Genomic DNA, 57,671 nt, shown 5'->3' on the forward strand with positions numbered 1-57,671 from the left:
GCCGGTTCGGGGGTGTATATTCTGTTGGCGTATGGTTGTTCGACCGTCATGGTGCGGCGGACGCATGCGTGGGAGAGCTTGGGCGCCCGAACGGCGGGAGCCTGACGGAAGAAAGGTTTGCTGGTTTATGGAATCCTCGAACGTGAAGAAGTCGATGCTGGCCGCGACGATCGCGGGCGCAACGCTGCTCGCCCCGCAGGCCGCGTTGGCGGATGAGACGGCCGTGACCGCGCAGGATCAGGCGGATCAGGCCGTGTCGCAGGCCGCGGAGGCGGTCGAAACGGCGAAGACCCGGGTGGCGCAGGCGAAGCCGAGCGGCGTGCCGGAGGCGCAGGCGAAGGCGGATGCGGCCGCCGCCGCATTGGACGCGGCCCAGTCGAAGCTCTCCGAGGCCGCGAACGAGAGGAACGCGGCGGACGCGGCGCGGCAGTCGGCGCAGAATGCGTATGATCAGGCGGATGCGGAGCATTCGCAGGCCGAACGCGACGCCGCGAATGCGCAGCAGGGCATCGAACAGGCGCAGCAGGGCATCAAGGACGCCGGACAGGCGATCACCGCCGCCGGTCAGGCGCTCGTCGACGCGAACAATGCGAAATCGCAGGCCGAAGCGGACAAGGCCACGGCCGAGGCGGGCAAGAGCGAAGCCGATCAGGCCGCAGCGGACGCGCAGAAGAACGTGGATGCGGCGCAGGCCGCCGCCGACCGGGCGAAGCGGGACGCCGCGGCCGCACAGGCGGAGGCGGATCAGGCGCAGGCGAACGTGACCAGGACGGAGAACACGGTCGCACAGGCCACGCAGAACGTGCAGGACGCGCAGTCGCGCATCGACGCCGCCGACCTGGCGAAGCGGCAGGCGCGGCAGGATGCGGCCGCCGCGGACGCGGCGAAATCGCAGGCCGAACAGGCGAAGGCGGATGCGCAGCAGACGCTTGACGGGAAGAAGGCCGCCCAGTCGCAGGCCGAACAGGCGAAAACGCAGGCCGATAAGGCGGCGGATGAGGCCGCGAAGGATGTGACGGCGAAGCAGGCCGCCGAGGCGCAGGCGAAGCTGGACAAGGAGAAGGCCGACCGGACTGTCGCCGACCTGTCCAAGGAGGATGCGGGTCTCGCCGATCTGGCCGCGAAGCTCGACGAGGCGAAGCAGGCCGCCCAGGCCGCCGAACAGGCGCAGCAGGCCGCCGACCAGGCGAAGCGGCAGGCCGACAAGGCGGAGGCGGATGCGACCGCCGACAAGGAGGCCAAGCAGGCCGCGGCCGACAAGGCTCAGCAGGACGCGGATGCGAGGAAGCAGGCCGCCGACACGGCCCAGTCCCAGTTGGACAAGGGCGCGCTCGGCTTCTACGAGACGTACGGGTACGAGCAGGCCGCGAAACTCATCAAAGAGAACAAGGACGGCTGGCTGCAGACCGGCAACAGCCTCTCCTCGACCACCTTGGACAACATGCTCGTGTCCGTCAAATACCTGCAGCAGATCAACGACATCCGCGAAAGCCTCGGCCTCAACCGACTCGACTGGAACAGCACGGACAACGCGCTCGCCCAGATGGCAGCCGACTACAACCACTTCTTCAGTATCCCCCAGACCAACAATCTCGAACATAACCCCGAGACGTACATTCAGGGTCAGAATCTTGCTTCGGGCTGGGATCCGATCGATGGCTGGTACTATCGCGAGAAGGCCATCTGGGATGAGGCGGTCGCAAAGGACCCGTCGCTCGAACAGTACAAGAACGATCCCATCGGACTGCAGGAGAAGAATCCGACCCTCTATCATCAGGTCGGTCATTACCTGAACATCATCTACCCCGATTATGTGTCCACCGGATTCGGATCCACCGCTGATGACGACAACCTCATCTACGGTCGCGTTGATGCGCAGAACTTCAACATCTACAACGGTGATCTGACGGTGGACGAGTACGAGAAGCAGCTCAAGGGGTATGTGGATCAGCTGAAGCAGGCTCCGGAGGCGTACCGGACCGCGGTCAAGCAGCTGAATGCGGCTCTCTCCGCCGTGGACGACGCATCCAAGAGCGTCGATGCGGCGCATGCGGCCGCCGTCAAGGCCGCACTGGATGCCGGCGAGAAGGCCGAGAAGGCTCAGGCGGCGCGCAGGGCGCAGGAGGAGGCGCAGGCCGCGTACGACAAGGCGGTGGCCGCCCAGCAGGACAAGGCGCAGGCCTTGGAGGCCGCGAAGAAGACGCAGACCGAAAAGACCGCGGCCTATGAGACGGCGCAGCAGGCCACGAAGGATGCGCAGGCGACCGCGGAACAGGCCAAGGCCGCGCAGACCCAGGCGCAGACGAATCTCGATCAGGCGAAGGCGGCCGTCCAGGCCGCTCAGGCGGATGTGGATGCCGCGCAGGCGAACATCGACAAGGCCGAACTGGCGAAGCAGGATGCGGTGAAGGCCGGCGAGCAGGCCGACCAGGCGAAGACCCAGGCCGAAGCGGATCTGACCGACGCCCGGACGGCGAAGACCACGGCCGAACAGGCATTGAAGGATGCGCAGGCCAAGGCGAAGGATGCGCGGGCGAAGGTCGAGGCGGCGAAGACCGTCCAGTCGGATCGCGAGCAGGCCGTGAAGGACGCGCAGACGGCGAAGGATGCGGCCGACGCGAAGGTCGCAGATGCGCAGGCGCTGGTCGACGAGGCCGGCCAGCGTATCAAGGACGCGGACACGGCCATCGCCAAGGCGAATGACGCGAAGACGGCGGCCGAACAGCGAATCAAGGATCTGAACGCTGAGATCACCCGCCTCCAGAACGCCGGCCGGACGCTCAAGGACGCGGAGGCGAAACTCGCTGACGCGAAGACGAGGCTCGACGAGGCATCCAAGGCCAAGGCCGAGGCGGATGCGAAGTACGCGCAGGCGAAGACCGCGTATGATACGGCCAAGGCCGACAAGGACGCCTCCGACACGGAGCTCGCCGACGCGAAGAAGGCCGAAGCCGAAGCCAGGAAGCAGGCCGAGGAGGAAGCCCGCAAGAAGGCCGAAGCCGAAGCCGCCAGGAAGAAGGCCGAAGAGGAGAAGAAGAAGGCGGAAGAGGAAGCCCGCAAGAAGGCCGAGGAGGCCGCGAAGAAGGCCGAAGCGGAGGCGAAGGCCAAGGCGGAAGCCGAAGCCAAGCGCAAGGCCGAGGAAGCCCGCAAGAAGGCGGAAGCCGAACAGCAGGCCAAGACCGAAGCCGAAAAGAAGGCAGCAGCCGAAGCCGCCAGGAAGGCCCAGGCCGAAAAGGTGAAGGCCGAACAGGAGGCCAAGGCCAAGGCGGAAGCGGTCAAGAAGGCCGAGGAAGCCCGCAAACAGGCCGAACAGGCCGCGAAGCAGGCCGGTACGGGCACCACCGTCACCACCGGCTCCGGCCAGTCGACCGCGAACAGCGGCAAGACCACCGGCGCGACCAATGCGAACGGCTCCAAGACCAACGGCGCCGCTCCGAACGCCTACCTGTCCAACACGGGCGCGGATGCGAGCATGGTGCTCACCTTGACCGGTATCCTCGCCGTGGCCGGAGCGGGCTGCGTGCTCACCAAGGTCAAGACCGCGAAGCACTCGAACGGCTGGACCATCAGCGGCAGGTGACCGATAGCCGATCAATAGGATAGGCCCCGTTCGAATCTTCTAGGATTCGAGCGGGGCCTATCCGTATCCGACGGTATTGTCGCCGGAAAAAATAATGGCCCGACCGCTGTCGGACTTTTGCAAGTCCAGTCGGGTGGGCACTGTCATTGATTATTGTCAAGGATGATATGCCGAAAGTCAAGTCTTAGGCGTGTTGCCTTGGATGCCAGTTCGGGTTCAGAATCCCGTTGCGGAATGTCTCGTCATTCTCCAGCATTTGCTCGATGGTCGCCCGCTCCGCATCCGGCAATCCCATTCCTTTTCGGAATCGATAAACGGTCATGATGGTCATCTGCGCGCTGCCGCCGCATGGCCTCCAATGACTGTATTTGGTGTAACGGTCGATTCTCCTTGCGGGGGAGGGACATTGCCGATTCCACAGCTGATCATGATGGGCGCAGCGATTCCTCAAATCGCAGATGGCATGCACGTCGGAACAGAATCGATCCCATTGCAGGGAATACTCTGCGGCGATGCCTCGGGCGACATCCTGATCAAGGGACAGTTCCAGAATACGGGATATACGGCCGAATGACATGGCCTCCACCGCAGCCCAGACTGGAACATTCGCATACCTGTAATCGGGAACGGTGGCTGACCTGTTGAAGAACTTCGTGACGTTGACATCCCTGCTTCTGGACAGATCGCGTATGATGTCGTCGACAAGACGATCCGCTTCGCCGTCATCCCACTCATCGTTGCGCCGGTAGCGATGAGGGTCGAGATAGAACGCATGATCCCGATGGGGATCGTTCTTGGACTCCAGCTCATCGTAGGCGATTCGGGCGTAGGAGGTGCGCAGTATTCTTTCAACGGGGAAGATGAGCGACAGAATCGCGGAACGAAGATCCGAATCGGATTCCATAAGACCCGTGATGGCGTCGAATCGTGTTCCCGCGATGAAGTTCTTGTCCCCGTATTTCGGGTCCCTCATGAAGGTTTTCGCGTAACCAAGAAAACGGTAATAATTGTGATGCTTGAACCAGAGGATAAGATCATCACGGTTCACGCCAAGCAGTCCACGATTCAAGGTGAGTTCGGCAAGCTCCTCAACGGTCTTATGGACTCCATCCACGTCAGATCCTCCCCGTACTGTCATTCGTCGAACCATTGTCTCGCACCATTCCGTTCGACTCGCCCGAAAAAGACACGTGGATGACCGCAAAGTCGGAGCATGCATTGCAGGGGAGATGATTCAGGATGTTGAATAAGGCAGCCGATTGGCATCCCCGGTAATACGGATGAAAGATGGTGTGTCGAAAAATGTTCTGTGAGGGGGGCGACGCATAAGGAAAGGATAATCGTCGGAAGGAAGGTTTGAATGCGCATTCGTCTGATCGTCTCGTTCCGGCCAGTCGGAGTGCCCGTCGGACGGCTGCCGGGATTGTGCGACCGGGCGCGTCGCCTTCTTCATGATCGGCCGGTCTCCCGTATTCGCGTGCTCCCGAACGGGGATCGCATGCAAGTGGAATTCACTTTGGACGCGGATCGGTTCAATGATGCGAATCTGCGGGGCGGCCGGATCCTGCTCCGCGTTCTACGTGATGCGGGAATGCCGGGAGCCGATCCGGAGGACATCGACCGGATCGGCTCCCTGGTTGAGCTGGACGACATGTGCGCGCGACGGCTGACGGACATGTCACGTCAACTGCTTCTCGACTGAAACCGGATCGGCGGACGCAGCCACCAGGGGCGGCCGCCGGTCGCCGGCAGGCTCCCCGCATCCGCATGGAGCGTGTTGCGGAAGACCGGCGGATGATCCGCGTTCTCCTCGATTCTGACGGTCGGAACACCCAGATTCGCGGTCACGGTCACCCGCCACACGCCGGTATGCGTGTCATAGGATACGCCGCGCAGACTCCCGTCCGGGATTTCACGGACGGAATACTCGTACGTGTGGCTGGTCTCATCCCACATGGACAGTCCGACCGGAATCGGATCGAATGCCGCCTTCCATGACCCATCCGATTGTTTCGCGAACCGTTTCGACTGCAATGCGGTCCCGGTCCCGGTCGCATTCGAATACAGGCCGACGGTGAAATCCGCGGGGGTTATATCCGTGCGCCCGTTCGCGGCAAGCGTCTTCAACGCGTTGAGGCCGATCATCCCGCCGGCCTTGAAATCCGTGTTGTGCCGTTCGTTCGTATCATACGACACGTTGCCGTTCGCGTAGAATCGTCCGTTCGTGTCGACCTCGATGGTCAGATCGCCCTTCCGGCTGAGAATGCTTCCGGGGAAGTTCATCGCCCATCGCGTCCACACGCCGCTGCCGGTGACCGCGCCGGGGATCCTATCCGGATCCTGGAGGAGGAACCGGTCGGTGTCGTGCATGTTCCAGACGAGCCGGTCGGCGAGCCGGCGGAATCTGCTGATGCCGGCCTGATCCTCGTTCGTGTTCACGCCCACGTATTCGCCGTTCAGATAGAAGCCCTGCGACGGGGTGATCGTGATGTCCGATCCTTGCAGATCCACGTAGATGGGCGTGTTGTCGGGGATCCCGTCGAATGCGAACGACCAGGTGAGCCACTGGTGCGCCGCGGCCTGCGCGTTCAATGCGGTCGCGTCGAGCGTGAACTTCTGGTATGCGCCTTTTCCGCTTCCGTGGAAGGTGACGCGCCCGTTGCGCGTGATCGTCCGGGATGCGCCCGCCGGTTCGACGCCGATGTTGCGGATGATCGTATCCTCCCCGGTCGAGTAGGATACGGTTCCGGTGTCGGACAGTCCGCGGATCGTGTCGCTCCATGCGGTGATTTTCCTGTCGAAGCCGTTCATGTCGACGATCCGTCCGCCGCCCACGTTGACCTTCAATGCTTCGGTGCGGCCGATTCCGATCCGGGGGTCGCGCGTCCGGTCATTGTAGTAGACGGCCTGCGCGTCGTCCGTGTTGCCGTCGCAGTCGATGTCCCTGTACAGCTGGTCCGGTTTGACGATCCGGTATCCGTCCTGGACCTTGCCGCCGATTTTGATGCTTCCGGCGCTGCTGAACGTGTTCGCGCAGTTGCCGCCGTCCAACAGGTTGCCGTTCGCGTCGGAGATGAGTCTCGCGTTCAGGTCTCCTCCGACCGTGAACACGTCCGCATCCAGTGGCGGGACCTCCCGCATGCCCCACCATACGTTGCCGCCCATGGAGCGGAGGGGGCGGATGGTCGCGTCGCCGTTGACGACGTTGATGCCTTCGGCCTCCCCGATCGTGCTGGTCAGGTTTCCGCCTATGTACATGCCGACGTAGGATGCGGTTCTCCAGTCGTTCGCATCATCGGCTACGGCGGGAGGGGTGAGGATGCCCGAGGGCGGATTCTAGTGGTCGTTGCAACGCCTTCGTTGTTTCCTGACCTGTTGCGTTGACCGTATCATGATGCGTTGATTAGGTCGAGGATGGCTTCGGACGGTTTCCTGAATCCGAGGGTCTTCCTCGGCCGGTCGTTCAATTCCTCCGCGACGGCGTCCAGGTACTCCTGAGAGTATCCGCCCAGATCGGTGCCCTTCGGGAAGTACTGGCGCAGCAGGCCGTTCGTGTTCTCGTTCGTGCCTCGCTGCCACGGCGAGTGCGGGTCGCAGAAGTACACCTGCATGTCCAACGCCGTCGAGATGCGCTTATGAAGCGCGAGCTCGGAGCCCTGATCCCACGTCAGCGAGTTGCGCAGCAGTTCGGGCAGATCGCGCATCCGGTCGATGACGGCCTGCTGGACGTGTTCGGCGTCATGCCCGTCGGGCAGGTGCAGCAGGATCGTGAACCGGGTGGCGCGCTCCACGAGCGTGCCGATCGCGCTGCGGTTCGCCGTCCCGCAGATCAGGTCGCCTTCCCAATGGCCCGGCACGGCGCGGTCCTCCACCTCGGACGGCCGCTGCGAGATCATGACCATCGGCTCACGGAACCGCGGACGCCGCTCGTTCACGCCGGTCTTCGGACGTCGGGCGGTCCGGCCGGAACGCAACGCCTTGGAGACCTCCTTGCGCAGTTCGCCCTTGGCCTGGACGTAGACGGCCTGGTAGATTGTCTCGGTGCAGATGTGCATGTCCTCATTATCCGGGAAGTCCTCCCGCAGACGCCCCGCGATCTGTTCCGGGCTCCAATGCCGCTTCAACCCGTCGCGGATGTAGTCGAGCAATCCGGGAACCGAACGCACCTTCGCGGCCTTCGGTCGGGCGAGCCGGCCCATGCTCACCCGTTGGGCGCGGTTCGGCTCGTAGAGCCCCGTGTCCGGGTTCGTGTTGCGCGCGATCTCTCGGGAGACGGATGACGCCGCACGCCCCAACCGGCTTGCGATCCTGCGGATGCTCCATCCGGCCCTCAGCCAGTCGGCTATGTGCAGACGACTCTCCAAGTCGAGGAACCGCGGGCTGATCTTCTTCGTCTCGTCCATGCCGGGACGATACCAGACCGTCACGGACGGCTTCTCGTTACGACCGGTCGAGCGCGTGCGCCCGTTGCGCCACACCTTGCCCGTGCGTTTCGACACACCCACCGCCTTCGCGGCCTGCGTGTAGTTCATGCCATCGCGGATGAGCTCCACATACCGCTCGCGGCGCGCCTCGCACATCAGGCTCCGGGTCGCGTACTTGACACCGTCGAACACCCACTTGCCCACCTGATCTCTCCTCTCGGATCATCAGGCGTTGCAACGATCACTGGAACCCGCCAAGCCTACGCCCCCCCCCCGCGCGGTTTTCCGAAAAATGATGCCTGTTCATGCCCATGCGGCTATGCGCCGCCACCAGGGGATCCCGCCCGTCGAGGGGAGACTCCCCACGGTGGAATGCTCCCATTGCGCGTACAGGGTGACGCCCTCATCGGGCATGGTGATCCCGTCCCCCGGATGGTATGTCGTGCCGGTGCCGTCCGCCTTCGTGTTCCAGGACAGGAACCGATGGTTCACGTACGTGAACCCGTTGGATGCGATCCGCATCCGATCCCCGTCCAAACCCTTCGCATCCGGGGTGGAGCCCGAAATGAGATGCTCATCGCCCTTCCCCGGGTTCGGATCATAGTGGAGCAGATGCGGGTAGCGGACGTTCAGGTTGAACCGGATCCGCAGGTTCGAAGCGTAGGCTCCACGCTCCAGATAGTAGATGCCCATCGTATGCCTGGTGTATGGGGCGAACGTGTCCCCGGAGAATCCGCCGGCCGGGGTGACGCCCGCAAGCCGGAAGCGTTCACGGATCGTGGACGTGCGCGTGTCCTTCGCCTGGTCGCCGCCGTTGCCTCTCTGGATGATCGCCCCGGTCTTGAGGTTGATGCTCCCGTTTCGGCCGAACAGGGGACCGGACAGGGATAGGATGACGACGCCGTCCATGACGACCCACAGATCATCGTCGCCGCGGAAGTCGAAAACCATCGGATTCCCGTTGCCGTCCTCCCCGTTCATGGTCATCGTGAACGGCTGCCGGTAGGAGATGCCGAAATAATGGTTCGGCTTGCGATACAAGTCATCGTCGGTTGCGAACGTGCTTCCACGGTCGAACGGCCAGAAGCCGCGGTTGGCCGTACCGGATTCGAACCGGCGGGACGCGGGATCATAGTAGGCGGCCCGCAGCCAGGAGTCGTACAGCCAGTACCCGTCCTTGTCGCGGGAGAGCAGTCCGCCGGCCCCGTTGACCGGATACTCCCTTTTGCCCGCGTGCGTCGTGTCGTCGAACAGGTAGGCGGCGGACTGCTCCAATCCGTCGCCGGTCCGGCTGACCGGATACCCGTCCGCATCCGCCTTCGGCTTCGACCAGTCGAACACGGCCTCGGCGGCCGGATCGTACTTGTACCAGTTGACGGGTGCCGACAGGATGCGTTTCATCAATGGGCTCATCGTGTCGGGGAGCGGATGGGGGATGGATGAGCATTGGAATTTGAGCAGATTCCCCTCCGCCTGCCCGCTTTTGGAGTTGATGCCCTTGGCGAGCCCGTCCGCGGAGCGGCAGGTGGCCTGATTGTCGGCCGTCCCCTCCTTCAGAACCGTGTAGTCGAAGAGGCGGAGCCTCCCGTCAACCGGATCCGGCGTGACGGCCGCATTGGCGGTCGTGGCGGACAGTGAGAGAATGAGCGGAATGGTGAGGATCAGCGTGAGGATCCTACGGGCGGATACCCGCGCGGGGGGGGGGGTGATTGCCGGGAGCATGAAAGCCTCTTTTCGAAGGGAGTGGAATGGGATCATCCGTTCGACGATCCGCCTATGCGACGGGATCGTCGAACGGATGCGACATGGATGATCAGGCAGGCCGACGGGATGACGGGCAGAAGCGCGGTCCAGTGGCGGAGAATCCACGCCCGCCGATCCCCGTCATGAGCGTCGAGGATCGTGTCGTCGCGTACGGCCGTGACGACGATCCGATGCGTGTTCACCCACAACGGGGTGCAGGTCACCAGGGACAATCGATCCTCGCCTTGGCGGATGCGGAGCTTTCCCAACGCCTGTTCGGGGGTGAGCATGTCCCACACCTTGTCGACCCGGTAGCCGATCCTCCGGCCGCCCGAGTCGATGACGATCGCATCCCCGGTCTTCATTTCATCCAGCCGGGTGAACAGGGTGCGCCCGTCGACGCCGCGATGCCCGGTGAGCACCGTATGCGTGGACTCGCCTCCGACGGGCAGGCTGCTCCCGTGGAGATGTCCGGCCCCGTTCATGAGCGTCTTATCGTCGGCCCCGTGGAGGATGGGGAGGGTGAGGCTGATCGACGGGATTTCAAGCTCGCCCATCATCCCATCCGAATCCAGTCGGAGGAGCCGCTGATACTCCGCGTCCGTTCTGAAGGAGAAGTCGCCCTTCCCGTCCGCCTCGCCCAATACTCCCTGATGGGCGGCGAGCCTCCTGTTGTACGCCTCCGCCTCCCGGATTTTCGCGGGGATTCCGGTCGCGTAGGAGGATTGGGCGGCGAGCGTCGTGTCGTTGGCGATGAGCATCCACTGGGGGATGGCGGGCAGGAGCGTGGCGAGGAGGACGGCCAGAAGCGCGAGCGTGACCGTCCTCCCATGCCGGGGTTGTCCGCTCATGCGCTGTGGGATCCCCGATGCGTGGAGAGGCGTCCGCGGATGAGCGTGATAAGCGTGAGGATCAGCCCCAGGCTGATGACCGTCAGGACCACGCCGGCCATGCTCCGCTGGAAGCCGCCGGTCAACGGCATTTGGGTGATGCTGTTCACGTTCTTCACGGTGACGGTCGACCCGTTGAGGCCGACCAGGTTCGTGTTCGCGTTCTCGACCATCCTGTAGGAGCCGTCGTCGTTGATCTGCAGGGTGAACGACGGTTTGACGTTCATCATGCCGGTCGGCGTGGTGGTCTCCTTGACGGTGTACTGGCCTGCGGCGAGGTTCTGGTATTGGATGAGACCGTTCGCGTCGGTTCTGATTTCGCCGGCCGCGGTTTCGGATGCGGCCTGGCTCCATGTCTTCGCGGTCGCGTTCCAGGTGAGCCATTTGCCGTGGGTCTTGTCCATGATCTTGAAGCCCGCATTCGCCAATGCGTTCCCGTTGTCGACGCGGGTCTTCTTGAGGGTGAACCCGTAGGATTTCACGAAGACCGTGGTGTCGCCCCCGGTCTTCGTGTCCCCGTCGATCACGTACGTGGATGAGGCCTTGTTGGAGGCGTTCGCCTGGAGGATGATCATCGAGTAGGTGACGACGACCTGCTTCTCCCAGTTGTGCGCGATCCGGCTGGAAAGGTCGAGGATGAATCCGTTGCCGCTGGCCGTGGGGTCGATCTTCACCGGGGTCGCATCCCCGATTTTGACGGTGAGGCTTCCGGCCGCGTATTTCATGCCGGTGGGCGTGTCGGTGATGGTCAGTTTCGTCGGGTTGACGGCCTGCTGGGGGAAACGGGTCGTGATCGTGAACTGCTTCGACAGGCCCACCGTAGCGGACGAGCCGCCGACGGCAGATTTGCTGAGGTCGATTACCGTGTTTTTCATCGTGACGACACCAAGCGTCTGGTTCGCCATATCCAAGCCGTCGATCTTCGTGCTTACGATCATCGACAGTGAATTATTGGTCATCAGCAGGTACAGGCCCATGTTCGGGACCGTCAGATTCGCCTGCGCGCCCGTCGGCTTCCACGACAGGACGCTCGCGCCCGGCTTCTTCGCATCCGCGGCCAGGCTCTTCGCGATCGCGCGCAGCTTCGCCGCATCCGTGATCTTCGCGAGATTGCCCGCCGCGTCATAGTTCTTGTCCGCGGTGATCTTGTTCGCCGTGAACGCGCGCGTGATCCACTCGCCCGCCGTCGAATTCGGATTCGACACGGCCACCGACGTGACCTTACCGTTCGCCTTCACCGCATTCGAATACGCTCCCAATTGGAACGCCGCGAACGTGCGCCCCGTCAGCGTGTCGCCCGTCGGCGCCTTCACCGTGATCGAATACCCCGCCGCATGCGCCGGCGCCGCCGGCAGCAGCAATGCGACCAGCACGATCAGCACCGTCAGCAGACCCGACCGGACCCGCCATGAACCCACACCCATGATCCTCAACATCCTTTCACAACAGAAAAAACTAACGATTCGCATGCCGGCCCGACAGCCAGCCGTTCCGCCGCCGCGCCAGCACGAAACCCGGCGGAACCACGCCCACGCACGCCACGCCCGCCCACACGAAGCCGCGCTTCGCATCCGGGGCGGCCTGCGTGGGATACGGGGCCATAAGGGGCATCTCCGCCCGCTCCCCGGTCACGAGAAGCCGCATCGTGTTCCCCTCGCCCGTGCACGTGAGCAAGGTCACCAGATCACGCCCCTTCACGATGCGCAGCAGACCCGTATCCGTGGGCTTCACGATCCTGCTGCCGGTCACCCGGTAGGCGAGCGTATGGCCGCCGACCCGCAGATAGAACGGATCACCCGGCTTCAGCTCGTCGATCCGGGTGAACAGGGTCGCGTCGGGAAGATTCGTATGCCCCGTCAATACGGCGTGCGTGGACGCGCCGCCTACCGGCAGGCTCGTGCCCGGCAGATGGCCGGCCGCATGATCCAGCACCTCCGAGGTGGCCCCATGCAGGATCGGCAGGTCAAGGCTGATGGACGGGATGTGAAGTTCGCCCATCGTGCCCTGACCATCCCAATCCAAAGTCCTCCGATACTCCCCGTCGCCCTGGAAGCCGGTGCCGCCCCCATCCTGTTCGAACACGGGTTCGCCGATCATCGGCTGGCCGGATGCGGCGAGCCTCTGATTGTAGGCGACCGCATCACGGGTGATGCCGTCGCGTGCGCCGGCCGGATAGGAGGCGGTCGTCTCCAAGGCGCGGCGCGCCTCCCGGCCGGTGGCCGTATCCCCATACGACTGGAGCAGCCACGGGGCGGCCAGAAGCACGAGCCCGATCATGAAACTGAGGGCGGCGGACAGGAACGCGAGACGACTGTGCCAGAGAAGCCTGCGCCGTTTCGCCTGCGCCCGTCGCACGGGGAGAAGCGCCCCGTCGATGAGATCATCCCATTCGCCGCCCATCAGCATGCCCCTTTATCGGGTCAGCGGCCCTGACGGCGGAGCATGCCGCCGCGGATCGCGCCGATCAGTGCGAGACCGAGGAACGGGATCGCGCACACGACCCAGAACATGACGGCGAGCACGCCGCCCGTATCCGGGAGTTCGGTGATGCTCTTGATGTTCTTCACGGTCACGTTCCGATCATCGGCCTTCACGCTCAGGTTCGGATTGTCGACGCCGGTGATCGTGGTCGCGCCCGTATCCGAAATGGTCGCCTTGAACGTGGGCTTCGCGATGGAGGAGTAGCCGGACGGCTGCTGGATCTCCTTGATCAGGTACGTGCTCGCACCCAGATTCGGGATCGTGACCTTGCCCTTCTCGCTGGCGGTGTCCTTCGAATCGGCGACGCCGTCATGGTTCGTGTCGCCGGACACGAACGTGGTGGCCTTCGACTGGTCGGTGCCGCGCGTCCACCGGCCGGTCGCGTAATCGTAGGTGAGCCACGTGTTGTCGCGCGTGTCCTGCACCTGGAACTTCGCGCCGTTGAGCTTGTCGCCGGTCGCATTGTCGGTCTTCGTGATGGTCAGCGGGAATGCGAGCATGGTGGTCTTGTCGCTGGCGGTGGCGATCACGGTCTGCACGCCGTCGCTGAACGTGCCGTTCACGGTCGCCGTGTTCGACGCGCCGTTCGCGCTGGTCGTGCCGGCCGCGGTGACCTTCGCCTTGTATTCGATGACGAGCTGACGGCCCGGATGGGTGGTGAGCAGCTTGGTCGCGTCGAGGATGAACCCGCCGTTCGGGACGGTGAGGTCCGGGTCGGTGCGGGTCTTGCCGTCCGCGGCGAGGAGGGTCGCGTCGCCGGCGACCTTCTGGCCGGCGGTCTGGTAGAGGATCACGTCGGTGCCGACGGTCAGATTGCGGACGGTGGTCCCATCCCACGTCTTCGCGATGAGAGTGCCGGTGACGAGGCTCATCTTCGACGGCGCGTCCACGATCTTGAACTTCAAAGCGCCGCCGACCTTGCCGTTCGGAATGGTCAGGACGAGCTTCTGGGTGACGGTGTCGCCGACGAGCACGCCCGCGCTTTTCTTCGTCTGGTCGGCGAGATTGCCCGTGTTGGTGATGGTCTTCGTGACCTTCACGCCCTTGCCCTTGACGAGCGCGACGCCGAGCGTCCGGTCGGCGAAGCTCTTCCCGTTCATGGTGGTCGGGATGATCATCGGATTGCCGTTGCTGTCGGTGATCAGGTAGAGGCCCTCGTTGACGGTGGCCTTCACCGTGCCGGTCGTGCTGGCGGGGAAGGCGACGGTCGTGACGCCGCTGTTCGCCGCGGTCGCGGCGAGCTGTTTGGCGAGTTCGCGGAGCCGGCGCATGTCGGCGGTGTTCGTGTCGTTCATCTTCGCGATCGCGCCGGCCGCGTCATACCCGTTGGGGATGGTGATCTTGTCGGTGCCGAGCTTCGCGTTCGCGGCGGTGATCGCGGCCTCGACCCACGTCTTCGCCTTGGTGCTTTCCAGCTGGACGCCGAAGCTGGTCACGTTGGTCGCGTTGGTGACGACGTCCTTCCATGTGCCGATCCGGTACGCCTTGAACGTGTGGCCGGCGAGCGTTTCGCCGGTGCCCGCGTTCAGGGTGAGGCTGGCCGCGGTTTCGGCCGCGTTCGCGGTCGCGCCGAATGCGAGTCCGCCGGCGAGCGTGGCCGCGGCGGTGAGGATCGCGAGGATCCTCCTGCGAGTGGTTGTCATGTTCCCGTTTCTCCTTTTGTCTCGGTTGTTCGGGTTTGCACGCGCTCTCTATGCTCCCGCGAAAAGGGTTGCGGAACGAGAGAGAAGGGGCGGCCGGCGACGGTCACGGGATGTGTGAGTGTCCGTGTTTCCCGTGACCGTCGCCGGCCGCCCCGGCGTGAAGATGACCGGTTTTCAGTCGAGTCCGTCGATCAGATGTTTGAGCATGGTCTTCGCCTCCCGGATCGCGGCCGTCGCATGATCGGCCCTCTCCTGCGACTCCCGGTCGCGGGTCTCACGCTCCCGGTCGGCCTGCGCGATCCGCTCCCTGAACGCCTGCTCGCGGGCGTTCAGATCCTTGTCGGCCTGCGCGGCGCGTTCCTTAAGCGCCTTGTCCGCCTCACTGATGCGACGGTTCGCCTCCTCGATCATCCCGTTCGCACGGGTCTTCGCCTCCTCGAGCATGCGTGTGGCCTGCGTCCCGGCATCCTGCAGGGATTTCTCCGTGTCGGCGCGCGCATGATCGCGGATGTCGTCGGCCTGCGCCTTCGCGTCGGCGATGAGCTTCTGCGCGTTCGCGCCCAACGTCTCCCACGGGTTCTCGGCCTCGTGGCGGAGACGGTCGCGTTCCTCGACGGCCGCATCCAGTTGGGCCTGGAGGCTGCCGATGCGGGCGGCGAGCCGTTCCTGGTTCGCGTACGCCTGCGCGAGGCTGCGTTTCAGTCCGGCCTGACGGTCGTCCATGTTGCGCAGCAGACGGTCCACGTCCTCGACCCGGTATCCGTTCAATGCTCGCGGCAATGGGTCGCGATGCTCGTTCTGCGGGTTCTGGCCGGGCTGGATGATCTGCGTGAGATCCTGCGACGGTTCGCTCATGTTCCTGCAATCCTTCTACTTGTCGTTTTCGACGTCGCCGTTCGCATGCGTCGGGTCCCGTGCGGCGAGCTCCCGTTCGAGCATGCCGATCCGATGGGTCAGCTCCTCCCTGGCGCAGCCGGCCGCCAGGCCGATGCTGAGCATGCCGGCGGTGAAGCCCGCGAGGAAAAGAATCACATACCAGATCATTCGAATGAACGTCTCCTTATATCCATGGGTTTTCGCGCATGCTATGCGCATCGCATGCGTCGGCGCCGCATAGGCGGGAAAGGATACGATCACGGTCATGAGAAAGGATCACCAGCATGGGTTTCGCCACGGATATGAGAAGGGCGGCCGCGTTGAGCGTCGGCGCGGCCATGCTCGCCACGGGGCTCGGCCTGCAGCCGGCCGTCACCCCATCCGCCATGGCGGATACGACGGCCGTCTCCGAGACGACGGCATCCGCCTACGATATCGTGACGGTCGGCAGCGCGAAGGTCGTCAAATTCCGCAACAATGATGATACGCGGAACATCAAATCAACCATCGACGGAACGGCGCAGGATGGGGCGGTCCCGAACTACTGGCAGCTCGTCACCCGAATCGGCCTCAAGGTTCATCTGGACAAGGCGTTGAAGGCAGGGGATGTCGCATACGTGCGGTTCAACACGACGGAGACGAGCAGGTTCCGTTCGTTCTCGCCCGCGCAGGCCATTCAGCCCGTCAAGGATGCGAACGGCGACATCCTGTTCAACGTCGAATTCAGCAAGACGAAGCAGCGGCTGGAGCTTACCGCCACCGACGCGGGAGCGAAGCTCGCCACGGCCGATTTCACCGTGGATCTGAAGTTCAACTGCTGGCCGCCGTCCAGCGGCGGCGGCTCCGACTCGGAGAAGGACTTCCACACCGAATGGACGATCGGCTCCTCCACGATCACGTTCGACAACACGCCGCTGACGAAGAAGATCGGCTACGATGCGCGCTACGTGAACGGCAACGGGTCGGATGCGAAACGGGTCGGCGTCAGCAGCGCGTTCGAGACGGGCGGACTGATCAACACGGCCGTCAACGACGCGACCGGCACGCGCGCATGGCAGGCGCAGGCCGACAAGAAACGCATCTTCCTCATGAAGATCACGCCGAAAACCGCGCCGATCGCCAAAGTGTACGTGAGCGCCATCGCATCCAGCATGCGCGTCGCCTACGATGAGACGCACACGAGCAACGGGGATGCGACCGGCCAGATCAGCGAGGCCGCCAAGGAGATCACGGTCGGCTCCGCCGATGCGATCAATACGGTCGACAAGGCCGCGACCCTGCTGAAGAAGAACGAGTACGCCGTCTACCATGCGACGGACGGCGTATGGTGGTTCGCGTGCAACGTGGGCAGCAGCTCCGAGGACACGACCACATTGGCGAATCTCAAGGATGATGCGACCACGACGCTCTACCAGAAGGCGAAAAGCCTCGGACTGGGCGCCCAGATCCGCATCATGTACGCGTACATGGAGTTCTCCAACGATCAGACCGCGCAAAGCGCGACCGTGGAATGGTCGAACAGCTACGGCCAGTCCGGCACGCTCGACGTGAAGAACACGATCCTGTCGAACGAGACCGCGGACGGCGTGAAACTCGGCTGGATCGGCTTCGAACCGAACGGCGGCACGGGCACGATGGACACGAAGGCGGGCGCCATCACGTCGAAGCTCACCCTGCCCGCCAACGGGTTCACGCGCACCGGCTACGAGTTCGCCGGGTGGAACACGCAGAAGGACGGCAAGGGCGCCGCGTACAAGGCGGGCGATCAGCTGCAGTATCCGGAGGCGGGCGTCACCCTGTACGCGCAGTGGAAGGGACTGCCGGCCACGATCACCGTGCATGCGAACGAGGGAAGCGGCGAGGATGTGACGATCAGCGGCATGACCGGCAAGACCGTGAAGACCCCCGCCGCGGACACGTTCGTCCGCCCCGGCTACACGCTCAAGGAGTGGAACACGAAACAGGACGGGAGCGGCATCGCGTACGCGCCCGGCACGGACATGCCCATGCCCGCCGGCGATACGGGCCTGTACGCGATCTGGAAGGCCGCCCCCGCATCCGTCACGTATGACGCGAACGGAGGCTCGGGCACGACAGGGAAGACCACCGGCGTCACCGATCAGACGGTGAAGACCGCGGCGAACGCGTTCACGCGCACGGGATACCGGTTCGACTCGTGGAACACGAAACCGGACGGGACCGGCGTGAAATACGCGACGGGCGCGGACGTGAGACTCCCCGCGGGAGGCGTCACCCTGTACGCGCAGTGGACAGGGGAGGAGACGACCGTCACCTACGCGTCCAACAACGGGGCCGGCGACACGGTGAAGACGCAGGCCGTGACCGGCGGCACCGTGAAGGCCGGCGCGAACACGTTCGAACGCGCCGGCTACACGTTCACGGGATGGAACACGAAGACCGACGGAACGGGCGCGAAGTACGCGGCCGGCGCGGACGTGCCCGTCCCGGTCGGCGGCATCACCCTCTACGCCCAATGGAAGGCCGCCCCCGCCGCGATCTCGTATGACGCGAACGGAGGCGCGGGCGCGACCGGGAAGACCACGGGCGTCACGGATGGCACCGTGAAGGCCGCCGCCAGCGGGTTCACGCGAGCCGGATACACGTTCGACTCGTGGAACACGAAACCGGACGGCACCGGCGTGAAATACGCTCCGAACGCGGATGTGAAGCTCCCTGCGGGAGGCATCACCCTGTACGCGCGGTGGACCGCCAGCCCCGCGGCCGTCACCTACGACGCGAACAAGGGCACGGGCACGACCGGGAAGACCACCGGCGTCACCGACCAGACCGTGAAGGCCGCCGCCAGCGCGTTCGCACGCACGGGATACTCGTTCGACGGGTGGAACACGAAGGCGGACGGCACCGGCGCGAAATACGCTCCGAACGCGGATGTGAAGCTCCCCGCGGGAGGCATCACGCTCTACGCGCAGTGGAAGGCGCTCCCCGCAAGCGTGTCATATGACGCGAACGGCGGCAAGGGCACGACCGCGAAGACCACCGGCGTCACCGACGGGACCGTGAAGACCGCGGCATCGACCATGCTGCGCGACGGATACTCGTTCACCGGCTGGAACACGCGGGCGGACGGGAAGGGCGACGGATACCAGCCGGGAGCCACGCTCACGCTCCCCGCGGGAGGCGTCACCCTGTACGCGCAGTGGAAGGCCAATACGGAGACCGTCACGTTCAACCCGAACGGCGCGAACGCGACCGGATTCACCGACCCGCTCACCGGGCCCCGCGACTCGACGGCCAAGCTCCCCGCCAACGGGTTCGCATACGCCGGATACTCGTTCACCGGCTGGAACACGCGGGCGGACGGCACAGGCACGGCAATCGCGGACAAGGCTCCGTTCACGTTCGACGGGACGCGCATCCTCTACGCGCAGTGGAAGGCGAACCCGGCGCCCGTCACCCTGAACGCGAACGGCGGCACCGGCGAGAACACCATCCTGAACGCGGTCACCGGCATGAAGATCACGCTCCCCACGAACGGGTTCACGCGAGACGGATACACGACGTCCGGCTGGAACACGAAACCGGACGGATCGGGCACGGCGTATGCGGCCGGCGCGACCATCCAGGCGCCCGCGAACGGCGTCACCCTGTACGCGCAATGGACCGCATTGAAGGCCGCGATCGCCTACAATGCGAACAACGGGACGGGGAGCATGCCGGACACGACCGGCGTCACCGGACAGACGGTCAAGGCCTCCGACAGCACGTTCACGCGCGACGGGTGGAAGTTCGCCGGCTGGAACACCAAGGCGGACGGCAGCGGCGACACGGTGAAGCCCGGCATGGAGGTCACGCTCGCCGCGACGCCGATCATCCTCTACGCGCAGTGGAAGGCCGACGACATGACCATCCGCTATGATGCGAACGCCTCGGATGCGACCGGAACCATGATCGGTCAGACGCTCGCGGACGCGGCCGACGGGAAGGCCATGGACGCCGGGTACGCGCGCGACGGCTACGAGTTCACCGGCTGGAACACCTCCAGGGACGGGAAGGGCGTCGCATACGCGCCCGGCGACAGGATCCACGCGCTCCCCGGCGGCGCGCTCACCCTCTACGCGCAGTGGAAGGCATTGCCCGCCACCGTCGGATTCGACGCGAACGCGAAGGATGCGACGGGCTCCACGCGCATGCTGACCGGCGTCACCGGCGACAGGATCAGAATCCCCGCCAACGGATACCGGCGCGCCGGCTGGACGTTCACGGGCTGGAACACGCGCGAGGACGGGAAGGGCACGGCCTACCGGCAGGGCGACGAGATCACGCTCAAGGGCTCGATCACCCTGCACGCGCAGTGGACGCGCAACCCCGACACGTCCAAGACGGGCGGAAACACCGGAAAGACCGCCGCAACGGGCGGGAAGACCGGCGGCGACGCGAAGACCGGACTCGCCTCCACCGGCGCATCCACCGGGATCATCGCCCTGACCGGCATGCTGCTCACCGGACTCGGCCTCATGCTGAACCGGCTCCGCCGCCGCGAACGGTAAACGGCATGCACGGAGGGGGCGTGTCTCCGGTTCCGACCGGGGATACGCCCCCTCCGTTTCTCCGCACATAGTCGACTCCCATGAACCAGCCTGGAACCTTCCGGCTCACCGACCAGCCCGGCGAATACCTGCATCTGAACCATCCCATGACGGATGCGACGGGACTGCATGCGAACGGTCTTCTCATACCCGCAGGCCGATACGAGCCGGCGGTTATGAGAAGACCGGAAGCGGATGAAAGCATCCCGCCCGAAACCGGCTGTCTCATCCTCCTCGACGACGATCAGGGACAATGGGCGACGATCCGAGTCAGCCGCATGGGAGACGATGCGCGCATCATCTGCCGGGACAGATACGGCAACAAATATGATCGCGATCACTGGCATTACCGGGGCGTCATCCCGTCCCATACAGGCGGAACCATGAAACGCCTGATCGGAATAGAACCCGGATCCACCCTCGTGCTCATCGACTGCCAGAACGGCTTCCTCGGACCGCGCACGGGAGATCTGCGGGAACGCCTCACCCGATTCATCACCGAACGCGGCCATGACTTCGACAGGATCATCGCAACCCGATTCATCAACACGCCGAACAGCCCCTACGAACGGTTCATCCACTGGACACGCCTCCGGAACCCCCGGAAACGGATCTGGCCGACGGCATCCGAGCGGACATCATCCTCGACAAGCACGCGTATGTCAACGCGACCGACATTCTTGACCATGCGAACCCGGATCATCCGATCTACCTCGCCGGAGCCGACACCGACGTGTGCGTTCTGGAAAACGCGGCGGCACTGTTCGAACAGGGCGTCGACGTGCGCGTCCTCTACGATCTGACCTACACGAACGGGGGAGCCGAAGCCTACGCGAACGCGCTCCGGCTGCTCGGCCGCACCATCGGACGCGACCAGATCATCCGAGGCGAGCATTGACCGCGACCGCATGGACGCTCAACGAGCCGGATCCGCAAGCGAGGAGCATGCGGTCTCCTGCAGCGTGGAGGAATCCGGCGGCATCCGAATGAGCCGGACGAATGGCGTCGGCGCGATCATAGGCGGTAAAGACTGACCGTAGGCGCCGCGGATCCTCATGGGATGATCCGATAAGACATCCTCGCATAGCCGACCCGCATGGACAAGCATATGCTCAAACGTTTCTGGGGGGGGGGCTCGCCTTCGCGCTGCCCCTGATCCTCCTTCTTCCCGCCTGCCCCGCGAATGCGGCCGATCCGATCAGTCTCACCAGCATCGGTTCGATCACCGGCATCACCCTGACCGACAGGGACACCGGGAAGACCATCAACGCCTCGAATCCCGCATCCGGGTCGCATGTCAGCGCGACCATCACCCTCCACGGTGAAATCCGAGACATCGGCCGGCTTTCAAAAGGGGACGTGATCACGATCCCCGTGAGCGCGACGGCCGGATCGCACTACAGTCGGATCAGCCAGCCGTCCTGCACGCCGAACGTCACCGACGGGAACGGGATCATCCCGTTCGTCATGGACTGCACGCCCACCGACGCGTCCGACGAAGGCGGGTACAGCAGCAACGGCCTGCACCGGATCCTTCTCACCGCCACCGCGGGCGTCGCATCCTTCACCGGCGTCTACCGGTTCACTCTCACCATCCAAACGTGGACGCAGCCGATCGGCGTACGCGCCAACATTTCGGCCGTGGAAAGCACATGGCGTTTCGCCGACGCGACGGCCGCATTCCCCAATGCGAAGCAATCCCTGCCACGCTTCGACCAGGACGGGCTGAGCCGCAACTGGATCGGCCGGCCGGGATCCGCGGAGGCGAACTTCATGATGATCGAGAACCGCTCCTACAATCAGGGCCTCGATTCGAAAGGCTTCGATCCGAAGAAGACGGAGTGGGCGTGGACCGTCAGGGACATGGTGTCCGTCACGCTCGTCAAAGGCGCGGACGTCACGAATGTCACCGCGGAGGATCACGCGAACCTGAACGCCAGGCTCACATCCGACGACGGGGTGCACGCCAGCTCGTTCGACACGAACACGGAACGCATCCCGCTCGCCAGAACCGAAGCGGCCGCGGATCGGATCAGCACGCCCGCCAAGGCCTCGACCGTTCTCAAACCCCGCCAGTACGCACTCGATCGCATGAGCGACGGCACGTGGGTGATCGCCGTCAACTGGGGTCCATGGTCGAAGCTCGCCCGAAGCGCGGACGCCACGATCCTCGACCCCCAGACCCGGGTCATGCAGGCGAACGCCAACAGGTACGGGCTGGGCGCCAGCAACAGCTGGTTCGTCTACCGGGTCACGTTCGACGATCCGCTGAAAGCCCAGTCGGCGACCATAACCACCACGGTCGTCAATGCGGGATCATCCACATGGACGCGCACGGACACCGGGTCGAGCGCTCCGGCCGCGAACACGGGCGCGGGCGACAGCCGGGCCACGCTCTCCTACGACGGCAACGGGGCCGAAACGGGAAGCACGCCCTCACAGGCGGGGACGGTCGGATCCACGCAGACCGTGCAGCCGAACGGATACTCGCATGCGGGATACTCGTTCACCGGCTGGAACACGAAGAAGGATGGGAGCGGACGCTCCTATCGGGCCACGGACACGCTCACCCTGCCGCGCGAGGGGCTCATCCTGTACGCGCAATGGCGCGCGGATGCGGGGAGCCTGCCCGAAACCGGGGGAGAATCCCATGTTCTGCCGTGGATTCTTCTCCATCTGTTCGACCGTCATTGACCGGCATGCGACTTGAATCCACTGGGGGACATTCGAGGCGGCGCATTCCTTCTTTTCAATCCACTGCATGCGAACCGGTATGCGTCCTTGACATGGAGCTCATTCGCCGTCTTCGGGCAGGCTGATCGTCGCCGGTCCCGTCATGACGGACAATCCGGCCAGCAAAGATCCGACGATCACGGGGATCCGGCCTCCCTGTCCGAACAGGAACGTGGCGAACGGGAGACTCAGGGATGATACGACGGACAGGATCGAACGAAGCCGGCTCCGTCGGGCCACCGGCTTCTCCAGGTTTTCGAACCGTGAGATCATCATCCCGCAGTCGCGGGTGATCATCGTGTACAGTCGCGCATCCGTCGGCGGGTAGAGGACGGCGATCCGATCGCATCGGGCCATGAGGAGACGGGCGGCCGCGGTCATGCCCGCGAACGGCTGCCGCGTCTCCCATTGCATGAACTGGCGGCGCATGTTGCGCGCCAGATACACGGCGACGCTCCCCTCCCGGTCCCGTTCGGGGATGATCGTCAGAATGGGGTACAGGCCCGCGTTCCGGATGCGCCATGCGCGGGCGAGCCGCCGGGGGATCGGCCGATCCGGGTCGGAGATGATGAAGCCGTGACGGCAGAACAAAAGCCGTTCCCAGTCGCGGCTGAACGGCAGGGTGGGGTTTCCCGTCGTCACCGTCTTCCACCGATGCCATTTGAGCCAGCGGATGATCCGATCATCCTGTCCGGACCATGGGCGCGGCCAGGCTCCAAGATCATGAACGTATATCACCCGGCTCATGGTATCGGTCATTTCCATTCCAGGGTGATGTCAATCCGATCCGTGATCAGGCTCCACGTCTCCCAGATGATGAGCATGATCAGCCAGACCTGGGGGCGTCGGGCGGGATTCCAGTCGGCCCATGGGGCCAGCGGCTTCCAGAGGATGACGATGCCCGTGAAAAGCAGCATGGATGGGAGGTGGAATCGCCCGTACCAGTCGTCCTCGAACATGGATCCCGCGTACGCTTCGATCCCGCAGACGCCGGCGGCCGTGAGGATCGCGATCATGATCGCCATGCTCACGGCCGCCTCATGGTCGAGGATCCGCATTTCGGTGAGGATGAGCAGCAGATTCGCCGTGATCAGCCCCGTATGCCAGGCGACGTATGAGTGGATGGTTCCGAACCCGTAGTGCATGATCCGGCGTATGCGTCAGCCCGTCCGCCGGCCGCATAGGCGTAGGCTGAATGCCCTTTGTCGGATGAGGGGCGGATCAAGAAAGGATGAGCATGAGTCGCATGCTTAGTGACGGGGGAGGCGGACTCCTCCACCGGATCGGCATGAAGGCCGTCGCATTGACAGCGGCGGTCGCCACCCTGGCCGCCGGCTTCGTGGGAGCGAACGTCGCGTACGCGGAGCAGACGGAGGGCAGTGCGGTCGGCATGCCGGGTTATACGGCGAACAGCTCTTTCAGGGTGACGTTCCCGAACGGCAGGACCGAATACGGCGCGTACGGCATCGGCCCGGTCACGACCGTCGACGGCCGGTACGCGTACTGCATGGAGGCGGACACCCTGTACACGGGCGTCGCCGGCACCTGGTCGGATCTGACCGACGACACTTCGAAGACCGTCGCGTGGATCGCAAGCAACAACAACGGCAATCCGGATGATCTCACCCAGGCCGCGATCGCGTACCTCGTGCACATGAAACTCGACCCGCAGGGCGCGACGTTCATGAACGCGTTCGCCACGGCCGGACTGTCGAACGGAGACTGGAATCAGGTCGTCGCCAAGGCGAACGATCTGTGGAACGACGCGATCCTCAACATGCCCCGTAAGATCGAAGCATCCGTGGAGTACACCACGGGTAAAAAATCTGGAACCATTAATCCGGGAATCAAAAACGGAAGCGGAAACTGGACCAGCGGACTTGCCTATACCATCACACTGACCGGACCGGCCGTATTCGACGGCACGAACAGTGATGTCTACAACGGAGTCACATCCGGAAAAGAAGAACACATCGGCTGGCATGCGACCGGCAACGGAGATGTCAATTACCGGATTTCACACAAGTCGATCAACGGCAAGAGACTGGTCAGTTCCAATCAGGACATGTTCTCCACGCCGAAGGATCCTGGCACGGAATCCAAGATTGCATCGTTCAAGGTCGAGAATGCCTTCCAGCCGACGATCGCGAACACGCAGGTCACATCCAAAGGCGTGGACTCCGGCAACAGCATCGCGGATCAGGTGACGTCCGGCGGCGCGTCATGGCCGGCCGGCACCGAGGTCAAGGCGAAGGGCTACTACTATCTGACCGACGGCTCCTTCACCCGGATCAGCCGCAACAACGGCGAAAGCGCATCCTCGTATCTGAGCCGCGTCACCGCCCGTTACGGCGCGCCCGTCGCGACCGCGACCCTCACGTTCACGGGCAGCGGCCAGACCAAGACCGTTACCGCGAAGAAGGCCGACGGCACCGACTACAAGACCCCGACCGGCGGCGGCACCGGCAGCTGGGCATGGGTCATCGACAAGAACGACCAGCCCGCGGCCACCATCGGCCAGATCGCGGATGACGCGATCCACGAGATCGGCCTCGCCAGCGAAACCAGCGTCATCATCACCCGACCGAACCATGACTCCGTCGTACTCGAACAGCAGTCCGGCATGAACAAGGACATCATGGACACGATCACCATCGGCGGATTCCCCACCAACTACGGAACGTTCAAGGGCGACAATGAATTCGGGGCCGACGCGAAGGCCAAAATCCGCGTCTGGTGGGCCGGCAGCGGCACCGGCGACCGCAAGCAGGACGAAACCTACAAGCCGACCACCACAGAGGAGCCCACCGCCGACGAGCATCACAGGCTCCTCGGCGAATGGGAGGTTCCCGCAGGCAACGGCACGTACAAGGTCGGCGGCGGCGTCATCACCTTCCGCCAGAACAACACGGGCACCGCGAAAACCGTCGCCACCGGCGTGAACATCAGCGCGAAGGACCGCACCCGCACCGGCTACTACGTATTCGTCTTCGACTTCCCCGGCTCGGACCGGGCGAAGGCTTTCAAGAGCGCGTACAACGACCCGTGGGAGCGCAGCTTCGTATCCCAGGACGACACTCCCGTCAACCTCACGTCCAACGTGAGCAAGACCGAAGTCGCCCAAGGCGAGGAATTCTACGACGTCGCCCACGTTTCCGGCCCCGTCACCCGAGGCAGCTACGTGACCTTCACCGCCTACGACGCGGTCACCGGCAGCCCCAACACGGGAGCCGCGAAACTCGCCGACAACATCAGGGTCAACATCACCGACGCGCAGGCCGACAACTCCAACGTCAAGGCGTTCGACGTGATCGGCCCCAAGGTCAGGACCGACACCATCGGCAACGTGTACTGGCAGGCCCGCCTCTACGATGCGAACGGCAACGAACTCGCATCCCACCATCTCGGCATCGAGAACGAAACCGTGATCGTACGCGGCGTGAGCGTGACCACCAAGGTGAGCGACAGCATCGTCTACCCCGGTGAGAAATTCCACGACACCGCAACCATCACCGGCAAGCTCCCCACCGGCGCATACGTCACATTCGACGCGTACGGCCCCGCCGACCGGTACACTGCGGGCATGGCGAAGCTCCTCAACGGAGCGAAGGTCACGATCCCGACGGCGAAGACCGCGAACAGCCAGTGGAACACGAGCATCGACATCGACAGCCCCGACGTCACCGCGTCGAAGGCCGGCGACGTGTACTGGGTCGCGACCGTCCACAAGGCCGACGGCACCGTGCTCGCCACGCACGAGCCGGGAGCCACCGGCGAAACCGTCCACGTACTGAAGCAGGGCATCACCACCCACGTAAGCCAGACCACCGTCGGACTGGGTGAGAAGTTCAGCGACAAGGCCGACATTTCAGGCACCGTGCAGGCGGGCGACTACGTGCTGTTCCGCGCCTACAATCCGGTAGACGGCCAGCCCGACACGAACGCGGGACTCCTCCTGAAGGACGCGAAGATCACCCTGACCGCCGCGCAGGCCACCGCCTCCAAGACCGGCACCGTCACCGTGACCAGCCCCGAAACATCCACCGGCAAGGCGGGCCACGTGTACTGGCAGGCCGAACTCCACGCGAAGGACGGCACCCTGCTCGCCACGCACGCGCTCGGACTCCCCGAGGAGACCGTGACCGTCGTCCCGCCGTCGATCACCACGAACGTGAGCGACGTCAACGTCGGCATGGACGAGAAGTTCCACGACAGCGCGATCGTCACCGGCAGGGTCCTGAAGGGCAGCAGCGTGCGCTTCACCGCCTACAAGCCCGTCCAGGGCGCCCCCGACGCCAAGGCCGGCGTGCTCTACACGGAAACCGTGAAGATCACCGACACGCAGGCGTTGAAGAGCGGAACAACCCCTTTCACCGTCAAATCCGGCGAAACGCACACCGGCACACCCGGCAAGGTGTACTGGATGGCCGAACTCCTGAACCCCGACGGCACCGTCATCGCCAAACACGATCTCGGACTGCCGACGGAAACCGTCACCGTCCGCCCGCCGGTCATCACCACCCACGTGAGCAGCACCGACGTCGGCCTGGGACAGGAATTCTCGGACAAGGCCACCGTCACCGGCAAGGTGCTGGAAGGCTCCAGCATCCGCTTCACCGCCTACAATCCGGTCGACCTCGACCCGGACACCAAGGCCGGCGTGCTCCACACGGAAACCGTGAAGGTCACCGCCGAACAGGCCAAGAACAGCGCCACCACGCCGTTCACCGTCACATCCAAGAAGACCAGCACCATGACCGTCGGCAACGTGTACTGGCTCGCCGAACTCCTCGACCCGGACGGCAAGGTCATCGCCAGGCATGACCTCGGCCTGCCCGAGGAGACCGTGCGCGTCACCCCGCCGAAGATCACCACGCAGGTCACCCGCACCACCGCCAAGCCCGGCGAGGAATTCGCCGACAAGGCCACCATCAGCGGCAAGGTCGAACGCGGCAGCTACGTCACGTTCACCGCATACAAGCCCGTCCCCGGAGACCCCGACACGACCGTCGGCAAACTGCTCGACAACGTGAAGGTCCCGATCTCGGACAAGGATGCGGACGCGAGCGCGAAGATCGACTTCACCGTCACCAGCCCCAAGACGAAGACCACTGAGTCGGGGGCCGTGTACTGGCAGGCGATCCTGTACGCGCCGGACGGCAAGGAGATCAGCCGGCATGATCTTGGCCTCCCGTCGGAGACCACGTTCATCCAGCCGGGCGGCATCGTCACGTCGAACGCGCAGAAGCTCGGCGCGACCGGCGAACAGCTGTACGATGAGATCACCGTGTACGATGAGACCAGCGCGGAGGAATCCGCTGACGGGCTGGTGCATGAGGGTCAGGGCAACAGCAATCCGACCGGCGTGATCGGCCGTGTCCCGCAGCATTCGACCGTCACCGTCGAAATGTACCGTCAAAGCACGGAGGACAACGGTGATCAGGGCATGTACAAGATCGCCGAGAAGACCGTCACCCTGGACACGAACAAGATGACCAAGATCCGTTCCGATCAGGCGGGCAACCGTCCGGGCAAGATCACTTTGAAGGTCACCGATCCGAAGTTCAGGACCGACAAGGCGGGCATGATCTACTGGAAGACCACGCTCAAGACTTCCAACGGCGCGGTACTGGATCAGCACATCTACGGCGAGTGGAACGCCGATCACAAGACCGGCTACAAGTCGTACGAACGCACCCCCGTCCAGAAGTATTCGACCACCGTGTCGAAGAAATGGCTTTCCGACGCGGACTCCAAGTACGAGGACAACACGCTGCAGGTGTACGACGTGCTCCACCAGACCGCGTACGAGCCGTACAACGACTCGTACCGTGTCGGCAACACCGCCCAAACCCCGGACGGCGCGACCATGCAGTTCGAAATCTGGAGCAAGGACGGCAAGAACAAGGGCAAGATGGTCCAGTCGTTCGACGCGACCGAACTGCCCAAGCTCAACCGTCTCGGCACCGGCAACAAGCCCGACGACCAGCATCCGGACGCCGGCGACGACACGCTCGACAACTACCAGAACGTGAAGTCGAAGACGTTCACCCTGCCCGCCGGCTGGGACGCGTCCAAGTACTACTATCGCGTCAGGATCACCGTCCCGACCACCACTCCCGGCACCGGTACGGACAGCACGGATCGGAACCGTGATGTCGTCTGGTACGGAGACTACGACGAGGAGGAGGCGTTCGACGTGATCCACGTGGACACGACCTCGACCGAACCCCTGTGGGTCGACGGCATGAACGTGTCGGACGAAATCACGTTGAAGGGCAACATCCCCGCGGGGCTCCAGTACGAGGCCGAACTGTGGCGCACGTCCAAGGACGGCCAGCCGCGCGAGAACGCCGACAAGACGTACGACGACACGGATCATAAGGGCATCGCCAGCGAAAAGGTCGACACCACCGGCCGACAGGACGTGCCGGCGGAGGCGATCGGCGCGCACCTGAACGGCGTCACTTTCCGTACGAAGACCCTCACCTCACCGGGCGTCGGCTCCTACATCTGGCGTGTCAGGCTCTACTCCCCGGAGCAGCCGCACGACACGAAGAACGGGACCGGCACCGGCGGCGACACCAGCATGCCCGCCGAATCCGGCGTGATCACCGGCGAGATGATGGCGAAGGCCGGAGCATCCCAATACAAGGATGATCCGCAGGGCGGCGACCATTGGAAGCAGGCCAACGCGAAACAGCAGGGCGTCGGCGACGGCTACCCGGATCGCTGGCTCGTGTTCGACGGCAAGGACGTGGATCCGGAGAAATTCGAGGTCATCCGCATCAGCACGGACGTGACCGGCACCAACAACATCCACACCTACAAGGATGAGGATTACGTTGACGTCACCCACGGCGCGGACGTGAACGACCATGCGACCATCACCGGATACATGCTCGCCGACTACAGGCTCGGATTCGAACTGTACAGGCAGGCCACCGGCGACAATCCGGAAGACGACCAGAAGATCGCGACCATCAGCCCGGTGTCGTTGAAGGACGGGCAGAAGGAACTCGATTCCGCGCTCACCCACATCACCGACCCCGGCGACTACTATTGGGTCACCGTGTTCACCAAGCCGGACGGAACCCCGTTCCAGCCCGACAATGTGAAGGAAGCCCGTTCCGACAGGCGGGTGGAAAGCGAATCGTTCCACGCGGTCCGCATCACCACCACCACCGCGAAGTGGACGAGCAAGGGCGGCGAAACCAAGGATGTCGCGCTGATCGAAGGCTGCCTGCCGCAGGACGCGATCGCGAACTTCGAACTCCACGACTACCAGACGGGCGAGAAGGTCACGGAAACCGGTGAGGTCGAACTGTCCAAGCTCGGATACAGGACGTGCACGGACGGCAACACCAGCCAGACCGTCGAAAGCCCGACCGTCACCGTGCCCGCGGCACGCGACCACTACTTCGTCGAAGCGGTCCGCTTCCCGAACGAGGACTGGGATCACGGGTTCCATCGCGGCAACGACCGGGTAAGCAACGAGTCCACGCGCAGCATCGAGGCGACCACCGAAACACTGGTCGAAGCAATGCTCGGCGACGCGGTGTCCGACTCCACCGATCTGGAGAACATCAAGTACTCCAAGACGGACGGCAAGGACATTCGCGACGATCTGACCGGCCCGCTCACCGCAAGCTGGGAAGTGTGGAAGCAGAACGACGGGGACGAATCCCACGACGTGAAGATCACCACCCTCGCCGACGGCGATCAGGCGATCAGGCTCGAGGATGGCCAGACCATGATCGACAGCCCCGAATACAGGTTCCCGCAAACCGGCATCTTCTACTACCGCGTGGTCATCAGGGATGAGCAGGGCAACGTCATCAAGTACGGCGCGGCCCGCGAACCGTCCGAAACGATCCGCATCATCAAAGCCTGGTCGAAGACCGATGATGTGATCGAGGAAGGCGCGAAACTGGTCGATAAGGTCACCATCGAAGGCCCCGTCGCCGAAGGCACCATGATCAGCTGGGACATTCTGAACATGGACGGCAGGGACGCTTCGAAGGACAAGCTCGTCGAACAGTGGAACACCCCCGAAAACGGCGCGTACGTGATCACCGCCAAGGACGCCGCCACCGCGTTGAAGGACGGCAAGGTCACCATCACCAGTCCGAAGGCATACGTCAAGGGCAGGGCCGGCGACCGACCCTACTTCGTGTTCAGCCTCACCGGCCCGCGACGCGACGGGAAGACCGGCGAACCGGTCAAGCCCGTGAAGGACAGGAACGGCGTGTACACGACCGCGCACCTCATGTCGAACGGTCTGCTCCCGATCGACATGGATGCGACGCCCGGCGGCGACAACACCACGGACGCCGTCGAACCCGCCGACCCGACCGACCAGTCCGATCAGGCAAAGGTCGACGGCGATGATGCGAAGCCTCAGACGGACGTGACCCCGTTCTACACGGACGTGGCCCGCGACCCGGATGAGACCTCCAGTGTCATCCGGATCACCACCACCGCCAGCACGCATAACGCGACCGTCGGCGACAGGATCCACGACACCGCCCACATCACCGGCTACGTGCCGGACGGATACTGCATCCGGTTCGAATACTGGAGGCAGGACAACGGCGACGACGTGAACAAGGATCGGCTCGTCGAAACCACCGGATGCGCGACCGTTCCGGCCGGCGCATCGAAGGTCGACTCGGCGAAGATCACCGCCAAAACGGAGGGCCGCTTCTACTGGCGCGAACGCCTCATCCCCGACAGGGACAAGGACAGGCCGACAGGGGACGTGAAGACCATCACGTACGGCAGGCCGCGAGTCCCGGATGAGACGGTCATCGTGCAGCCGCTCGCCAAGACCGGCGTCACGTTCGGCGGAGCCATCGGACTGGCGGGCGTGATCCTCGCCGTGGGCGCGGGGCTGACCGCCATGACGGGCCGTCGCAGGCGCGAACCGCATGGCAGGCACGCCTGACCGATCATGATCCCCGGTTCGCCGGCATCCGACGGGTGACACGGGGATCATGAGAAGAGGTGCGGGGGCTGATCCGAATCCGACGGATCAGCCCCCGCACCTCTTCTCGCAGCCGGGAATTATCCCCTCCGTTCATGCGCGGATCCATTGGTATCCGGCCCGGAGACGCCGCTCCCACTGGGACATCACCCAGTGATGCGCCTGCACGGGGATCGGTCTCCAGTCCGCCCAGCGGATGGGAGGGGCGGCCAGTCCGCTCAGCCATGCAAGCCGATACGCATCAATGGGGGACGGTTCATGAATGTATACGGTCAACATCCGCCCGTCGATGTCCAGAACGGGATTGCGGAACCACTCCCCGTAGCCCGCAAGCAGAAACGCCTCATACTGGCATCGATATTCGTCTTTGAGAAGCGGATCCGCCCCATGGAATCGCGGGCATTCGATATCGACGGCAAGCGCCCGCTCCATGCGATCGTATCGGATGCCGGAAGCCGGGCCATGCCAGGAACCGTCCGCTCGCAGTCTTGCCGTCATGTCCTCCGTCATCGCCTCGATCTGCGCCACCGTGTCCGCTGTCTGCTCGCTGTCAGGCATTCTTCTGCTCCTGTACCGTTCCCGTTCCGATCTGATGATCTCTATCCACTCGTATGCGGATGGGGATGATCCGGATAAGGTGGAATGGATGCTGTACGTGACATGCGTCGGTCCGGGCGACATGTTCGGATTGAGGGTGCGTACGGATCGGGATCCGGATGGCATGCTCATCGCCTCTGCATTGCATCCGGGCGGGAGAAGACTGGTTGGCGGGATCATCCTGTCAGCTCCGCCCGTACGCGGCATGAGTGCGGAGGATGCCGCCCGGGTAAGCATGGATCGGATCAGGTTCACGTGGCGGGACGAATCCGGTTTCCGGCGGGGGAGGACTTTCCGTCTGGGTGATATCGACCGGGAACGGGGGATTCCGCTGGATGATCGGGGGAGCCCGATGATCCCGTCATGACGCATGCGTTCGCATGTGAGGTATTTTCATACGCTGTGGTTCCTGATCGGGTTTCTGCTCCCGTCTCTCCTGCTGTTCTGCATGCGACGATGGGCGTGGCTGTCGCGTCGGCTGGACCCGTGTCCCGTGTGCGACGGGAGGGGGTTCGTGCCGGAGCATCCGGCGTCGGGCGAGTCGCCGTTGGATTGGATGACCCGTCGCGCCGGGGAGGCGGGGCTGATCGACGGGTATGACGGGGAGGATGAGGATTGAGATTCGATTATACGTTCCGTATCCCGTGGGATGAGATAGGCTCCGTACTGCTCGGATTATGCTGTTCGCCTCTGCTTCTGTTCCCGTACGCGCGGCTTATCGGGGTAGTCCGTTCACGTCGGCTGCCGTGCCTATGGTGCGAAGGATCGGGTCGTCGGGCGTCATGTCCCGGATCAGATCATACCGGCGGCATGCGCGGTCGAACAGGGGACGCCAGCCCAGATCATCCACGATCCGGCAGTCGTCCGACAGTTCAAGAAGCTGACGGATCATTCTCAGATCGGCCGTCATCGCCGACGCATCGGTTCTTCGAAGGGATCTGGCCAGAAGAACCCGACCTTTTCGAAGAAGAAGATCAGCTCCGAACCTGAGGGCGAAGGCGCGAATGATCTCCGTCTCCCGTTCGCGGGTATATCGGATGGAGTGCCGTTTCCCATTGATTTCGAAGGATAGCCGGTCGTCGTCCAGTTCGCAGATCACGGGATTTTCGGCGACAGTCTGATGGTCGAGGTATCCGTCGATGGAATCGGTTTTCCGAGTCAGTCGTCGTCCGGGTTCGTCCCGGTAGGTTCTGACTCGCACTCCCAGTCCGCTGGACAGTCCGGTTCGGAACAGTATGCGATCCCTTCCCATTCTGGATATCGCGGTGAATGTCCGTTCCGTCATGGATTCATCCTCGTCCGTCTCCCATTCGCCGTCGAATACGCGGGGGATCGAACCGTCCAATATGCCGGTTCCGACCCGGTAGGGGAGTATATCCATCTTCATGACCGCTCATGGTATCCGGCATGCGACTGCGGTTCGCGGTTCATGCCGACATATGAGCGGATGCTTGCGGGGTCATGTGATTGAAGCCGGGATAAGGCGGGGCGACCGCATCGTATCGTTGCTCGAGATCGTCGCAACGGACTGCGGCGGCTTGGTTCTATTGTCGTTCCTGTGGAATCGGCGTATATCATCAGAACCTTCCGGTTGAATCCTCACGGTGGCCTGTACCGCCGGTATTTCCGTCCCGGGGATTGGGTCTTCTCCCGAGCCGTCGGAATCCTGCCGGAGGATATGTTCGCGGCGTCGACCCGCAGGGGTGATGCCGCGGTTCTGATCGGCCGGCATTCCGGTATCGGAGCCTATATCCGGTCGTCCGACGATACCGAATGTCTTTCCCATGATCGGACATTTCTTGATCTGCATGTGCGATCATGGTGTCGGGTATTCCCCGAATGCGTATGCGAGGTTGAGAATGATTGCATCAGGACGGTGATCTATTCTCGCAAGGATGGAGAGTCCGGGGAGCCGATCCGCATTGGCGGGGATCGGTTTGAGGCGGATCGTCGCGGCCTGTCTGCTTCGTCATGCCGCCGAGACCATTCGCGTGGAGCGTGCCCTACTGTATGCGAGGCCTCTGTCCCCGCGGCGAATCACCGGGTTTCTTCATCATTGCCGCATGCCAAGGCGGATGCTGGTATTCGCCGATGATTCCAGAACCGTGACGATGCTGGATTGGATGCCCGTTCTGATGAAGTCCGCAGCGGACTATGATCGGATCGCAGCGCAGCGTAGTTCATGGGGCTTATTCGAGAAGTTCCTTCAGCTTGGAGGTCTGATCTGATGAATCGTCTCCGGAGCGGAGGAATCCGATCAGATCCGCGATCTGGGGGAGAAGATCGTATCCGATAAGAAATGAGATGATATAAGGCAGTGGATCCACCCGTCCCGCAAGCGGGAGGATAAGGATGAGAAGGGCGGTCGGGTAGGCGAGTATGTTGCCGGCCGCGCAAAGCCAGAACGGATACCATCCGGTCAGATAGTGGAGTCCGCTGAACATCCATGTGAGAGCGTATCCGAGTAGGACGAGAAGGATTTCGAATGTGAGAATTCCGATCATGTGGATGCGCATGCGTCGCGGACGCATGCGGGTGGTGTGATTGAAGCCGGGATAAGGCGGGGCGACCCGCCGAATTCCCGGGACATGCGGAAACTGACTAGACTAAGCCACATTCCATTTGGAGTGCGAAGCGGAAACACAAGGAGAAGAGCATCATGAGCGAGCATGATGAAACGCCAGAGCAGCCCCTCACCGAAGGGGCTGCTCCCGCTGGTATGCCCGTATCATTCCGACCGGGGGATGCGGAGACCATCCCCGAAAACCAGGCGACGAAGCCGCGTCCGAAATGGCTGATCCCGTCGATCGCCGCCGGCTGTGCGATCATCCTGATCGCAGGTGCAAGCGGATTGGGTTGGCATTATTACGATTCCAGACAAAAGCTCGAATCCGCGAAAAACGCATGCGAAACCAGTCTGCAGAATGCGAAGTCCATCGAATCAGCATGGAAGAAGGCATTGAAGGCCGAGGATGTAACAGCGTCGATAAAGATCAACAAGACCCAGGTCGCCGATGAAAACGTCATCGGCGACCTGAAAGATACGATCTCCTACAAGGGAGGAGTGACGGTCGAATGCAAGTCCGATAACGTACGGGAACTGGAAGCCGCAACCAATGCGAATGATGTAGTCGTTTCGGAATACAAGGCAAAGTCGAAAAAACTGGCCGAAGCCATCAAAGCGGTCAATGATTCCGTAGCCGAAAAGACCCTGCAAACCGCGAAGACCGCATTGAAAAAGCAGACGGATGAAGCCAAGCAGCTGCTATCCTCATCCGAAGGACTGGTGCAGGATGACAAGACGCGGGATGCATTGTCGAAGACAATCGACTCCGCCGGGCGGAACGTGTCGGATGCGAAAACCGTCGACGATCTGACCGGAAAACTCGAAGCCGCCATGAAAACGGTGAATGACTCCATCCAAGCCAAGAAAGACGCGGATGCGGAGGCCCGCGCCGAAGCAGAAGAACAAGCCGCCGCACAGGCCCAGGCCGAAGCGGAAGCGGCGGCGGCCGCAGCCGCTCAAGAGCAAACGCAGATTCAGTCACAAGCTCCCGTAACGCAGTCAGCTCCGCAGCAGACCGCACCTCAGACGGAACAGACGGCTCCCGCCGCTCCTCAGACCAGTACCGCCCAACCACAACAGCAGTCGACTCCAACGCAGACCGCACCATCCTGTCCGTACACTACGGCGAACGGCTGGGTGGTCAACTGCGACGGAAGCATCCAGGCCGAATTCTGCGGAACACTCGGCAAGGATCCGAATCCATGCTGAAACAACGGCTGCCATCGGATAATAAATAAAGCACTGCAACGATCAGCCCGCCGACGACAGGCATTGTCCTCGGCGGGCTATGCTCTTTTGCGAAGAGGAAACAAGGAGAAGAACCATCATGAACGATCCGTCTGGTATGCCCGTATCATTCCAGCCGGGAGATGCGGAGGCCATCCCCGAAACCCAGGCGGCGAAGCCGCGTCCGAAATGGCTGATCCCGTCGATCGCCGCCGGTTGCGCGATCATCCTGATCGTCGGCGGAGTCGTCGTATGGCGGACCGTTGATGCGAAACACCGGTTGGAGACGGCGAAGGCCGCGTGCGAGACGGGTTTGTCTACGGTGAAGTCGGCGAAAAACGCATGGGAGAGGAAGCTGAAGGATCAGACGGTCACGGATGCGTCGAAGATCACGAAGGATCAGGTCGCCGACGCGAAAGTCCTTACCACCCTCTCCGGTCTGACCGGAACCGAGTACACGAAGATCCTCGACTGCACCGCGACGGACGCGGCCGGCTATGAGAGGATCACCGCGACGAATTCGACGCTCCAAACCAAATACGAGGCGAACGCGTCGAAACTGGATCCGGCCGCGAAGGCCGTGACCGCCTCCGCGAACGAGAAGAAACTGAACGATGCGAAGACGACGCTCGCGAAGACGATCGCCTCGGCGAAGACCCTGCTGAAGGACTCCGACGGCAAGGTCGCCGACGACAAGACGCGCGACACACTGTCCAAAACGATCGACACCGCATCCAAGGGCGCGGACACGGTCGACGAGGCGAACAGGCTCGACAAGACGCTCGCCGATGCGATCAGCCAGGTGAACGCGAGCATCCAGGCCAGGAAGGATGCGGACGCGAAGTCCAAGGCCGAAGCGGATGCGGCAGCGGCTCAGGCGCAGGCCGAAGCTGACGCGGCGGCCGCCCAGGCCCAGCAGTCGTACACGGGATACGACTACACGTACACGGATCCGACTCCCCAGACGACCACGCCGCAGACCACGGTGCCGCAACAGCAGACCCAGACGGTCACCCCACAGCAGACCGCACCGCAGACCACGACGCCGCAGGCGACGCAACAGCCAGCCCAGCAGGAGCATGGGGTAGGCACCAACTGGTGGAACTCCAGCGATGCGGACGCCAACGGCAACGTGTGCGTGTCAGGCGGCACCGACGGCAAACCCGGCACCGTCGTCCCCTGCAACTGAACCAGCAACAGAGGCGGGTTCAAGCAATCCAAAGGTCGGAAGGCCGGTCATCCATGAACATCGGATGACCGGCCTTCGTCCAATATGACCGTCCCGCATTTGAGGGGATTCACTCCAAACCGGAAGCTACCTTTGGGGGAGGTGCTGTCAGTCAGAAAGTGCAATGACACCCTTCTATCAGGTGACTTCCCGTATCTGAGATTATCGGGAGAAAACGTTTCCGCCCGCACAGTGGAATGCCTTTGTCTTATCCGCGATCGTATCTATAATGAAAACACGGTATAAAATAATCGTTTTATCATTATAGGAGAGGATCCGGTTTGGAATGACAAGACTGATCAGACTGACGATGACCAACGTCCGCAATGTCAACCACGGGCGAATCAACTTCCACACGCTCCCCGCCGGAGGCTGCGTGACGGGCATCTACGGTCAGAACGGATCAGGCAAAACCACCGTCATCGACGCGATCGGCATCCTTCAGACGCTCATGTCGGGACAGCCCGTCGACTACGAGACTCAGGAGGCCATCAATCCCAATCGGCAGCCCATGATCATCGATGCGCTTTTCCTTGTCGAAGGCGAATATCTCTCCTATCAGGTCAGCATCGGTCTTGTAGACGGGGAGGCCGGAATCCTTGAAGAGAAAATCAAGACGGGAGTCAGAAAAGACCGGCTCGGCCGTCCGATAATCTCATGGCGACCCAGTGAAGACGGCGAACTTGATGTCAAACCCGGATACCTGTGGAATGATCTTGCCTCGAATGCGAGACTGCACCAGCATATTCTGTTCGCCAACCGGGACGGAAGGCTCCACCGGCAATCGTTCGTGTTCTCCGACGACATGACCGAAGACTTCGCCCACGATCTTGAAAAAACAAGGCGTCGGCTTTCCGCTCAGGCCAATGACGCTCTGGAGTCGCATCCGAAACTGTTCGACATGCTTTCGGCATTACGCCGATATGCCGAACGAGATATTGCCATTCTGACCACCGGGAGAGGCGGTCAGGTTGCATTGCGTCGTCTTCCGATCGCCGTCGACGATGTTGAAGGCGGCGGCTACGACGATCGACTGTACGGCGTTATGAAAGAAACCGTCACCCTGCCATGCGAGAACGCAAGACGGCTCCACGCGCAGATCGACACGTTCAACATCATCCTTCCCGCGCTCATTCCCGGACTCACCTTGGAGCTGGCCGACAGGGGAGAGGATGATCTGGAAGATGGCACCGTCGGGGTCCGGGTCAGTCTTCGTGTCAGACGGGGAGATGCGTCGATTCCGTTCCGCAAGGAGTCGGAAGGCGTGCAGCGCATCGTCTCCATGCTCACCTTCCTCATCCACTCCTACAATGATCCGAATGCGCTCATCGCCATCGACGAACTCGACACCGGCATTTACGAGCATCTGCTCGGCGTTCTCATCCGTGAATTCGCTTTGAATGCGCGCGGTCAGCTTGTGTTCACCGCGCACAATCTGCGCATCATGGAGACCGTTCCCCAGCCTTCCAGAATCGTCGTGCTTACCACCGTCGATCCGGGCAAACGGTTCGTTTCATTCCATCATGTCGCCACGACGGGCAATGGCCGCAACAAATATCTGACCAACATCGACCGTAATCTCGGTCCGGTGATCCTGTATGAGAAACCGTCGGAAGAACATATCGGCTCCGCATTGCGTATCGCCGGAAACCCCTGCATGCGCAGACATGTCGCCGCCATGGAAGGAGAATCGGACGGTATCGGAGACGAAAGGATGCCGGCATTGCGGGAGGCTCTGCTATGAGAACCGCAAAACCTTTCCTGATCCTGCTCCTTATGGAGGGGCCGACCGACAAAAGAACACTGGATCCGGCATTGAAATACTGGTTCGCCGCTCATACGGGTAACCGGATCGGATACGCCGAACCGTTCCACTGCGATGTGACCACGCTTCGGCTCTTTCCCATGAACGGGGATCGGGCACGGCTCGCACCCCCATTCGACGATGCCTGCTCGACGGTGGATCGGTTCGTTGCCCGTCATGTCAAAGATTCCAGCTTTACGCCCGGCGAATACCGGTGCGTAGCCCAATTGATCGACTTGGACGGGGCATTCGCCCCGGATGACATCATCGTAGAACAAAAGGGCTGGATGAAACCAAGTATGGCGAGGATTGGATTCGCACCGGAGATAAGGATGCATTGATCGACATCCGCAGAGAGAATCGCAGTCAGATCCGTCGGCTTCTGAACAAGCGCATGGTATCCATCGGACATGGGAGAGAGATCCCGTATCGGCTGTTCTTCATGTCCAGGAATCTGGAGCATGCCCTATCCCATAGGATCGAATCATTGGATGACGTGATGAAGGCCGATCTTGCCGACGAACGAAACATGTACTATTCAAGGAACCCTGAAAGGCTGATGACGGATCTTCTGAAACTGTATTCGACCAATCTGCCAGAAGGAATCGAACTGGCATCATGGCGTCAGACATGGGATTACGCGATGGACGGGCTGAACTCGCTGAAACCCAACTCCAACCTTGTACTGCTGAAGCAATACGCATGTCTTTTGGGCGAAGCATGACATCGGCGGAGAAAATCTCCGGAATGATGCCGCCGGCTCAAGAGAATGGGAGGTCATCATCAATGATTCGCCGGTCATGAAGATCGCCATATGCTATCCATAAAACCGGACAACAGGCAGTGTGGTTTTTCGGCATGTTGCAGGGCATCGTATGCGCGATGGTCGCGGCGGCTCTCGCCGCAGGCTCGGAGTTCGGCAGACGGTACGGATACTGATATCCCATGCCTCCCGTCGTTCCCTCAAAACGGCATATTAATGGGTGTTCGATATTCGGATGGGAGGAGATGGACGATTGGCGGATGTGTTCGACGTGGCCGCATACGTTCTCAGTCGGCGGGGTTTCATGCCCACGATGACGTTGCAGAAGCTCGTCTATTATTCGAAGGCGTGGCATCTCGCATGGACCGGGGAATCCCTGTTCCCCCAACGGTTCGAGGCGTGGCTGAACGGTCCGGTCTGCCCCGAACTGCATCTGGCGCATAAGGGAGAATTCCTCCTGTCACGGCTTCCGGTCGGGAATCCGGAGAACGTGGCGGACGACGAGCGGGCAAGCGTCGATTCGGTCCTGGACTCGTACGATGGTCTGCGACCGTACGAACTCGTCAATCAGACGGTTTCGGAGGCCCCATGGCTCGATGCCCGGTCAAAGGGATGGCATGCCGAGATCACCGACGCCGCCATGCGCGACTATTACGGTCATCTCATCCGCGAATCGGCGGAAGTATGACCGACCGACGGGAATCCCCTATCATGGTCTTCTCTTTCCGTCTTGGCATCGGCGCCGTCCATCCGATATCGTCCCGAGTGCGCCGACATGTACGGGATCAACTACCGCGATGACGAGCATCGCGGTTTGGACGTGAGCGTGGCTCCCGTGATTCTGCTGTGATTGCTCACGCAGGTCGTCGCGGGCGTTCCATCCATACGGGTGGTTGATGGCACCCTGTCCACGGGTCTATCCGTGGATGTGTGTTCCTGTTCGAGCGAGGCGATGGCCCTGTCCCGGATGTTCAGGGCCGCGTTGCGGTCGGCGTTGTCGGACCAGCCGCAGCGCAGACAGTCGAAGCGCGCGTGGTTGCGGTTGCGTCGGTCAACGTACCCGCAACGGTGGCAGCGTCGACTGGTGTACGACGGGTCGATCATGAGGATGACGATCCCGTTTCGCGCGGCCTTGTAGGCGGTGAATTCCTGCAGTTGGCTGAACGGCCACTGGTTGAGCATGTTACGACGGCGTTTGCCGCCCTTCGTGTTCCTGCGTCCCATCCTGCGGATGTAGGCCAGATCCTCGAACGCGATGATCCTCACTCCGGGCGTGTTGGCAAGCTGCTTGCTCGCGCAATGGTTGACATCACGGATGAACCGCTCTTCCCGTCCCTTCATCGCCTTCAGTCGGCGGTGTGCCGAACGGGTGCCTTTTTCCTGCAAGGTCTTCCTGTTATGCGCGTACCTGCGTTTCACGCCCCACATATGGCGGGCGGCCCGTTCGAGCAGGTCGTACTGGTCTTCCTCCAAGGATAGGGGCAGCACGACGGTGCGTTGCTGGATCAGGCTTGTCGACTGCTCCCTGCGCTTCGCCGTTTTGCTCTTACCTTTGGCCATGTTTCGATGATGACATTGATTCCATGGAAATGCAACGAAACAGTCACCAAGTCTATGAAATCGGATATCACATCATCTTCTGCACCAAATACCGGCACAAGATCCTCACCGGAACCGTGGGACAAACCTGCAGGAACATCATCGCCGAAACCTGCACCGCCTACGACTGGCAGCTCAAGGAAATCGAGATCATGCCCGACCACGTCCACCTCTTCGTCGGCGCACCACCGCAGATCGCACCAGCCCAGATCGCGAAAACCATCAAAAGCATCAGCGCCGTCAAGATCTTCACCACGCACCCCACGCTCAAGGGACGCAAATTCTGGGGCAGCGGCCTATGGTCACCATCAACCTACTTCGGCACCGTCGGGCACATCTCCGAAGACACGGTAAGACGATACATCCAGACACAAAAGGAACGAGCATAAACGCGGTGATTCCTCCCACGCCCACAAGGGGCGGGGAATCCTCACCGCAATATCTTGAACCGTATTCAAGATCCCGACGCCGCTCCTCCGACCGTCTGACATGCAGACGGATGCGTTCGGAGAACGATGGCGAGGGATCGGCATCCGGTTTACGGTGCGGGAGAATGCCCATTCGTGTCATGTTCCGATCATATCCGGCCATTCGGGTTTCGCGTCTCGATCCGCCGAGGATTCCGGTTCCCGCGTCCGGGGGTTTGCTTCCGCGCATAGCCGTCTTTCCGTAGGATCATCGGATTCGTCGAGAAAGGCATTTGGGTATGGGAGGAAGAAGACCGATCGTCATCGCGTCGGCGGGACTGATCGCACTGGCCATGACCGCGCCGGGCGCGTACGCTCTGCCCGCGGATACAGCCGCGACGGACGGGAGTGTAGAGCCCATGACGGTGGCGGCCGCGAACGTCACGCCCGCCCCATCCGGCGCTTACATCACCGTCAACGGGACACGATTGAGCGGATTCGACCCGACGAAGGGCGGTTCGCCCCTGAACGGCCCCGGCGGGGCGGCGACCTGGAACGCGTCAGGCAGGGTCGAGCTTCACAATCTTCCCTCCGGGTGGATTCCCGTCGTCACCATGGACGAGAATCCCGACACCGGAAAGCAGGGGGCCTTCTATCTCGTCAAAGGCAACGGGTACGTGTACCGCTGGCGGTTCGACGGGGCCACCGGATTCGTCCGCACGGCCGACGAGCTCCGCGAATTCGTCCTCACCCACAACGGGAAGCAGGTCACCGGCGTGGACGTCACCAAGGACGTGACCATCCACGGGGCGCGTATGAGCGACGAATTCGGATGGGAGAACCTGCCTTTCGACTGGAACGTCACCTCCGGGAAGCTGGCCGGCGACAAGGGCTTCTTCTACCGTCTCCAGCCGAACGACTCCGACACTCCGAAGGTCACCTACTCGTTCCTCTTCGACGCGCCCACCGGCACGGAAGGCATCGAAAGCATCACCGCATGGCTTGACGACGGCAGTCCGGTCACGGGATTCGACCCCGCGAAGCAAAGCGGAGTGGATATACCGTACGGGCATGATCTGATCCTGTCGAACCTGCCCGACGGGTGGACGGTCGGCACGAACACTTCGGCGTCGGATCGGGTGATCTGCACGGTCACCACCAAGACCGGCCGTCAGATCCTCTACCTGTTCTACCGTTCGGATGACTACAAGTGGACGTATTCGCTCGCCCAGCTGTCGAAACTGGCCGCCCTGACCGACACCGGTGCGAAGATCAACAATTTCGACTATCAGGGTGGCACGTGGACGGTTCCGGCAAACACGACCCGGATCCGGTTGGAGAACGTTCCGAACGGCTGGAAGGTCACGCCCACCATCACCGACACCCGGTTGAAGTACGTGATCTCCAGTCCGGACGGGACGGTCAGCCGCACCTACCTGTTCGACAGGGAAACCCCGAAGTATTCTAAGGATGATCTGAAAAACGCGGCCGTCACGGCGAATGGGCGTCCCGTCACCGGTTTCGATCCGACCATTTCGGGCGAATGGCCGGTTCCCGAAGGCGCGACGGTCGCCCTGTCCGGTATTCCGGCCGGTTGGACGAAACAGCATTTGGATGGAACCTTGCAATGGCGGATCGTCAGCCCGGACGGTTCCGTCGCGGTCACATGGCGGTTCGTCGAAGTCCACGAGTATTCGAAGAACGATCTGAAGAACGTGACCGCCGTACTCCCGGACGGGTCCAAAGTGTCCGGTTTCGACCCGGTGAACGGCGGCACGTTCACGGTGCCGGCGGGCACGAAATCCGTGTCGTTGGAGAACATTCCCTCCGGATGGAACAGCACGCCATTGGATTCCGGGATCGGTTTCAAGGTGTACGGCGGGGGACTGTCGGTCACCTACCGGTTCGAACCGGCCGTGCCGGTCACGCATACGGTCACGTTCGACCACGGGCATGACGGGAAGCGTGAAACCGTGACCGTCACCGACGGGGAGACCGTAGCCTCGCGCACGTCATCCCGTGACGGGTATACGTTCCAAGGCTGGCTGCTGGACGGGAAGGCGTATGATTTCACCCGTCCTGTGACCACCGATCTGACGTTGACGGCCTCATGGAAGCGCAACCCGGTCGAATACACGGTCATGTTCGACGCCGGACAGGGGTCAAGCATCCCGTCGCAGAAGGTGCTGGAAGGGAATACTGTATCCAAGCCGGCCGATCCGACGCGAGACGGGTACACGTTCAAAGGCTGGCAGACCGGGGGAGTCTCATACGATTTCACCAAGCCGGTCACCGGAAACCTCACATTGACCGCCGTCTGGGAGGAGAATCTGCCGCCCACCCCGGTCACGCATACGATCCGATTCGATTCCGCGGGCGGCGGCAGCGTTCCCGATCAGACGGTCGAGGATAAGGGCACCGTGCTCATCCCGTCCGCGCCGACGCGCAAGGGGTACACGTTCACCGGCTGGCTGCTGAACGGTCGGGCGTACGATTTCAACACCCCGGTCACCGGTGATCTCACGCTGACGGCCGGCTGGCGGGAGAATCCGCCCGTCGAGCACACCGTCCTGTTCGACTACGCGCATGACGATCTCACGTCGACCGTGACCGTCACGGACGGGCAGCCCGTCACCCGGCCGGCTACGCCGACCCGTGAAGGGTTCACGTTCAGGGAATGGCGGTCGGACGGCAAACCGTATGATTTCGCCACGCCGGTCACGGGGAACCTTACGCTGACGGCCGTGTGGGAGAAGCGGACGCCCGCCACGTATACGGTCACATTCGACACCGTGGGCGGCAGTCATGTCGCGTCGCAGACGGTCACGGAGGGCGACACGATCGGTGTTCCCGCGAATCCGACGAAGCCCGGCTGCACGTTCACCGGATGGCTGCTGGACGGCAAACCCTATGATCTGTCCACGCCGGTCACCCGGAATCTCACGCTGACGGCCGGATGGCGTGAGAACGCACCCGACTCGTACACGGTCACCTTCGACACGAACGGCGGCAGCACGTTGAAGCCGGTGACGGTCAAGGCCGGCATGCCGACAGCCAGGCCGACCGATCCGACGAGGGAAGGATATTCGTTCGCCGGATGGCTGCTGGACGGGCAACCGTATGATTTCACGACCCCGGTCACGGGGAATCTCACATTGACCGCCAAGTGGGAGCCGATAGCAGTGAAATCATGGACGGTCACGTTCGACGGCATGGACGGGACGAAACCCGTCACGGTCGACGTGAAGGACGGCGGAACGGTCGCGAAGCCGAAGGATCCGACCCGTGAGGGGTACACGTTCCAAGGCTGGCAGGCGAACGGCAAAAACTATGATTTCACCATGCCGGTCACCGGAAACCTCACATTGAAGGCCATGTGGGCGAGGAACGAAACACCGAAACCCGTCACGCACACGGTCACGTTCGACACCGCCGACGGGGCGAAGCCATCCACGGTCAGGGTGGAGCAGGGCAGGACGGTCTCGAAGCCGAAGGATCCGGTTCGCGACGGATACTCGTTCACCGGCTGGCTGCTCGACGGCAAAGCCTATGATTTCGCCACTCCGGTCACGGGTGATCTGACCCTCACGGCCGGATGGTCGAAGACGGATACGCCGAAACCAGTCACGCACACCGTCACGTTCGACGCGGACAACGGCGGGAAGCCGACAGCCGTCACCGTGGAACAAGGCAAGACGGTTGCGAAACCAGCCGATCCGGTTCGCGACGGCTACACGTTCACCGGATGGCTGCTCAATGGCAGGCCGTACGATTTCGCCACGCCGGTCACCGGGGATCTGACGCTGACGGCCGGATGGGAGAGGACGGAGACCCCGAAACCAGTCACGCACACCGTCACGTTCGACACGGCCGACGGGATGAAGCCGACCACGGTCAGAGTTGAGCAGGGCAGCACGGTCACGAAACCGAAGGATCCGTCGCGAGACGGATACGCGTTCGCCGGATGGACGGTCGACGGCGGACCGTACGACTTCGCCACCCCGATCACTTCCGACCTGACGATCACCGCCGCATGGGAGCGGAACGATCCGATCGCCCACACCGTGACCTTCGACCCGAAGAACGGGAACCCGACGACCATCCGGAAGATCGTCGACGGGAAACCGGCGGACAGGCCGGCGGATCCGACGCGCGACGGCTACCGGTTCACCGGATGGCTGTCGGACGGCAAGACCTACGATTTCGCCACGCCGGTCACCGGGAATCTCACGCTGACGGCCGGATGGGAGAGAATCGTCGCCCCGAAGCCGACCGGACATACGGTCACGTTCGACCGGGGGGACGGGTCGAAGCCGACGACCGTCACGGTCGGGGACGGGAAAACCGTCGCCGAACCGGCGACCCCGACACGTGACGGATACCGGTTCGACGGATGGCGGCTCGACGGAACCCCCTACGACTTCACCATTCCGGTCACCGGCGATCTCACGCTGACCGCCGTCTGGTCGAAGGACGAAACCCCGAAGCCGGTCACGCATACGGTCACATTCGACGCGGGCGACGGGAGAAGGCCGACGACCGTCACGGTCGAACACGGCGGGCGGATCCGCCGGCCGACGGATCCGAAGCGTGACGGATACCGGTTCGACGGATGGCGGCTCGACGGGAAAGCCTACGACTTCACCCGAACCGTCACCGCGGATCTCACGCTGACGGCCGTCTGGTCGAAGACGCCGGCCGCGAATGCCGGGAGGCTTTCCGACACCGGAACGGCGCAGACCGGCATCATCGGCATGCTCGTCGGACTGCTCGCGGCCGGACTGGGCCTGCTGGGACTGCGAGGCCGCGGACGACGCCGCCCGGGCACGCCCATCCGAGGATAAGACAAGAGAGAGGGGGCTGGCGTCTTCCGTCGAAGGGACGAATCTTCGACGGAAGACGCCAGCCTCTCGCTTGTCCTCCGGCCCGGACCGGAGGTTAACGTTCCCGATGGCGGCGCGTCCGGGCTTCCTCACCATCATTCGCACGGGATGATCCGGATTCTGCATCCGCACGTTCACCCCGGGCGCGTCGCCTCCATCCGTTCCGAATCGTCAGACCCGCGATCAGCAGGTAGATGATCACCGCCTGGTCGGATGCGCTCCCCGACAGCATGATCCGCCACAATACGGTCAGATACGCGGACAGGGGGAACATGACGATCAGGAACACGATCCTCACCCACACGTTCCTTCCCCGCCTCGAAAGGATCCATGCTCCGATGCGGCGGAGAAGCCCGGTCAGTCGGTTTCGCATATGAGGCCCCGGATCATGCGCGCGCAGGCGAGCGTGTCGCGCAGGCAGCGCATGCTTCGATGGTCGGTCGTCCTGGGCGGCAGCGGCGGCATGTGCGGGCTCCATGCGCGGAACGCCTCGAGAAGGGAGCTGACGTCGAGGCTGCGATGATCGCAGGTGGCGAGGATGTCTCGGCTCCACGAGTCGACCATGTTCCGGTCGAATCGGATCGTGGAGCCGGCGGGGATGAGCCTGACATCCGGTCCCGCATGCTCGTCGACGTAGTTCTTCGCGTTGAGCCACACGTCGAACGCGTTGGGTGCGCCGGGGTGCGCGCATTCGGCGAGCAGCCCGTTCGCCCCGTGCATGCGGCGGATGAAGTCGTCGGGTTCGCCGTCCCATGCGATGACCGAATGGAATCCGGCGTCCAATGGGTTGAGATCCCGGTCGGTGGCGATCATGCCGATTTCGAGGATGCGATCCGTGTCCGGGTCGAGTCCGGTGGTTTCCACGTCCAGCCAGAGGAATCTGGTCTCCATGTTCTGCTTGTCGTTCATAGCCATCGGCATGCGTCGGGAAAACGGGGGGTGGGTGAGCCTTCCGCTTTGTCCCCGGTATGCATTCACGCGTGTCGTAGGAACGAGGCTAATGCATACCTTCGGGAGTCGAGGATCGTTGGAATGAAGCCGTTTTAAGACATCCCTGAAAGGCGTAGGAACCGTAGGAACCTACTTTTGGGTTTTGCTCTCACTTATGGAATCCCCTCCTGTCTGATTGATTCCGGCGAACCGAGCCTCATGGTCGGAGGCGTCGCTCCGGTATGCATTTACGCGTGTCGTAGGAACGAGGCTTATGCATACCTTCGGGAGGCTGAAAACGTTGGAATCAAGCCATTCTCCAATACCCCCTAAAAGCGTAGGAACCGTAGGAACCTACTTTTGGCTTTTACTCTCTCTTACCCATCCTGCTCTTACCCTTTAAAGTACGTTCCTACGGTTCCTACGGCATTTCGACCGTCCGAAAACGTTGGAATTCCGCCACTCCCGGAGTCGAAAGGTATGCATTAGGCTCGTTCCTACAAATGCATACCGCCCGTCGAGGCGCCGGATCGCCTTCATCCGCCGGAGCATGGCGTACGGTCAAGGGAAATTTGCTCCTATCATCGGCGACGGTCGAAAACGCCCGCGAGACGGGCTTTCGCTCCGGAGGGCAACCGGAATACGAAAACACGACCAAAGCCCTTTGGAGGGGGCGTTTCCGCACGTCTGGAGGGAGGATTCGCCGCAGACGTCCTTGTAGGCATCGCCGGAGGGCGATCCGACCACGCATCCCCGCGACGGCTTTCGGCCCCGGCTCAAGCGGGCCGGAAGCCGGGAGATGCCTCCCGGTATGCATTCACGCGTGTCGTAGGAACGAGGCTTATGCATACCTTCGGGAGCCTGAAATCGTTGGAATCAAGCCGTTTTAAGACACTCTTAAAGGGCGTAGGAACCGTAGGAACCTACTTTTGGCTTTTACTCTCCCTTACCCATATCCCTCTTACCCTTTAAAGTACGTTCCTACGGTTCCTACGCGAATTTCACCGTTTCAGAACGTTGGAATTCCGCCACTCCCGGAGCCGAAAGGTATGCATTAGGCTCGTTCCTACAAATGCATACCGGCGCATTCGCCCCAATCGTTCCATCCGCCGGACCACGCATGCCGGCGGCGGAGGATCCGATCCGTCGTCCGAAACGGTCGAAAAACGCCCCGTAGAACGGGGTTCGCGTCGAATGGCATACCGGTGTGCGGAAACGGGGCCAAAAGCCGTTTGACGGGTCGTTTTCGCACACCTGGAGGGCGGATTCCGGGCGGACGGTCTTTACGCCGGATTATCGAAGGGCGATCCGATGTTTTCGTCTGGGAGACGGTTTCCGCTCCCCGCGCGCATGCCGGGCCTCCCGCATCGTCGAAAGGCTCTTCGCGATCCTTTTCTCCGGTCGTCGATCGGAGGGCGTGGGGCGATGTCCGGTCATCGTATTTTTCTGCGGCGCGTGCCGTCCGGTCTCATCGTCCCCGTGCCGGCTCCCATGTCGCCGAGGCGTCTCCGGTATGCATTTACGCGTGTCGTAGGAACGAGTCTTATGCATACCTTCGGGAGTCTAAGATCGTTGGAATCAAGCCGTTCTTCGATACCCCCGAAACCCGTAGGAACCGTAGGAACCTACTTTCCGCTTTTCTCTCTTTCTTATGGATTCCCCTTACCTTTAAGAAGTACGTTCCTACGGTTCCTACGGGATTTCGACCGTCTCAAATCGTTGGAATGAAGCCGTTTTCAAATGCGCACGGTATGCACGGGGCATGTTCCTACGCGTGCATACCGCGCATGCCGAGGGTGCTCTGATGCGGACCGTCGCATCGGATCATTTCGGCCGCCGGTCAATGCGGATCGTTTTTGCGGTTCGGGTCGCACCCACATATCCAATCCGGGGGGCATTCAGGCCGTCTTCGATTGGCGCCGCGGACGACGGTCGCCGGATCCCTCGACGTCGACGAACCTCCCATTTTTCTCCGATTCCGTCCGAAGGTTCCGTTCCGGTATGCATTCACGCGTGTCGTAGGAACGAGGCTAATGCATACCTTCGGGAGCCGGGAATCGTTGGAATCAAGCCGTTTCTTGATACCCCTTAAAGGCGTAGGAACCGTAGGAACCTACTTTTCGCTTTTACTCTTCTTTATGGGTTTTCTCTTACCCTTAAAGCACGTTCCTACGGTTCCTACGCGATTCCTGCCGCCTGAAAATGTTGGAATGAAGCCGTTTTGAGACGTGGAAGGTATGCACGGGGCTTGTTCCTACACGTGCATACCGTGCATACGGGAGGTGGCCGGAATCCGAAGACCACTGACGGACGGCAGGGATGCGTTGGGCGGCGCCTGTCTCCCACGCCCATGAATGACCGTTGACGCGGGATGTGATCATCGCCGCGAAACGACCGTCAAACGCCCCGTGGAACGCGGATCGCATGATTTAGGCATCCCAGCACCCGCGGACAGGAAACGCCCCTCTCCGCCCGCATTATCGCGGGAATCCGGGCGGACGATTCCAAGTCGGCCATCTTCGGCGATGATCGACTCCTCCGTACAGGCTGCCTCATGCCCCGGTATGCATTTACGCAAGTCGTAGGAACGGGCCTAATGCATACCTGCGGGAGGCTGAAAACGTTGGAATCAAGCCGTTTTAACATACCCCCTAAAGGCGTAGGAACCGTAGGAACCTACTTTCCGCTTTTTCTCTTTCCTATGGATTTCCCCACCCTTTAAGAAGTACGTTCCTACGGTTCCTACGCTATTTCGACAGTCCCGAATCGTTGGAATAAAGCCATTCCGGGGAACGAAAGGTATGCATTAGGCCCGTTCCTACGACTTGCGTAAATGCATACCGGGCCAGGCGGTCCTGCGATTGCCGGTGCGTTCGATCGCCGCCGGGGACATCGCATTCCCCGAAGGCGGACGAAAGCGGCTCGCACAGGCCGTCGGGAACGCGCCATGACGGGCGAAGAGGCAATGGGCGCGTGTCGGATGCCATCTTCCGGTCAAAGCCCGTCCGGCGCCATTCCCCTTCGACCGTGTCCAACGAAGACCTTGAACGGTCCCATCCGGTCGGCCCCGCGATGGGCGGATGATGTTCCGGTATGCATTTACGCGTGTCGTAGGAACGGGGCTTATGCATACCGGCGGGAGTCGAAGATCGTTGGAATGAAGCCGTTTCTCGATACCTCCTAAAGGCGTAGGAACCGTAGGAACGAGGTTTAGACTTTTTCTTCTTTCTTATGATCTCTCTTACCTTTAAGAAGTACGTTCCTACGGTTCCTACGGCTTTTTCGATGCCTAAAAACGTTGGAATCAAGCCCTTTCGAAGGACGGAAGGTATGCATCAGGCATGTTCCTACGAATTCCTGCCTTGCATACCGGGCGGTCGAATGAGCAGCCATCGCCGGGGGATCGGATCGCGGATGATACGAAGCGCTGCCCGTGCCCGTCGCGGCGAAGACGCGCCACGGCGCATGAGGGGTCGATGGGAACGTATCGTTCGATGCCGTTCGACGTTCCGGCCCCCGACGTTGCCGCTCCCGCATGCCGGAACGCGATGCTCCCGATTGGGCAGGAGGCCTCTGCCCGGAATCGCCGTGACCGATAATCCGCGCCGCCGATCCGGGATTTCCGTCCCGGTATGCATTTACGCAAGTCGTATGCACGAGGCTAATGCATACCTGCGAGGGTCGAAGATCGTTGGAATGAAGCCGTTTTCTAATACCTCCTAAAGGCGTAGGAACCGTAGGAACCTATTTTCCGCTTTTTCTCTTTCTTATGGTTCGCCCTACCCTTTAAGAAGTAGGTTCCTACGGTTCCTACGGGATTTCGACCGTCTGAAAACGTTGATATTCCGCCGATTTGAAGATCGAAAGGTATGCACGGGGCATGTTCCTACACGTGCATACGGGAAAGAGCCCCCCCATACCCGCCCGAATGTCCGCGAGTGGAACATTGGTCGCACTCATCCCCGGTTTGCGCAAGGGGGGGTCGCTCGCATGATTTGGCGATCGCCCCGAATCGGCCCACAGCCGCCCCCGTGGAACGGGGATCATAGGCAACGGGTACAACGGCCGCCCCCTCGGGATGATCGCCCCTTGGCGCACCGTTTTTCACGTTCCTCCGAATCGGACGATCCGGAGGAACGAAGCCACCGCCGAAAGGATCATCCCCGGTCTACGAATCGGATCACCGCCCCGGTATGCATTTACGCAAGTCGTATGCGCGAGGCAAATGCATACCGATAGGAGCCGAAGAGCGTTGGAATCAAGCCATTCTCCAATACCCCCTAAAAGCGTAGGAACCGTAGGAACCTACTTTCCGCTTTTCTCTCTCTTGTGGATCCTTCTCTTACCCTTTAAAGTACGTTCCTATGGTTCCTACGGCATTTTCAAGGTTCGAAAACGTTGGAATTCCGCCACTCCCGGAGTCGAAAGGTATGCATTAGGCTCGTTCCTACAAATGCATACCGGCGCATGCCGACGTCCGGTCCGTCCGACGCATGCCCGCCCGCATGACGACAGATGACTACAGGTACGACGCGAACGCGCTGGCCGCCCTCGACGACCCGGATGCCGCCGTGTTCCTCACCGGCAAGGCCGGGACCGGCAAAAGCACGCTCATCCGCCACTGGCGAAGCCTCCACCCGAAACGCAACGCGATCACCCTCGCGCCCACCGGCATCGCCGCCCTCAACGTCAACGGCATGACCATCCACCGGTTCATGCACGCCAAGGCCGGCATCACCCCCGGCGAGGCCATGGAGAACGGACGCGGCCAGAACGACTCCGACTTCTACCGGCAATTGGACGCGATCATCGTCGACGAGGTCAGCATGGTCCGCTCCGACCTCATGGACTGCCTCGACCATTTCCTCCAAGGCGCCCGCGACGACGGGCGCGCATACGGGGGAGTGAAGACCATCCTCACCGGCGACCTCGCCCAGCTGCCGCCCGTCGTCGACCGCAACGAGGCCAGGGCATTCCACCCCGGCGGCCAATGGGACGGGCCATGGTTCTTCCAAAGCCACGCCATCCGGGATCTGATCTCCGGGGGATCCCTCCGGTTCGCGGAACTCACCGACGTGCACCGCCAGTCGGACCCCGTGTTCGTGGACGCGCTCAACCGGCTGCGCGAAGGCGACCCCGGCCGATTGTGCGTGATCAACCGGCGCGCCCGTGCCGACTGGAATCCGAAGGACACGGTGATCCTCACCGCGACCAACAGTCGCGCCGACATGCTGAACCGGATGATGCTCGACCGGCTCCCCGCGGACCCGCATGTGAGCCGCGCCACCCGCACCGGCCAGTGGGATGCGAGGCTCGAACCCGCGCCCGCCACGCTCCCCGTCAAACGCGGCATGCGCGTCATGCTCCTCGCCAACGACCCCGCCGGCCTGTATGCGAACGGCAGCATGGGAACCCTCATCGCCTACGATCCGCGCGAACGGGTCGCGACCATCCTCCTGGACGACGGGACCATGACCGACATCGGCGAGCATGCGTGGGAGATCACCGTCCCCCGCATCGTCCACGACCCGGAAGACCCGGACGGGAAGGGCCGGCTGGAGAACACGGTGATCGGCTCCTACCGTCAGCTCCCGTTCCGTCCCGGCTGGGCGGTCACCATCCACAAAAGCCAGGGCAAGACGTTCGACCGATGCCACATCGAATTCGGCCCCCGCCCCCTGTTCGCCCCCGGACAGGCGTACGTCGCCCTAAGCAGGGTCACCACGCTCGACGGATTGAGCCTCGACCGGCCGCTCACGCCCCGCGACGTGAAGGCCGACCGGGCGGCGCTCGAATTCACCCGGAGCATGCGGGAGGCGCGCAATCCGAAAACCGCCCGTCCGATCGTCGCGCCCGTGCAGGGGATGCTGTTCTGACCGCATCCCCTGCACGGACGCATACAAGCCGGGAAACAGGGGAACGCATGCGAAAAAGGAGCCTGTCATGTGCGGTTATGAGACGATCGAGAATCCGGGCCGGCTGGGCGGACTCGCATGCCGGCTGCTGGATCCGGAACGCGAGCATACGAGCGTGATCATCTCCAGCCGTTTCGCGGACGGGCGCCCCGGCTTCGATCCGGCGCGGGTCGCCCGCCTCCTGGATGGCACGGATGCGCGCGTCTACTGGCTGCGCGACCCGCAGGATGCGCGCCGTCTCGCCGAACTCACCGACGGCCGGATCGTCTGCTACGACGGGGCGGCGCGCGTCTGCCCGCGCGGCATGGACGACCGGATCGTCATGAACCTGAACCCCGACAGTCTCGACTATCTCATCTCGCGCGCGATGCGCGCCGTCACGTTCATAGGCCGCGACCGGGAATCCCCGCCGCCCCCCATGATCGCGGACGGGAGCGGGGAGGAGCTGCGCAGGCTCCGTTCGGAGAACGACATGCTCAAGGGCAGGATCCGCAAGCTGCGCCGCCTGATAGCCGACGATCCGGATGATCTGCTCGCCTGCTACGATGATCCCGCCCAATGGCTCGACCTGCAATTGCGCGTCGCATGGGCTCGCATGATCCCGCCCGCGGACAAGCCGAACCGGCCTCTGCCCGCCGAATGGTCGTATTCGCCCGCATTCCCCGTCGCGGTCGCATCCTCGCCATGCCGCGGCCAGCTGGTCGACGAGTGCGCGCGCATCCTCACCGGCCTGGACGACTCCCACGCCCTGCGCGACGGGCCGGCCGGCAGTCCGGTCACGCTGGGCGAATGGGGGCGGCCGGTGTGGCGCGCGTACGCCCAGTCGAACACGCCGAACGCGTGGCGCATCCACTACACGCGCGACGCCAGTGCGAGCATCCGATTCCTGTCCGCCGGCGGACACGACGACCTCATCTGACCGGGCTGCGGGAGTGGCATAGCCGGCTTGCATGGCGAAAAGGAAGATCATCCGCGAGGCCGGCGCGTTCGCCCGGCATATCCAGGACGGCTACTGCAGGACCGTCGACGGCATGGCCTGGCAGTACATGCTCATGCCCGGACAGCCATCCGTCCGCGACGCGAGCGGCGTGGAGGAGCGGATACGCGCCGCACGCCCCATGCTCGACATCCTCACCAGGCTCGCCGACCTCGTCCCCGACCTGCCGGTGGCCAGCAGGAAGATCGCCAAGGGCTTCTACCGGCGCATCCACATCCTCGCCGTATCCGGCAGCCGGCTTTTCCAGCCCAGCCCCACCCTGGACACGGCCATGCGCGCCCGGCTCGCCGGCCTCTACCCGGATCTCAAAACCCACGACAGGTTCACCCTGTTCGGCGTCCAGCTGACCGCGGGCGGCGGCAAAGGCGTCAAGGGATTCCTCCAAAGCATCGCCGACGAGGACGGTTGGGTGGCCGACAAGGCGTTCGACGCGGACCGGGAAAGGATCATCGGCATCCTCGAGGCCGCCGGCTGCCGGATGCCCGATCCGATCGTCATGAAGCGGGCGCTCGCATGGTGGCCCGCCGACCGTCAGCCCGAGGCATTGCCCGTCATGATCGAGAACGATCATCTTCACGCTTTCCAATCGTATGCGGGCGCGTTCATGGCCGGCCGGTTCCGGGAGACCGTCACGGACTGCCGCAAATGGAAGGACAGCATCCCCAACTCGTACGCGCTCACCCTCTGCACGCTCGGCGTGATCCCGTTCAAAGGCGAGGAGAACACGGCCCCCGGCTCCGACTGGGCGGCCACCCTGCTCGCCGCCCGGTCGGGCGGGGGAGGCGGCGCCGTCGCGGTCAGCGTGAAAGGGCTCGTGGAACCCGGCCGGTACAGTCGCGAACAGATCGACAAGGACACCGACAAGGTGCTGGAGAAGGCGTACGAGCAGGCGAATGCGGGCCGCAAGGCGAACCTGAGCCTCGCGCAGGAGCTCAAATACGCGAACGACGCGTATCAGGCCGACGGCAAGCCGTGGCCCACCCTCATCGAGGGACGCGTGCATGCGGCGATCCCCGGCATCGTGGAGAAGACCACCGACATCCCGTATCCGGGCCGGATCGAACTCGACGCGCGCCGGCAGGACAAAAGCTTCCTCGACATGATGATCGGCTCCGACAGTCTCCTCGAATACAATCCGAGCCCCGTCTACTGGCCCGCCCCGATCCTCGCCTACGCGGGATTGAACGGGCGGAGCGTCGTCGGCGACGACACGGGACGCGGACTGAAATCGGATCTGCCGGGAGCGTTCGTCGGGCTCACCGAAGCGGACCGTCAGCCCGTGTACGACAGCCCCTGGTATGCGAGCAGACGATCAGGACGCCCGTTCGAGATATGCCTCGGCTCGACGGGTTCGGGGAAGACGCGTTTGGGATTGCATATCGCCGCCCAATGGGGTCTGCTTCCCGATCCGGAGCATGCGGGGCGGAGGGTGCCGATTCTCGTGTCCGATCCGAAACCCGATTCGGATGACTTCGAACCGTTCGTCCGGCGGATGAACGGGAGCATCTACAAGCTGGACAGGCCGGAGGCGAAGGGCATTCTCGACCCGTTCCGCTGTATCCCGTTGACGATGCCGGACATGATCACGCAGATGAGCGTGGCGATGCTCAGCCAGATCACGGGCGGCGCGAACCCGGACAGGGAATGGGAGATGGGCATCACGTCGATCGTCGGCTACGGTCTGCGCCATGGGGCGCAGGGTCTGGGGGAGGCGGTGCGCATGGCGTACCGGGAGTACATGTCGCACGGGCCGGAGGCGGGTTCGATCAGCCCGCTTGTGGAGCGGATCACGCCCGAACTGGAGCGCGCCGTATTGAATGATCCGCTGATGCCCTTGATCTACGCGACGGATCGGGGCGGCTCCCGCCTGTCCGCGGGCGACGGGTTCACGCTTATCTCCGCCGGCTCGCTGAACATCATCACGGATAAGGAGATTCAGGGCGCCCCCACGGATGTGCAGAGGTGGGTGTGCCGGATGATCGCGATCGCCGCATCCTGTCAGGCGATCGGCCGCAACGGCGCGGTCGTCATCGACGAGGCGTGGAGTCTCCTGCAGGATCGGTACGGGCGGAGCGTGGTCGAACGCATGGGACGCCTGGCGCGCGCCCAGCATTACGCGGTGATGATGTTGAGTCAGAAGGCCGATGAGTTCGTGGATGCGGGTCTGGAGGATTTCGTCGGCAAGACGTATGTGCTGGCGATCGGCGCGCGCAATGAGGGTTCGGGCAGGGATTCGCAGGCTCAGGCGGCCTGCCGTCTGGCGAATCAGCCTTTGGATGGGCGGATGCATGCGCGGATGATGCATGACCGGTGGCTGGACCCGGATTCGCGCGCCCCCGACTGGGAGAGTCTCTACCCGTTGAAGGATCCGAAGTCGGGGGAGCTGCTGCGCGGGTCGATCGCGTATATGACGGTCGGTGATGCGGCGTCCGCGATCCCGGTGGAGATCCGCATCGATCCGACTTTGGCTTAGATCCGGTGGAGGCGGGCCGGGTAGGTGCGGCGAAGCCACCATAAACCGTGGCCTTCCCGGTTGAGGCTTCCGTTGGCGAGACCCTGATCCCCGTCCATCCACCATGTGACGCGGCCGCCGATCGAGGTTTCGACGTGCAGGTTGGGGCTGCGGATGCCCTGCCCGTCGGGGTCGAAGCCCTTGTCCCGCAGGCTTCGGACGATCCGTTCGAGGCTTTCGGCCTGTCCTATGGTGAGTGTCTCCGGATTGTTCATACGATGTCGTATGCGTCGAGCCGGTCGGCGATCGCGTTGAGCATCCGGTCGGGGTTCCGGTCCAACGTGATCGTGTCGTCGAGGCCGCGGCGGGTCTTGTAGTC

Annotated in this window: 40 protein-coding genes (1 of these 40 only partly in view); 19 read left to right on the forward strand and 21 right to left on the reverse strand. The window is 62.8% G+C overall.

Annotated features, from left to right (window positions below):
* Positions 1–127: 127 nt before the first annotated feature.
* Positions 128–3,580 (forward strand): CAP domain-containing protein, encoded by a 3,453-nt coding sequence (locus tag JS541_RS08095; protein ID WP_214373954.1) that lies wholly within the window; start codon positions 128–130, stop codon positions 3,578–3,580.
* A 184-nt stretch (positions 3,581–3,764) separates the two neighbouring features.
* On the opposite strand, the gene JS541_RS08100 is transcribed toward JS541_RS08095, so the two are convergent.
* Entirely contained in the window at positions 3,765–4,730 is a 966-nt protein-coding gene (locus tag JS541_RS08100) for an Abi family protein (RefSeq protein ID WP_214373955.1), read from the reverse strand.
* A gap of 210 nt (positions 4,731–4,940) precedes the next feature.
* On the opposite strand from JS541_RS08100, the gene JS541_RS08105 reads away from it, so the two are divergent.
* Positions 4,941–5,282, forward strand: coding sequence for a hypothetical protein (locus tag JS541_RS08105; protein ID WP_214373956.1), 342 nt, complete (start codon positions 4,941–4,943; stop codon positions 5,280–5,282).
* Here the strand turns inward: JS541_RS08105 and JS541_RS08110 are convergent.
* The 9 genes from JS541_RS08110 to JS541_RS08150 all read right to left on the reverse strand — a co-directional run bounded on the left by JS541_RS08110 (position 5,264) and on the right by JS541_RS08150 (position 15,805).
* On the reverse strand, positions 5,264–6,838 hold the full coding sequence (locus tag JS541_RS08110; protein ID WP_214373957.1) for a choice-of-anchor A family protein: 1,575 nt from the start codon (positions 6,836–6,838) through the stop codon (positions 5,264–5,266). The genes JS541_RS08105 and JS541_RS08110 overlap by 19 nt on opposite strands.
* A gap of 131 nt (positions 6,839–6,969) precedes the next feature.
* A complete protein-coding gene (locus JS541_RS08115) occupies positions 6,970–8,160 on the reverse strand; it encodes an IS30 family transposase (protein ID WP_240539293.1) in 1,191 nt (396 codons plus the stop codon).
* Between the two features lie 147 nt (positions 8,161–8,307).
* Positions 8,308–9,726: a hypothetical protein gene (locus tag JS541_RS08120; RefSeq protein ID WP_214373959.1), complete on the reverse strand. Its 1,419-nt coding sequence runs from the start codon at positions 9,724–9,726 to the stop codon at positions 8,308–8,310.
* Between the two features lie 32 nt (positions 9,727–9,758).
* On the reverse strand, positions 9,759–10,598 hold the full coding sequence (locus tag JS541_RS08125; RefSeq protein ID WP_214373960.1) for a class C sortase: 840 nt from the start codon (positions 10,596–10,598) through the stop codon (positions 9,759–9,761).
* Positions 10,595–12,061 carry a prealbumin-like fold domain-containing protein gene (locus tag JS541_RS08130; protein ID WP_214373961.1) on the reverse strand — a complete coding sequence of 489 codons (1,467 nt, stop codon included), beginning with the start codon at positions 12,059–12,061 and terminating at the stop codon, positions 10,595–10,597. Before JS541_RS08130 ends, JS541_RS08125 begins: the two co-directional genes overlap by 4 nt.
* Before the next feature lie 31 nt (positions 12,062–12,092).
* Positions 12,093–13,037: a class C sortase gene (locus tag JS541_RS08135; RefSeq protein WP_214373962.1), complete on the reverse strand. Its 945-nt coding sequence runs from the start codon at positions 13,035–13,037 to the stop codon at positions 12,093–12,095.
* Between the two features lie 20 nt (positions 13,038–13,057).
* Positions 13,058–14,761 carry a SpaA isopeptide-forming pilin-related protein gene (locus JS541_RS08140; RefSeq protein ID WP_214373963.1) on the reverse strand — a complete coding sequence of 568 codons (1,704 nt, stop codon included), beginning with the start codon at positions 14,759–14,761 and terminating at the stop codon, positions 13,058–13,060.
* Between the two features lie 174 nt (positions 14,762–14,935).
* The gene (locus tag JS541_RS08145) at positions 14,936–15,616 is read right to left on the reverse strand and encodes a hypothetical protein (protein WP_214373964.1); all 681 of its coding nucleotides are present in this window, start codon (positions 15,614–15,616) and stop codon (positions 14,936–14,938) included.
* Between the two features lie 15 nt (positions 15,617–15,631).
* Positions 15,632–15,805 (reverse strand): hypothetical protein, encoded by a 174-nt coding sequence (locus JS541_RS08150; protein ID WP_214373965.1) that lies wholly within the window; start codon positions 15,803–15,805, stop codon positions 15,632–15,634.
* A 116-nt stretch (positions 15,806–15,921) separates the two neighbouring features.
* Between JS541_RS08150 and JS541_RS08155 the strand changes: the two genes are divergently transcribed.
* Both JS541_RS08155 and JS541_RS08160 read left to right on the forward strand, forming a co-directional pair.
* Positions 15,922–20,166: an InlB B-repeat-containing protein gene (locus tag JS541_RS08155; RefSeq protein ID WP_214373966.1), complete on the forward strand. Its 4,245-nt coding sequence runs from the start codon at positions 15,922–15,924 to the stop codon at positions 20,164–20,166.
* Between the two features lie 619 nt (positions 20,167–20,785).
* Positions 20,786–21,103: an isochorismatase family protein gene (locus JS541_RS08160; protein ID WP_217625364.1), complete on the forward strand. Its 318-nt coding sequence runs from the start codon at positions 20,786–20,788 to the stop codon at positions 21,101–21,103.
* Positions 21,104–21,317: 214 nt separating this feature from the next.
* Here the strand turns inward: JS541_RS08160 and JS541_RS08165 are convergent, their stop codons facing one another.
* On the reverse strand, positions 21,318–21,515 hold the full coding sequence (locus tag JS541_RS08165; protein WP_214373967.1) for a hypothetical protein: 198 nt from the start codon (positions 21,513–21,515) through the stop codon (positions 21,318–21,320).
* A gap of 49 nt (positions 21,516–21,564) precedes the next feature.
* On the opposite strand from JS541_RS08165, the gene JS541_RS15045 reads away from it, so the two are divergent.
* Positions 21,565–22,899 carry an InlB B-repeat-containing protein gene (locus tag JS541_RS15045; protein ID WP_214373968.1) on the forward strand — a complete coding sequence of 445 codons (1,335 nt, stop codon included), beginning with the start codon at positions 21,565–21,567 and terminating at the stop codon, positions 22,897–22,899.
* 99 nt (positions 22,900–22,998) lie between these two features.
* On the opposite strand, the gene JS541_RS08175 is transcribed toward JS541_RS15045, so the two are convergent.
* On the reverse strand, positions 22,999–23,697 hold the full coding sequence (locus JS541_RS08175) for a hypothetical protein (protein ID WP_214373969.1): 699 nt from the start codon (positions 23,695–23,697) through the stop codon (positions 22,999–23,001).
* The gene (locus JS541_RS08180; RefSeq protein ID WP_214373970.1) at positions 23,694–24,083 is read right to left on the reverse strand and encodes a hypothetical protein; all 390 of its coding nucleotides are present in this window, start codon (positions 24,081–24,083) and stop codon (positions 23,694–23,696) included. The genes JS541_RS08175 and JS541_RS08180 overlap by 4 nt, the downstream gene beginning before the upstream one ends.
* Before the next feature lie 92 nt (positions 24,084–24,175).
* Between JS541_RS08180 and JS541_RS08185 the strand changes: the two genes are divergently transcribed.
* On the forward strand, positions 24,176–31,885 hold the full coding sequence (locus JS541_RS08185) for a hypothetical protein (RefSeq protein WP_214373971.1): 7,710 nt from the start codon (positions 24,176–24,178) through the stop codon (positions 31,883–31,885).
* Positions 31,886–32,017: 132 nt separating this feature from the next.
* Here JS541_RS08185 and JS541_RS08190 read toward each other — a convergent pair whose 3' ends face one another.
* On the reverse strand, positions 32,018–32,482 hold the full coding sequence (locus JS541_RS08190) for a hypothetical protein (protein WP_214373972.1): 465 nt from the start codon (positions 32,480–32,482) through the stop codon (positions 32,018–32,020).
* Between the two features lie 88 nt (positions 32,483–32,570).
* On the opposite strand from JS541_RS08190, the gene JS541_RS08195 reads away from it, so the two are divergent.
* Together JS541_RS08195 and JS541_RS08200 are read left to right on the forward strand one after the other, a co-directional pair.
* A complete protein-coding gene (locus tag JS541_RS08195; RefSeq protein ID WP_214373973.1) occupies positions 32,571–32,888 on the forward strand; it encodes a hypothetical protein in 318 nt (105 codons plus the stop codon).
* Positions 32,889–32,903: 15 nt separating this feature from the next.
* Positions 32,904–33,140: a hypothetical protein gene (locus tag JS541_RS08200; protein ID WP_214373974.1), complete on the forward strand. Its 237-nt coding sequence runs from the start codon at positions 32,904–32,906 to the stop codon at positions 33,138–33,140.
* A gap of 96 nt (positions 33,141–33,236) precedes the next feature.
* On the opposite strand, the gene JS541_RS08205 is transcribed toward JS541_RS08200, so the two are convergent.
* Entirely contained in the window at positions 33,237–33,431 is a 195-nt protein-coding gene (locus JS541_RS08205) for a hypothetical protein (RefSeq protein WP_214373975.1), read from the reverse strand.
* A gap of 1,279 nt (positions 33,432–34,710) precedes the next feature.
* Positions 34,711–35,025, reverse strand: coding sequence for a hypothetical protein (locus JS541_RS08210; protein ID WP_214373976.1), 315 nt, complete (start codon positions 35,023–35,025; stop codon positions 34,711–34,713).
* 155 nt (positions 35,026–35,180) lie between these two features.
* Between JS541_RS08210 and JS541_RS08215 the strand changes: the two genes are divergently transcribed.
* The 6 genes from JS541_RS08215 to JS541_RS08240 all read left to right on the forward strand — a co-directional run bounded on the left by JS541_RS08215 (position 35,181) and on the right by JS541_RS08240 (position 40,797).
* Positions 35,181–36,296, forward strand: coding sequence for a hypothetical protein (locus tag JS541_RS08215; protein ID WP_214373977.1), 1,116 nt, complete (start codon positions 35,181–35,183; stop codon positions 36,294–36,296).
* A 118-nt stretch (positions 36,297–36,414) separates the two neighbouring features.
* The gene (locus tag JS541_RS08220) at positions 36,415–37,503 is read left to right on the forward strand and encodes a colicin transporter (RefSeq protein WP_214373978.1); all 1,089 of its coding nucleotides are present in this window, start codon (positions 36,415–36,417) and stop codon (positions 37,501–37,503) included.
* Positions 37,504–37,828: 325 nt separating this feature from the next.
* A complete protein-coding gene (locus JS541_RS08225; protein WP_214373979.1) occupies positions 37,829–39,286 on the forward strand; it encodes an AAA family ATPase in 1,458 nt (485 codons plus the stop codon).
* The gene (locus JS541_RS08230) at positions 39,283–39,687 is read left to right on the forward strand and encodes a hypothetical protein (RefSeq protein WP_214373980.1); all 405 of its coding nucleotides are present in this window, start codon (positions 39,283–39,285) and stop codon (positions 39,685–39,687) included. The genes JS541_RS08225 and JS541_RS08230 overlap by 4 nt, the downstream gene beginning before the upstream one ends.
* The gene (locus JS541_RS08235; protein ID WP_214373981.1) at positions 39,684–40,070 is read left to right on the forward strand and encodes a hypothetical protein; all 387 of its coding nucleotides are present in this window, start codon (positions 39,684–39,686) and stop codon (positions 40,068–40,070) included. Before JS541_RS08230 ends, JS541_RS08235 begins: the two co-directional genes overlap by 4 nt.
* A 343-nt stretch (positions 40,071–40,413) precedes the next feature.
* A complete protein-coding gene (locus JS541_RS08240; protein WP_240539291.1) occupies positions 40,414–40,797 on the forward strand; it encodes a type II toxin-antitoxin system antitoxin SocA domain-containing protein in 384 nt (127 codons plus the stop codon).
* A 101-nt stretch (positions 40,798–40,898) separates the two neighbouring features.
* On the opposite strand, the gene JS541_RS08245 is transcribed toward JS541_RS08240, so the two are convergent.
* Positions 40,899–41,669: an RNA-guided endonuclease TnpB family protein gene (locus JS541_RS08245; protein WP_214373983.1), complete on the reverse strand. Its 771-nt coding sequence runs from the start codon at positions 41,667–41,669 to the stop codon at positions 40,899–40,901.
* A gap of 23 nt (positions 41,670–41,692) precedes the next feature.
* On the opposite strand from JS541_RS08245, the gene tnpA reads away from it, so the two are divergent.
* Both tnpA and JS541_RS08255 read left to right on the forward strand, forming a co-directional pair.
* Complete coding sequence (gene tnpA / locus JS541_RS08250; RefSeq protein ID WP_214373984.1) at positions 41,693–42,097, forward strand: IS200/IS605 family transposase; 405 nt, start codon at positions 41,693–41,695, stop codon at positions 42,095–42,097.
* A 317-nt stretch (positions 42,098–42,414) separates the two neighbouring features.
* On the forward strand, positions 42,415–46,959 hold the full coding sequence (locus JS541_RS08255) for an InlB B-repeat-containing protein (protein WP_214373985.1): 4,545 nt from the start codon (positions 42,415–42,417) through the stop codon (positions 46,957–46,959).
* 94 nt (positions 46,960–47,053) lie between these two features.
* Here JS541_RS08255 and JS541_RS08260 read toward each other — a convergent pair whose 3' ends face one another.
* Both JS541_RS08260 and JS541_RS08265 read right to left on the reverse strand, forming a co-directional pair.
* Positions 47,054–47,296, reverse strand: a complete 243-nt coding sequence (locus JS541_RS08260; protein WP_214373986.1) for a hypothetical protein — start codon at positions 47,294–47,296, stop codon at positions 47,054–47,056.
* Positions 47,297–47,355: 59 nt separating this feature from the next.
* Positions 47,356–47,907: an exonuclease domain-containing protein gene (locus tag JS541_RS08265; protein ID WP_240539292.1), complete on the reverse strand. Its 552-nt coding sequence runs from the start codon at positions 47,905–47,907 to the stop codon at positions 47,356–47,358.
* Positions 47,908–52,433: 4,526 nt separating this feature from the next.
* On the opposite strand from JS541_RS08265, the gene JS541_RS08270 reads away from it, so the two are divergent.
* The 3 genes from JS541_RS08270 (at position 52,434) to JS541_RS08280 (ending at position 57,313) form a co-directional block, all read left to right on the forward strand.
* Positions 52,434–53,804: a DEAD/DEAH box helicase gene (locus JS541_RS08270; protein WP_214373988.1), complete on the forward strand. Its 1,371-nt coding sequence runs from the start codon at positions 52,434–52,436 to the stop codon at positions 53,802–53,804.
* A gap of 67 nt (positions 53,805–53,871) precedes the next feature.
* Positions 53,872–54,762: a hypothetical protein gene (locus tag JS541_RS08275; protein WP_214373989.1), complete on the forward strand. Its 891-nt coding sequence runs from the start codon at positions 53,872–53,874 to the stop codon at positions 54,760–54,762.
* Positions 54,763–54,793: 31 nt separating this feature from the next.
* Positions 54,794–57,313 (forward strand): ATP-binding protein, encoded by a 2,520-nt coding sequence (locus JS541_RS08280; RefSeq protein ID WP_214373990.1) that lies wholly within the window; start codon positions 54,794–54,796, stop codon positions 57,311–57,313.
* Here the strand turns inward: JS541_RS08280 and JS541_RS08285 are convergent.
* Together JS541_RS08285 and JS541_RS08290 are read right to left on the reverse strand one after the other, a co-directional pair.
* Positions 57,310–57,567, reverse strand: coding sequence for a hypothetical protein (locus JS541_RS08285; protein WP_214373991.1), 258 nt, complete (start codon positions 57,565–57,567; stop codon positions 57,310–57,312). The two genes, JS541_RS08280 and JS541_RS08285, sit on opposite strands and share 4 nt — an antisense overlap.
* Positions 57,564–57,671, reverse strand: the 3' portion of a protein-coding gene (locus JS541_RS08290; RefSeq protein WP_214373992.1) for a hypothetical protein. It continues 363 nt past the right edge of the window; only the last 108 of its 471 coding nucleotides appear in the window; its start codon lies beyond the right edge, outside the window; the stop codon is at positions 57,564–57,566. The genes JS541_RS08285 and JS541_RS08290 overlap by 4 nt, the downstream gene beginning before the upstream one ends.

The organism is Bifidobacterium sp. SO1 (assembly GCF_018555335.1).
GTDB lineage: Bacteria > Actinomycetota > Actinomycetes > Actinomycetales > Bifidobacteriaceae > Bifidobacterium > Bifidobacterium simiiventris.

What these genes read in the sequence shown, in the direction of transcription:
- JS541_RS08095 (WP_214373954.1), top strand. Translation starts at nt 128, where the DNA reads ATGGAATCCTCGAACGTGAAGAAGTCGATGCTGGCCGCGACGATCGCG.
- JS541_RS08100 (WP_214373955.1), bottom strand. Translation starts at nt 4,730, where the DNA reads ATGGTTCGACGAATGACAGTACGGGGAGGATCTGACGTGGATGGAGTC.
- JS541_RS08105 (WP_214373956.1), top strand. Translation starts at nt 4,941, where the DNA reads ATGCGCATTCGTCTGATCGTCTCGTTCCGGCCAGTCGGAGTGCCCGTC.
- JS541_RS08110 (WP_214373957.1), bottom strand. Translation starts at nt 6,838, where the DNA reads ATGTACATAGGCGGAAACCTGACCAGCACGATCGGGGAGGCCGAAGGC.
- JS541_RS08115 (WP_240539293.1), bottom strand. Translation starts at nt 8,160, where the DNA reads ATGTGCGAGGCGCGCCGCGAGCGGTATGTGGAGCTCATCCGCGATGGC.
- JS541_RS08120 (WP_214373959.1), bottom strand. Translation starts at nt 9,726, where the DNA reads ATGCTCCCGGCAATCACCCCCCCCCCCGCGCGGGTATCCGCCCGTAGG.
- JS541_RS08125 (WP_214373960.1), bottom strand. Translation starts at nt 10,598, where the DNA reads ATGAGCGGACAACCCCGGCATGGGAGGACGGTCACGCTCGCGCTTCTG.
- JS541_RS08130 (WP_214373961.1), bottom strand. Translation starts at nt 12,061, where the DNA reads ATGGGTGTGGGTTCATGGCGGGTCCGGTCGGGTCTGCTGACGGTGCTG.
- JS541_RS08135 (WP_214373962.1), bottom strand. Translation starts at nt 13,037, where the DNA reads ATGGGCGGCGAATGGGATGATCTCATCGACGGGGCGCTTCTCCCCGTG.
- JS541_RS08140 (WP_214373963.1), bottom strand. Translation starts at nt 14,761, where the DNA reads ATGACAACCACTCGCAGGAGGATCCTCGCGATCCTCACCGCCGCGGCC.
- JS541_RS08145 (WP_214373964.1), bottom strand. Translation starts at nt 15,616, where the DNA reads ATGAGCGAACCGTCGCAGGATCTCACGCAGATCATCCAGCCCGGCCAG.
- JS541_RS08150 (WP_214373965.1), bottom strand. Translation starts at nt 15,805, where the DNA reads ATGATCTGGTATGTGATTCTTTTCCTCGCGGGCTTCACCGCCGGCATG.
- JS541_RS08155 (WP_214373966.1), top strand. Translation starts at nt 15,922, where the DNA reads ATGGGTTTCGCCACGGATATGAGAAGGGCGGCCGCGTTGAGCGTCGGC.
- JS541_RS08165 (WP_214373967.1), bottom strand. Translation starts at nt 21,515, where the DNA reads ATGGTCGCGCTGACATGCGACCCGGATGCGGGATTCGAGGCGTTGATG.
- JS541_RS08175 (WP_214373969.1), bottom strand. Translation starts at nt 23,697, where the DNA reads ATGACCGATACCATGAGCCGGGTGATATACGTTCATGATCTTGGAGCC.
- JS541_RS08180 (WP_214373970.1), bottom strand. Translation starts at nt 24,083, where the DNA reads ATGCACTACGGGTTCGGAACCATCCACTCATACGTCGCCTGGCATACG.
- JS541_RS08185 (WP_214373971.1), top strand. Translation starts at nt 24,176, where the DNA reads ATGAGTCGCATGCTTAGTGACGGGGGAGGCGGACTCCTCCACCGGATC.
- JS541_RS08190 (WP_214373972.1), bottom strand. Translation starts at nt 32,482, where the DNA reads ATGCCTGACAGCGAGCAGACAGCGGACACGGTGGCGCAGATCGAGGCG.
- JS541_RS08195 (WP_214373973.1), top strand. Translation starts at nt 32,571, where the DNA reads ATGCTGTACGTGACATGCGTCGGTCCGGGCGACATGTTCGGATTGAGG.
- JS541_RS08205 (WP_214373975.1), bottom strand. Translation starts at nt 33,431, where the DNA reads ATGACGGCCGATCTGAGAATGATCCGTCAGCTTCTTGAACTGTCGGAC.
- JS541_RS08210 (WP_214373976.1), bottom strand. Translation starts at nt 35,025, where the DNA reads ATGATCGGAATTCTCACATTCGAAATCCTTCTCGTCCTACTCGGATAC.
- JS541_RS08215 (WP_214373977.1), top strand. Translation starts at nt 35,181, where the DNA reads ATGAGCGAGCATGATGAAACGCCAGAGCAGCCCCTCACCGAAGGGGCT.
- JS541_RS08220 (WP_214373978.1), top strand. Translation starts at nt 36,415, where the DNA reads ATGAACGATCCGTCTGGTATGCCCGTATCATTCCAGCCGGGAGATGCG.
- JS541_RS08225 (WP_214373979.1), top strand. Translation starts at nt 37,829, where the DNA reads ATGACAAGACTGATCAGACTGACGATGACCAACGTCCGCAATGTCAAC.
- JS541_RS08230 (WP_214373980.1), top strand. Translation starts at nt 39,283, where the DNA reads ATGAGAACCGCAAAACCTTTCCTGATCCTGCTCCTTATGGAGGGGCCG.
- JS541_RS08240 (WP_240539291.1), top strand. Translation starts at nt 40,414, where the DNA reads ATGCCCACGATGACGTTGCAGAAGCTCGTCTATTATTCGAAGGCGTGG.
- JS541_RS08245 (WP_214373983.1), bottom strand. Translation starts at nt 41,669, where the DNA reads ATGGCCAAAGGTAAGAGCAAAACGGCGAAGCGCAGGGAGCAGTCGACA.
- tnpA (WP_214373984.1), top strand. Translation starts at nt 41,693, where the DNA reads ATGGAAATGCAACGAAACAGTCACCAAGTCTATGAAATCGGATATCAC.
- JS541_RS08255 (WP_214373985.1), top strand. Translation starts at nt 42,415, where the DNA reads ATGGGAGGAAGAAGACCGATCGTCATCGCGTCGGCGGGACTGATCGCA.
- JS541_RS08265 (WP_240539292.1), bottom strand. Translation starts at nt 47,907, where the DNA reads ATGAACGACAAGCAGAACATGGAGACCAGATTCCTCTGGCTGGACGTG.
- JS541_RS08270 (WP_214373988.1), top strand. Translation starts at nt 52,434, where the DNA reads ATGACGACAGATGACTACAGGTACGACGCGAACGCGCTGGCCGCCCTC.
- JS541_RS08275 (WP_214373989.1), top strand. Translation starts at nt 53,872, where the DNA reads ATGTGCGGTTATGAGACGATCGAGAATCCGGGCCGGCTGGGCGGACTC.
- JS541_RS08280 (WP_214373990.1), top strand. Translation starts at nt 54,794, where the DNA reads ATGGCGAAAAGGAAGATCATCCGCGAGGCCGGCGCGTTCGCCCGGCAT.
- JS541_RS08285 (WP_214373991.1), bottom strand. Translation starts at nt 57,567, where the DNA reads ATGAACAATCCGGAGACACTCACCATAGGACAGGCCGAAAGCCTCGAA.